We start from the raw sequence: 57,671 nt of genomic DNA, 5'->3' as shown, positions 1-57,671 counted from the left end.
GGTGGAGATGGAGGAAAATATTATGATAAATGCTGCGTATTTGCCAAATGATACACTTGTCGAAATGATTTCTGATTTAAAGGAAAATCAGGCAATCTTTAAAGGAGATGATGTTATAGCTTTTTTTACTACTGAAAATCAGGATGAAGTTGATTTTGATTTGTATGAAATTATTCATTACGATCAGGAATGTTTAACCGTTGAACATACATGGGATATTTTCTCTAAAAATGATGCTGCCATTCGCGCCGACTTTGATTATCTAACTGAAGATCGAAAATCACAGCTCATTCCGAAAAGTGTCAATGTTATTTCTCCAGAAAACATTTTTATTGAAGAAGGGGCAAAACTGGAATTTGTAACTTTGAATGCCTCAACCGGACCAATATATATAGGTAAGAATGCTGAAATTATGGAGGGAGCCGTAATTCGTGGCCCTTTTGCTTTATGCGAAAATGCACAGGTTAAACTGAATGCAAAAGTGTATGGAGCCACAACGGTTGGACCAGGATCCAGAATAGGAGGGGAAGTTAAAAACGCTGTTCTTTTTGCGAATTCAAATAAGGGGCATGATGGTTTTTTGGGCGATTCTGTTTTAGGTGAATGGTGTAATATTGGGGCTGACAGTAATAATTCAAACCTGAAAAATAATTATGAAGAGGTAAAATTATGGAGTTACGAAACAGAAGGCTTTGCTAAAACAGGACTTCAGTTTTGTGGTTTAATGATGGGGGATCACAGTAAATGCGGTATAAATACGATGTTTAATACAGGTACAGTAGTAGGAGTGAGTGCCAATATTTTTGGATCTGGTTTTCCACGCAATTTTGTTCCAAGTTTTTCATGGGGCGGTGCTGCCGGCTTTACCACTTATATCACCAAAAAAGCTTTTGAAACAGCTAAATTAGTAATGGGAAGAAGAAATATCGAATTTGATGAAACTGAAGCTGCCATCTTAGAACATGTTTTTGAACAAACTAAAAAATGGAGAAAAGATTAAATTAATTAGATAATTAGATAATTTGTCAATTAGATGATTTTAAAACCGATATTTACTTTGTGAAATATCGGTTTTGTGTTTAAAGCAGAAAGTAATTATCTTATTATCTAATTGATATATTTTCTAATTCCTACATTAACACATTTCCAAAATTATCTAATTATCTAATTGCCACATTCTCTAATTAAATCTATCTTTGCGGCTTCAAAAAAATACCTGCGCAGAAAATCAAAAGTCTAAGCAGTCTAAAATCTAAAGATCTAACATGATTACAGTTAACGATATTTCGGTTCAGTTTGGTGGAACTACACTTTTTAGCGATGTTTCTTTTGCTATCAATGAAAATGATAAAATTGCCCTTATGGGTAAAAATGGTGCGGGAAAATCGACACTTTTAAAAATAATTGCAGGTCAAAGTAAACCTTCTACCGGAAATATTTCTGCGCCTAAAGAAGCTGTTGTTGCTTATCTTCCTCAACACTTGCTTACAGAAGACGGTGCAACTGTTATGGAAGAAGCGTCAAAAGCTTTTGGTGAGATTTTTAGTATGAAAGCAGAAATCGATGAAATAAACGAGCAGTTAACTATCCGTACCGATTATGAAAGTGATGCTTACATGAAATTAATTGAGAGAGTTTCTGATTTAAGTGAGAAATTCTATGCGATTGAAGAAGTGAATTATGAAGCTGAAGTAGAAAAAATATTAGTTGGTTTAGGATTTGAAAGAGAAGATTTTACACGCCAGACTTCTGAATTTTCAGGAGGTTGGAGAATGCGTATCGAACTGGCTAAGATTTTATTAAGAAAACCCGATTTGATTCTTTTAGATGAACCTACCAACCACATGGATATTGAAAGTATTCAATGGCTGGAAGAATTTCTTTTAAATCAGGCAAAAGCAGTTGTGGTAATCTCGCATGATAGAGCTTTCGTAGATAATATTACCAATCGTACTATTGAAGTTACAATGGGAAGGATTTATGATTACAAGGCCAAATATTCCCATTATTTGGAACTCAGAAAAGACAGACGAATACATCAGCAAAAAGCATACGACGAACAACAGAAATTCATAGCAGATAATCAGGCTTTTATTGATAGATTTCGTGGGACTTTCTCGAAAACAGATGCTGTTCAGTCTCGTGTAAAAATGTTAGAAAAACTAGAAATCATTCAGGTTGATGAGGTCGATACTTCTGCATTGCGATTGAAATTCCCACCGGCTGCACGTTCTGGACAATATCCTGTTATAGTAAAAGAAATGTCAAAATCTTATGGCGATCATGTAGTTTTTAAAGATGCTAATATTGTGATTGAAAGAGGTCAGAAAGTAGCTTTTGTTGGAAAAAATGGTGAAGGAAAATCAACCATGATCAAAGCGATTATGAAAGAGATTGGTGTTGATTCAGGAAGTGTAGAAATTGGACATAATTCTCAGATTGGATATTTTGCTCAAAATCAGGCAGCATTATTAGATGAAAATGCGACGATTTTTGAGACCATTGATGGTATTGCCGTTGGAGATATAAGAACGCAGATCAAAAATATCTTAGGAGCGTTTATGTTTCAGGGGGACGATATTACCAAAAAAGTAAAAGTACTCTCAGGAGGTGAAAAAACGCGTCTAGCGATGATTAAATTATTGTTGGAGCCAGTAAACTTGTTGATTCTGGATGAACCTTCAAATCATCTAGATATGAAGACGAAGGATATTATCAAAGATGCATTGCGTGATTTTGACGGAACATTAATCCTTGTTTCGCATGATCGTGATTTCCTTGACGGATTAGCAACTAAAGTTTTCGAATTTGGAAACAAACGAGTAAAAGAACATTTTGAAGATGTTGCCGGTTTCTTAGCACATAAGAAAATGGATTCAATGAGAGAAATTGAAAAGTAATAACTAGATTTTTTTAAATAAAAATGCCCCAATAGTATTTGACTTTGGGGCATTTAATTTTTCGGTGTATTTTATTCTAATTTTTTAAGGGGCTATCTATATACATTTCTCTTCCAAAACGGCGAAGTGATTTAGAATCTGCGAAATAAGGAAGAGCTGGACCTTTTTCTAATTGTACTCTTTTTGATGCTGAACCTGTAATTCTTGAGATAGCGAGATTTAACAAAGGTTCAGAAGGATCGCCTAATACGCCATAAGTAAAAACGGATTCGGGTTGTTGAAAGTTAGGTGTTAGTCCGCTGGTATAATCTCCAAAATTATCTTTATTTGTAATTTTAAATACCAAAGGCTGCATAGCATATTTATGAGTCGGATTTACTTTGTTTTTTGATAAAGTTTCAGAATCATAAACAGTAAAAGATCCAACGTTTTTACCAACAGTAGTTTCGCCAATTTGTATTACATTGATGTATGCTTTCAAACCATTTACAACCAATTCGCTTGCAGAAGCAGTGCTTTCGGTTGTTATGATATAAACAGTATTTAAATTTAAACTATTTAAAGCTGCACCACTACCTGTCTTGTCGGTATATCTTTCGTAAAACGATTCTAACTGATCATTATTTAGGTCCTTCATTATTTTAGAATTATATTCTCTTTTTGAAAATATCTGACCTTTAAATTGTCCGGTAATCATACTTGCTAATAATGTTGCTGAATGAACAGAACCACCACCATTATATCTTAAGTCTAAAACTAAATCTGTAACTCCTGATGTTTTTAATTGTGAGAAAGCCTGATTCAGTGCGTCGTCGTATTCATTATAAAAGCCATTGTACATTAAATAACCAATTTTATGATTTCCTGAAGTTATTGTTTTGTTGACTAAGATTGGATTTTCTTCTAAAACTGTTTTAGTTAGGGAAACAGATTTGCCGTTTAAAACGAAAGCACTGCCGGTATAATCGGCAAGATTTAAAGTATAACTATCAGAATTTAAAAGCAACGACTCGTAGTTAGAAATAGTAAGTACAGTTCCGTTAACACTAGTGAAAAAGTCTCCACGCTTTATGCTTTTGCCAGATGCGTCTGAGTTAGGAATGATGTATCTGATATAGCCTACTAAATTGTTTGATCCGGTAGATTGTCTGCTTAATCTAAAATCAATACCACTGTTTTTTGTAATTCCGTTTAATTCCTGTTCCAAAACAGTATAGTCATCCACAATCCAGCTAAAACGATCAATAGCGCCTCCATTAGGATATTTGCTTATTGGTTTATTTAATAAATCCTGAAAAAGATCTTCCGGTTTTGAATATCCTTTTAAAAAGGAATCAAATTCTTCCGGACTGGCAAAACGGTTGTCAGCTAAATTTGGAACATCGGTTTGCCATAAATAAACCTCATTCAGTCCTCTCCATATAAAATTATTTATTTGTAGATCTTTTGGAGTTGTTACATCATCGCTATCTTCACAAGATTGCAGGCTAAATGCTGTTAAAAACATTAAAACTAAAATTCTCGATACTTTTTTCATAAAACGGGGTTTCAATATAGAATAAACGTAAAAATAGTATCTTTAGTTTTAACTATAATAAATGTGCAGTTTTTTTTACAATATTTTTTTAAGCTTATTTTGTAACAAAAATAATAGTGACTCGTCTTGATAATATGAACCAATCAATATGTTTGTTTTTTTAATATAATTGGTTAAATATTGATGGAAATATGTGAAGAATTGCCTAAGACTCATCATTAATAGCAAAATATGAACCAGGTTGCATTTATAGAATTAATAAATCCTTTTAAAGACAAAGTTTTTCGTCTGGCAAAGAGATTATTAACCAGCACTGAAGAAGCTGAAGATGCAACTCAGGAAGTAATGGTGAAATTATGGAACAAAAAAGACAATTTAGCCGCTTATAACAGTATCGAAGCAGTAGCGATGACCATGACAAAAAATTATTGTCTGGATCAGTTAAAGTCTAAAAGAGCAGATAATCTTAAAATAGTGCATAATAATTTTACGGATAGTGACCCTTTATTAGATAAAAAACTGGAAGATTCGGATTGTCTGGAATGGGTTGAAAAAATAATAAGCCAATTGCCTGAGCAGCTACAAATCCTAATTCAGCTACGCGATGTTGAGCAATATGAGTTTGATGAAATTGCCAAAATTGTCAATATGAATGAAACAGCTATCAGGGTAGCACTTTCAAGAGCAAGAAAAAAATACGGGAAGCCATGGTTAATACACACGGATATGGAATTAAATAAAATAGAAAAAATATTAGAAAAATACTTTCAGGGAGAAACTACTATTGCTGAAGAAAATGAATTAAAAGAATACTTTTCTTCTTCAAATGTTGCGCAGCATTTGGAGCAATACAAATCTATGTTTGGTTATTTCTCTCAAGTAAAAGAACAAAGGTCAATGCAGGAAATTCCACTACAAACTAAAAAACGAAATGTGGCGTGGTTATCAATTGCGGCTTCTGCTGTTGTTTTACTCGGAATTGGAACCTTTTTTTATTTGAGCAAAAAAACTACAACACCTGTTGTAGCCCAATCAGAATTAGGGACTTATGATAATCCTGAAAAAGCCTTTGCCGAAACGCAAAAAGCTTTGGCTCTATTGTCAAACCATGTTAATGTAGGTATTGAAAGTGTTCAATACATTAAAGAATACGAACAATCAAAAAATAAAGTTTTTAAACAATAATTAAAAAATATAGAAATGAAATCAATGATTAAGGAATATAGAAAAGAGAGTAAAAAAGGAATGATTAAAAGTTTAATCATAACCATAGTTTTTACACTAATCAGCCATACCTTTTATGCGCAGAGTGCTTTTGATAAATTTGACGGACAGGATGATGTAACTTCAGTTATTGTAAACAAAAAAATGTTTGACATAATGAGTAAGGTAAAAGTGGATCCTTCTGATAAAGAGACCCAGCAATACATGAATCTTATTAAAAAGCTTGACAATTTAAAAGTATTTACCACAAAGAACGCAAAAATTGAAGCTGACATGAAACTTTCAGCTGATAAATACATCAAAACAGCAAATCTGGAAGAATTGATGCGTATTAATGATAGCGGAAAAAATGTAAAGATATATGTGAAGTCGGGCGCTTCGGATACCAAAATAAAAGAACTGTTTATGTTTATTGATGGCGCAAAAAATGAAGATACAGTTTTGTTATCCTTAACGGGAAACTTTGATTTAAATGAAATTGCTGTCCTTACAGACAAAATGAAATTGCCTGGTGGTACAGACTTAAAAAAAGCTTCTAAAGGCAAAAAATAAATCCAATAAATATGAAAACTAGTCTTTTTACCTCAGTTCTTTTAATATTGCTGATTTTTATAAGTTGTAATTCTGAGCCTTCTTTGCAAAAATATTTTGTAGAAAATACGGAGAATAAAGATTTTATTGCGCTGGATGTTTCACCCAGTATTTTAAATGTTGATAAAACAAAATTATCCTCTGAACAAACCGAAGCTTTGAATTCGTTTGATAAAATGAATATTCTGGCTTTTAAGGCAAATGATAAAAATCAAACACAATTTGAGCAAGAGAGGGCAAAAGTAAAATCTCTTTTGAAAAATCCTAAATATCAGGAATTGATGAAGGTTGGTTCTGGTAAAGATGGTGCTTCTGTGAGTTTTGTCGGTACCGATGAAAATATTGAAGAATTTGTCGTTTTTGCAAACAGAAAAGAAAACGGTTTTGCTATTGTGCGTGTTTTAGGAAAAAATATGAATCCCAATAACATCATGACTTTGATGTCTGTTTTGAAAGAATCCAAAATTGATATGGAACAGTTGAAGCCTTTACAGCAGTTACTTAAAAAATAATACATCTTATTCTTACAGTCAAAAAGCTCCTATTTTAATATGGAGCTTTTTTTATAACAACAAATAGGATTATGCCTGTTAATTAGTTTGTGTTTTCATTTTGCCATCAATCAAATTTAATTACATTTACGAACTGAGATAAAAAAAATATCAGAAATCTAATTTAACCAGAATCAATATGATACAAAAAACTTCAAATGCCTTTATTGCGGCATCTTGGGTAGCCCTTGGAGCAGGGACAATCGGTTTTATCGTTGGACTAGCAAGAGCAGAAATGTTATTAAACGAAAAAGGATACTATTTTACCGTTCTAATGTTCGGTTTATTTGCCGTAGTTTCTTTGCAAAAAAGTGTAAGAGACAGGCTTGAAAATTTACCTGTTACAGATATCTATTACGGAATCTGCTGGTTCGGAACATTACTTTCAATTGTTCTTTTAATTGTTGGATTATGGAATGCAACTATTTTGCCTAGTGAAAAAGGGTTTTATGCTTTTGCATTTTTGTTAGCGCTTTTCGGTGCTATTTCAGTACAAAAAAACACTAGGGATAATATGAATTTTGGACAAGGCGAATAATCCAATTTGATTTAAATAAAAAAATAAAGGCTGTCTATTTAGACAGCCTTTATTGTATAGTGTAATTCGAATTATTTACTCAAATACATTTTTCTTCTAGAGTACAATTCGTAGAATTGATCGTCTTTTAAATCATCAATAAACAAGATACTTTCTCCTGTCGATTTCATTTCTGGTCCTAACGCTTTGTTTACGTTCGGGAATTTGCTGAAAGAGAAAACTGGTTGTTTGATTGCATAACCTTTTAATTGAGGGTTGAAATCAAAGTCAGTTACTTTATTGTGACCTAACATTACTTTTGTAGCATAGTTTACATAAGGCTCTCCGTAAGCTTTTGCAATAAACGGAACCGTTCTGGAAGCTCTTGGGTTTGCCTCGATAATGTAAACGGTATCGTCTTTAATCGCAAACTGAATATTGATTAGCCCCACAGTTTTTAAAGCTCTAGCAATTTTATGCGTATGGTCTTTAATTTGCTGCATTACAAATTCTCCTAAGTTAAAAGGAGGTAATGTTGCGTTACTATCTCCAGAGTGAACTCCGCAAGGTTCGATGTGTTCCATAATTCCAATGATGTAAACATTTCCATCAGCATCACAAATGGCATCAGCTTCAGCTTCGATTGCTCCGGCCAAATAATGATCTAACAATAATTTGTTTCCTGGAATTGCTTTTAGCAAGTCGATAACGTGCTCTTCTAACTCTTTTTTGTTGATTACGATTTTCATTCCCTGGCCTCCTAATACATAAGAAGGGCGGATTAAAAGAGGGAAATCTAATGTATCAGCTAATTTTGAAGCTTCATCAGCCGTTTCAGCGATTCCGAATCTTGGGAAAGGAATGTTTAATTCGGTTAATAAATCTGAGAATCTTCCTCTGTCTTCTGCTAAGTCAAGTGCATCAAAGCTTGTTCCAATGATTTTCACACCGTATTTAGATAATTTCTCAGCTAACTTAAGTGCTGTTTGTCCTCCTAACTGCACGATTACACCTTCTGGTTTTTCGTGTTGGATGATATCGTAAATATGCTCCCAGAAAACAGGTTCGAAGTATAATTTATCAGCTGTATCAAAATCTGTAGAAACCGTTTCAGGATTACAGTTGATCATGATGGTTTCGTAGCCACATTCTTTTGCTGCTAAAACGCCATGTACACAAGAGTAATCAAATTCAATTCCCTGCCCGATTCTGTTTGGTCCTGAACCTAAAACGATAACTTTCTTTTTGTCTGTTACGATACTTTCGTTGTCTACAAAACGTTCTCCGTTTGCTTTTTCGATTTCAGCCTCAAACGTTGAGTAGTAATAAGGAGTCTGTGCTTTAAACTCAGCCGCACAAGTATCTACCAATTTGAATACACGGTTGATGTTCATATCTGTACGCAAAGTGTGAACTTCACTTTCCAGACAACTCATCATGTGAGCTAATTGTCTGTCTGCAAAACCTTTTTGTTTTGCTTCAAGCAATAATTCTTTCGGAAGATTTGAAACTTTGTAATTTGAGATTTCTTTTTCTAAAGTATAAAGCTCTTCGTATTGTTTTAAGAACCACATATCGATTCTTGTAATTTCATGAATTGTACTCAACGGAATTCCCATTGCGATAGCATCATAAATTACAAAAACACGATCCCAGCTTGCATAAGTTAGTTTCTCGATAATTTGTTCGTAATTTTTATATCCTTTTCCGTCAGCACCTAAACCATTTCTCTTAATTTCTAGAGATTGAGTTGCTTTGTGAAGTGCTTCCTGAAAAGAACGTCCGATTCCCATAACCTCACCTACAGATTTCATCTGAAGACCTAAAGTTCTGTCAGATCCTTCAAATTTATCGAAGTTCCAACGTGGTATTTTTACGATTACGTAATCTAAAGTTGGTTCAAAAAGAGCCGAAGTGGATTTTGTAATTTGATTTTGTAATTCATCTAAGTTGTATCCTAAAGCTAGTTTAGAAGCGATTTTTGCAATTGGATATCCGGTTGCTTTTGATGCTAAAGCAGAAGAACGAGACACACGAGGGTTAATCTCGATTGCAACGATATCTTCTTTTTCGTCTGGCGAAACTGCAAATTGTACGTTGCATCCTCCCGCAAAGTTTCCGATACTTCTCATCATTAAGATAGCGTAGTCACGTAATTTTTGGAAAGTTGTATCAGATAATGTCATCGCTGGCGCAACTGTAATCGAATCTCCTGTATGGATTCCCATTGGATCCATGTTTTCGATAGAACAGATAATTACAACGTTGTCATTTTTATCTCTTAAAAGCTCTAACTCGTATTCTTTCCATCCCATTAAAGCTTTATCAATTAAAACTTCATGAATTGGAGACGCTTCAAGTCCGCGAGTTAAAAGCTCATCAAAATCTTCTTTTTTGTAAACCACCGCTGCTCCGGTTCCTCCAAGTGTAAACGAAGGACGAATTACTAATGGAAAGCCAAATTCCTGAGCGATTTCTTTTCCTTCTAAGTAAGAAGTAGCTGTTTTTGCAGGTGCAGTCGGTACATTAATTCTTTCTAAAAGCTGTTTAAACTGCTCTCTGTCCTCTGTAATATTAATCGCATTTACATCAACACCGATTAATCTTACTCCGAAATCCTGCCAGATTCCTTTTTCTTCAGCTTCCAGACACAAGTTCAAAGCTGTTTGTCCTCCCATTGTAGGCAGAACAGCATCAATTTGTGGATGCTCCTTAAGAATTTCAATAATCGATTTTGTAGTTAATGGTTTCAAATAAATATGATCGGCCATAGATGGGTCGGTCATAATTGTTGCTGGATTTGAGTTGATCAAGATAACTTCAATTCCTTCTTCACGAATCGAGCGTGCAGATTGAGATCCTGCATAATCGAATTCGCAAGCCTGGCCAATAACAATAGGTCCTGAACCTATGATTAAAACTGATTTTATTGATGTGTCTTTAGGCATTTTGTATGTATTGAGTAGTTGTTTAAGATTTTAAAAAGCGTTTCTAGTGTGCTATAAACTAGAATGTTGAGAAAATTTTTACCGACAAGGTATAAAAAAAGGCGATACTAAAAAAGTAATCGCCTTATGTATGTTTATACAAACATTATTTTTTGTGTCTAGGTTCGCTAGAAACAGTTAATTTATGTCTTCCTTTTGCTCTTCTACGCGCTAGAACTTTTCTTCCATTCGCAGAAGCCATTCTGTCCATAAATCCGTGCTTATTTCTTCTTTTTCTTTTCGATGGTTGAAACGTTCTTTTGCTCATTGCTTTGTATCTTTAAAAATGGTATCTATTAACTCTTTCTTGGTTTTGGATATCGTTATTCAAAAACCGAGTGCAAATATACAAAGACTTTTTTTCTGGCAAGTACTTTAATAAAAATATTTTTAATTCATTTTACTATATTTGCAGTCACAAATATACACCTATTATGTTTCATAAAAATATTAAACTTATTTTAGCCGGACTTCTTGTAGTCGCTGGCATTTGGCAATTTACAGAGAGCAATATCGGGAATGGAATTTTTCTTATTTTACTGACTGCAATTCCGGTTTTTTTATACTTTAAAAATGAATTTATTCTTTTAGCCTTCCTTAAACTGAGAAAACAAGACTTTGAAGGGGCAAAAAAATGGCTGGCATATATTAAAAATCCTGAAGCTGCATTGGTACGAAAACAACAGGGATACTTTAATTACCTACACGGAATTATGTTGTCTCAGACTAACATCAACCAGGCTGAAAAACATTTCAAAAAAGCAATCGAACTTGGTCTGTCAATGGATATGGATTTAGCAGTTGCTAAACTTAATCTTGCAGGAGTAGCCATGTCACGCAGAAGAAAACTGGAAGCAACCAATCTTTTAAATGAAGCTAAGAAATTAGACAAACAGGGGATGCTGAAAGAGCAGATCTCGATGATGAAAGAACAAATGAAGAAAATCTAAATTTTCTAAATTGCAATATTCTAAATCCCAAATTCCAATTTTTTATATATGGAGTTTGGGATTTTTATTGTAAAGTGTCAATAACAAATGTGGGAGGTATTGACATTAAAACCATTTTATTAATTTCACTTAAATCAATTTTTTTATTTGTTTTAATAAAAACATGATTGTTTTTAATTACATCCAATGATTTTCCAAAGCGCCAAAATTGATCAGGTCCATTGCTGTGCATTTTGAGTTTTTTGGATTGTTTTTCATTTTTTAATATGACAAGATAGTGATTAACTTGGAATTTGGAATTTGTAAATTTGGAATTTTAAGATTCTAATATAATAGAAGGCAAATTCTCATTCAGCCATTTGTATTTATTCAGAATCATAATGTGTGTGCCGCCTTTTACAACAATACATTTATTGATATATTTTATCGGAAAAACATCATCCTGGTCACCGTGGATATGGATTACTTTCTCATCAATTTGATTCCTGTTCCACAAAATGACAGACTCGACTGCCCATTGTAGATAACGAAGATCACGTACAGCCAAAAACTTCTCATATAATTTGATCCGTTTATTGACTTTTTCTCCAAAAGAATATTTTGCAAGGTTCTCGATATTTAAAATAAGTTTCATTGGAATGAGCTTGTAAGCTTTTGTAGTTTTCCCGATTTTCATTCTTCTGGGGAATTCGGCATTGCTTCTAACACTCGAAATAATAATCACTTTACGGGCTTCGATATGTCTGGCCATTTCCTGAACCAAAATTCCGCCAAAGGAAACACCAATTAAAACCGGATTTTTATGTTTAATGTTTTTTGTGATTCGGAGGGCGTAATCAGATAATGACTCTTTTAAATTTGGGATTTCCCATTCCAGTAGAAAGGTTTCAAAAACAGTTTCATCTAATTTGATTCTTTCAAAAATGGTTGGACTAGCAGCTAATCCGGGCATAAAATAAACAGGAATCTTACTCATTTCCGGAGATTTTTAATTTATATGCTAAAATTACCTCTTTTACTTGTATGTGAGGCAAATCTTAGAACTTAATTCGCGTAAAATTATTAAATTATCATTGAGTTAATCATTTTATATATCTAAAGAAAATGTGTTGTATTGAAAATCAAATGATTATCTTTGTAGTCTGAATCTTTACTGATGAAAACTTTTAATTAAGCATTTATCTGATGTTATTTTCACGTTCTTTTTCTAATATTTTTTATTAACCCCAAAAACATGATAAATATGGAACCTACCGTAATGGAAATTAAAGACAACACTTTTGCGAGGCAATTTGAAGCTACAGTACCTGAAGGTTTATTGAGTGTTGAATATTCATTTCAGGAAAAAAAGATTTTTTTAACTAAAATCAATACCCCTGAAAATTTTGAAAATCAGCCAATCATAGATGTTTTGCTTAAAAATATAATGGAACTGAGTACAGAGAAAAAATTCAGGGTGGTTCCAATTCATCCAAAAATTGCTGTTTTTTTTAAGAAAAACCCAAAATATAAAGAATTGCTTCCGCCAGGAATCAGGATTTAAAATTTCAATTCATAAATACAAACGTAAAAAGGCTTTCACATTATGAAAGCCTTTTTTCAAAAACAATTTCAAAAACAAATTAACTAATTGATAATTATTTTCTTGATGATTTTTTTCTTCTCAATATTAATTTCGAAGAGATAAGTTCCGGGTATTATGTCTGAAACAATGATCTCGTTATAGTTTGCTTTAGGAAGTTTTTTTACAATTTTTCCGGCGATGTCAAAAATACTAACACTGCTTTCTTCATTACTGTTTAAATAAACAATATCCGAAGCCGGATTTGGATATAATACGACAGAATTAATATTAAATTCCTTATTGTCTAAAGTTTTTTGGTTAATCACTCCCACACCGTTCAAATCAAAACCGCCAGATGCAAAAGGTGTTGAATAAGGGTCGTTGATAATATTTCCCTTACTGTCATAAGAGGCATATAAAGGATTTATCGTCCCAATCACATCAATTATTTTGACATGAGTGATATTGTCTTTATCTAACAATGCATTGTCCGGAATGCCAGATAAATCGAAAGGAGTGCCAAAATTAGCACGATATTTACCTGCCAGATTGTTAATGTACCTGCAATCAAGTGCTCCAAAGCCTCCTATTTGTGCTGTAGTTTGTGTTTCGCTATGCGAAGGAAACCTGAAAAAATTGATTCCGTCAGAACTTACTTCTACAAAAGCCAATTCTAAAAAAGTATCAGAAAAACCATTTTCAAAAACAGCAAAATCAAATCCGGGTCCATTGGCAATTGGAGTGTCAAATGTTAAGGTTGCGCTTCCGCCATCACCGAGACAAACGACTCCGGATCCTGATGTTCCACCTTTCATTCCGTCTGCGGGTGTTCCGGTAGAAGCCAAAGGGCTATTTGGGACAGCAATATCCTGAGGTCCTCTTACTACTGTAATTCCGGTTGCCCATCCTATAAAAACAGAGCTGTTTTTTGCAATGGCAGTACTCCCAGGCTGATCGGCAGGGGGGGCATAAGATTGTGCAGAAATTATCGATGATGTAAGTAATAAGGTAAAAAGTAATTTTTTTATCATAATGGTTGTTTAGAAATGCCCTTACAATTTTATTATAAGGGCATTTTGTTTTTAATTGTTAGAATAAAATCCATTTGGTCCTATCCCTACAGTCAAAGTTTTTAATACAGTTCCTGTAGAAGAATATACTGTAACAATTCCGTCTGCAGTAAATCCATTTGCATTACCAGAATAAATTTTTCCATCTATAACTCCAAATCCGTAAAAGGTAGAATATTGTACGTAAGTTGTAGTAAATATTGGAGTTGTGCTGAAAGTTGTAGCATTCAGATTCATTGAATAAACGTTTCCATCTTGGGTGTAGTATATTTTGCTACCATCAATATCCATATTTGCTGCACCTTTTAAAGTAGTAGATTCAATAGATGTTGAATTATCGGTTGAGGCATTAATTTTATATAGTGTACTTTTAGTGTCATTGCCACTTAATACATAAACACTTCCGTCTTTTTCTTCGATAGAGTTTACACCATCTTCCAGAGTAAGAGTTTTAGAAATAGTATTGTTTGAAGGATTGATTACTGTTACTTGATTTCCGTAGCCATAAGCAGCATTCATAACGTAAAGTTTATTATTTGCCGTCACAATTTTCTCAACAGTTTTGTTTACCGGAATCGACGCTATATATGCATATGTTGTAGCATCATAAATAGTAACAGCTTCAGAAATAGCATTTGTTACATATAGTTTATTGTTTAAAACTACGCTGTAGCGTGGGTTTTCTAATTTCTCAGTAATGGTTCCAAGGCTTTTAAAAGTATACCGATTTACCACTTCTATTTCGTTTGAATTATTCACAACAATAAAAGCTTTATCACCATTAAAGGTCATCGATTGTGCTACATCTCCTAATACAGTTGGAGTATTCACAATTTTGAAAATATCATTTTGAAAAGTATTCAAATCATTAGAGATAAAAGATACAGATGCATTAGGTCTTCCAAAATTCCCTTCATTCAAAATCAATACACCATTGTCATAAGCTCCTAATGGAGTATCATTTTCGGTATTGTCATCACTGCTGCACGAAGCAAATAAAAATGCTGATGCAATAAGTCCTAAATAAAGATTTTTAAATTTCATTTTTAATAATTTAAGTTTAAATAAATGGTTGCATTTCTTCCAGGCATATAGCGGCTTGGTTGCGCTTCATATTTCTCGTTCCATAAATTGGCTACTCTGATACCAATTTTGAAAATATTTTTTTTACTGAAATTATAATCAGTACCAATGTTTGAAACATTGTAAGCGTCCAAAATGTACTTTGGATTATTATCTGATGTAGTGAAAATTTCTCCGGTATACATAATTTGATAATAAACCGAAAGCTTTTTGTAATAATAAGATAATGAGCCGGTAAGTTTGTGGTAGGGTACATAAAAAAGTTGTTTGTTAGTTTCGTCATTTAATGAAACTGTGTAAGCGTATGTACCGCTAAAATCAAATGTATGCTTATTGAAATTTCTTTTCCATCCCAAAAGTGCTTCAGCGCCATAAATAGTAACCCTGTCTGTGTTTTCCGGAGACCAGTTTCCGCTATTGTTGGGCAGCCAGCGAATCATATCTTTTATTTTCATCCCGTAGGCAGTAATCATGAGTCGAAAATCTTTATATTTAAATTCGTTTCCTATTTCTGCCTGAAAAGAACTTTCAGGTTTTAAATCCGGATTACCGCTTCCTTCCCAATACAAATCATTAAAGGTTGGGATTCGGAAGTTTCTTGATAAGTTAAATTTGAGGTGGTAAAAATCTGAAAAATTATATCTTGAACCAGCCGAAAAAAGGACAGGACTTTTATAAACATCTGAAATTTCTTTTCGGGCACTCAATTCATAATTCCATTTTTCGTTTAAATTGTGTTTCCATAAAATGCTTGCTCCTCCAATTTCACGATCGCTTTTGCCAATCCCGGATCCCAAACCACTATTTTTTGTATAATCTAAAATTGCGCTGACTTTTATAGCAGAAGAGATTGTATAATCAATATCATATTTTCCAATAAAACTTTTTACTCCTCCAGAAGTAAAACCTTCCTTTTTTATATCTTCATAATATTTATAATGTTCCGAAATGTAAGCAAGTCTTACATTAGATTCAAATTTGCTAAAAGCACTGCTCCAGGTTAATAAATTACGGGTATTGTAATCCTGATATTTTGTTTTTGTTGCGTTCGGTGATGTTAAAGAAAAGTGACGTTCTCCATCAAAAATTTCGCTGTAAAATTTGATACTGTTGTTTTGGTTTATTTTATAGCCGATAGCTGCATCAAGTGTATTATTGTAATATTGTCCGTTTGTGTTCCAGACTTTCTGACCTACATATTTAAAATCGTTGTCTGAACTGTTTCTGGTAAAGCTTGCATCTACACTCCATTTTTCGGTAGCAGCTGTAATACCGTAAACAGCACTTAAAGTGTTAAATTCACCATAGTAAATCTGAAACTCATTTTTGAATGTATCTGTAAATTTTAAATCATTGTTTAAATGAATTGTACCACCAATCGCACCGCTTCCATACACAATACTTCCGCCTCCGGCCTTAACATCAATAGAATTAAAACCACGTGTAGAAATCGTATTGAAATCTGCCTGACCAAGTAATTGAGAATTTATATTTATTCCGTTCCATACCACAACTGTCTGCTGTGATGTGGTTCCTCTAAATGACGGAGCTGAAGTCATTCCCAAACCATTTTCTTTAAAATAAACAACGGTATTGTAGTTTAAAAGTGAAGTTAATGAAGATTCATTCTTACTGATAATAGAATCGGTTAATCGTTGAATTGATTGTGTATTCGAAAATTTTTTAAGATTTGAATCTGATACAACAACTTCTTTCAGTTTCGTAATAGAATCGTTCTGCGCCGAAATAATCTGGCACAAAAGCAACAAGCAAAAAGCAAAACGTATTTTTAAAGTCATAATTTCTACACTCTTTTTCCCGAGAGTTCGATATTTGTTAATAAGGCAGGTCTCCTGGCTTGCGTCTTGTTGTTTACCTTCCCATCAATAAATGACAGTGGTTTTGTAGCTAACAACAAGCATTCTAAAAAAGAACTAAGCTTACAGTTGCGGGTACAGCTCAAGATTTTTGGTTTTAAATAATTAAAAACCAGTAACTTGATTCCCTTTTAATGTGTTTTTGTAATTAAAACACAACCTTAATTGGCTGCAAAGATAAAGTTAAATAAGTGTAAAATTCAAATTTGTATTTACTTTTCTAAACAAGAAAGTTTTTAAAAATCTATTTTGATAACTTCTCCAAAGTCGACTTTGTTCTGAAAAGCATCTTTCAAAGGAAGCCCGGATTGATGACATAAAAAGCTTCTGATAACACCGGCGTGCGTAATGATAATTATTGGTGAGCTGATTTTTTTTGTCTTTTGTTCGGCTAAAAAATCGCTGACTCTTTCATGTAATTCAACAAAAGATTCTCCATTTAAAACTTTGATATTAACAAAATCTTGCATCCACGGATTGAGCTGCTTAGACGGTATATCATTCCAGGGTTTTAATTCCCAGTCGCCAAAATTCATTTCTTTTAAACGATTGTCCTGTTGAAAAGAAATTGTCTTTATGTTTTCCTGAATGTATTTTGCTAAAATGACACAACGTTTTAAAGGACTTGAAAAAATCAAAGCCTTTGAAGGTAATTGAGAAAGGATATTTTTAAAAACAGTATCAAAAGGTTCAACGATATCGACATCCGATTGTCCGTAGCAAATTCCCTTTTCGCAAATCGTTTCGGTATGACGAATTAGATAAATTTCCATATCAAAAGAATGCTTAAATAATAAATTGCTTCACAGACCTGCTGCGTTGCTCCCAGGCAATCACCTGTATAGCCACCAATCCATTTTTGAAAGTAACGGGCCAGGAAATAACGGGTTATGAAAACCGGAATCAGGATAAAAAGCAGTTTATATTGAAAACAGGAGAGTGCAAATAACGGAAGCAGTCCGAAGAAAAAAGAACCTAAAACTTCTTTCCAGCTATGTTTCTTTGCAATGGGTTTGTTTTTACTTGAAGCATCATCCCGTGAATATTCATGAGTAAAAATAATTGAGATTGCTGCTAAACGACTTAGTGAGTGAGCAGAAATAAACAGCAGGAAAATCAAATAATTGTGATTCGAAAAAAGCAAAACAGATTCTGAAATCAATTTAAATTTCAATAAAAAAAGCAAAACCAAGCCAATCGCACCATAAGCACCAATGGCACTATCTTTCATGATCATCAGGATTTTTTCTTTGGTCCAGCCTCCGCCAAAACCATCACACACATCAGCAAAGCCATCTTCGTGAAAAGCACCTGTTGTTAATATTGAAGCGATCAGTGCTAAAATTACAGCTGTTTCTATAGAAAGAAAAATAGAAGAAATATAGAAAGCAAGAAATGATATGCTTCCCACAATCCAGCCAATGAAAGGAAAATAACGGGTAGCTTTGTTTAAATATTCAGGATCGTGACTGATGTTTTTTGGACACGGAATCCGGGTGTAAAACATTACACATGTAAAGAAAATATGGAGTTCTTTTTTCATTTATAGATTTTTTTTAAATTTAAATTTGCAATTGATATTGACATTTTAATTGTCATTTCCTGCTAACCCCGGCACTTTCAAAACTCGCCATTTCGTTCAAAAAAACTTCAGCAGATTTTAAAATTGGAAAAGCAACAGCACAGCCGGTTCCTTCTCCAAGGCGTAAATCTAAATTTAAAATTGGTTTTGCCTGTAAATAATCCAATAATTTTTCATGTGCTTTTTCTGCAGAGCAATGGCAAAAAACAGCATTTTTATGAATATCAGGATTCATTTTTAAAGCAATTAAAAAAGCAACGCTGCAAATAAAACCATCAACCAGGATAATCATATTATTTTCGTAAGCCGTTAACATTCCGCTTGCCATTTGTATGATTTCAAAACCGCCAAAGTAGGCGAGCTGCCGCATTAATTCGGCTGGACCAGAATAATTTTTAATGGCTTTTTTGAGCAGATTTTGTTTCTGAATTAATTTTTCATCAGCAACTCCTGTTCCTTTCCCAACACATTCTTCAATCGGAAAACCGGTTAAAATACTCATCAGGACTGAAGCTGTTGAGGTATTCCCAATTCCCATTTCACCAAAACCAATACAATTAGAACCTTTTTTGGCAATAGTTTCTACAATACCTCTTCCTTTTTCAAAACACAAATGCAGTTCGGTATCACTCATTGCCGGCGCATGTAAAAAAGATTGGGTTCCTTTGGCGATTTTAGCATTAATTAGTTTAACATTCGTTGGGAAATCATAGTTTACCCCAGAATCTACGATGGAGAGCTTAATGTCATGCTGATTGCAAAAAACATTAATCGCCGCACCACCCTCCAGAAAATTATTGACCATTTGTCTGGTAACATCTTGCGGATAGGCACTCACGCCATGATTTGCAATTCCGTGGTCAGCTGCGAAAACCACAATATTCGGATTTATTATTTTCGGATTTAAAGTTTTAAAAACAGTTCCGATTTGAAAAGCCAGCGTTTCTAAAGTCCCCAAAGCACCAACAGGTTTGGTCTTCGAATCTATTTTTTCCTGTAAAAGACTGCTGAAATTTGTTTCGTCCTCAGCTTCAGGTTGCAGTTTTAAAACAAAATCTGAAACACAATTTTCAATAACATTTTTAATTTCAGTACAATTGGGGGCTTCCGATTTTTGTTTCCAGTGCAATTGCTGCAGCATGGGCTGATTACCGTAATTTGTTGCCGGTTTCCCAATGCAGAAATAGCCTAGTGGTTCAATGTTTTCAGGTAAATCAAGTATTTTTTTGAACTGATAATAATTCAAAATTGAAACCCAGCCCATGCCATAGCCTTGTTCTGTCAGCGAAAGCCAAATATTTTGAGCCGCACAAACTGAGCTGAATTTCACAGCTTCGTTACTGCCAACAGTTCCAATCGTAAACTGATTTAGTACAGATCGGTCATACGCAATGATAAGTCCAATTGGAGCTTCTTTAATCGCTTCCAGTTTCAGGGATTTATAAAGTTCTTTTTGTTCGGGATTGTCAGTAAGTTCTTCAGCCTTTTTATTATAATCCAAAAACAGGTTTTTAACAGCGCTTTTTACTTCTGCCGATTTTATGATGTAATATCTCGTTGCATCCGTTAGTCCTACAGAAGGTGCCCAGTGACCCGCCTGTAAAGCTTTTTCAATCACCCCATCAGGGACTTCATCGGCTGTAAAATGCCGGGTATCACGTCGTGATTTTAATATATCGTCAAGATTTATCATCTTTTAAATTCCAATTTTTTAAATTCCAAATTCCAATATAAGCAGCAATATTGATCTTTACGTAAAGATACTTCGTCTTATTTGAATTTTGACTTTAATATTTGAATTTTACTTAAAGATTTGAATTTGGACCCGAGCGACAGCGAACAGGCGAAGCAATTTAATATTTAGAATTTGTTTTTAATTGACTTTTGCCATTGATTTTTGTCATTGCTTATCCTTTTATTTTAACCGGAATCCCAGAAACCATCAGTACAACCTCATCGGCATTTGACGCCAGAAACTGATTCATCCAGCCTTGCAGTTCGGTAAATTTTCTGCCAATGTGAGTATCGGCATGAACTCCCATCCCAATTTCGTTTGTTACAATAATCAGGTTCGTATTAGGTTGAAGCGCTATTTTTTTAAATTCAGTCTTTGCTTCTTCAAGTGATAATGAAACATCATTTTTGGTGTCAACAAAAAAATTGGTCAGCCAAAGTGTTACGCAGTCAATCAAAGCTGTTTTTCCAGAGAAATCAATCTCACTCAAATATTTTTCTTTTTCAATATTCGTCCAGCGTTCATCACGCTCCTTTTGGTGGCGGTCAATTCTGTTCTGAAAATCATCATCCCATTTTCTGGCCGTTGCCACATACATTGGTGTATTTGAAAGCTGCAAAGCGAGATTTTGTGCGTAGCTGCTTTTTCCGGATCTTTCGCCTCCGGTAATTAAATAGATCATTTGTAAAAGTTTAATATTTTGGGCGTTCCCTCTGGTCGGGCTATTCGTTTCAAGTCCTCGTCCCGTCAAAAGACGGGACTGTGGGCTTTCCACTGCTATCCCTAACGCAATTGGTGCCTATGTTAATCTCGGCTAAAGTAGTAAGATTTATTTTTTCAGGAAATTAATAAGGACAATGACGACAAGCATTTCCGCAGCAGCTTCCCCTTTTTAAATGAAACCATGATTTAAAAACATAATTGCCATTTTCGATATAATAGTCAATGTCTTCAATTATTTTGTCGGTTTTTGGCAGAGATATCGCTTTGTTTTGAAGGGCTTTTTTAGGAGTAATCGTTTCTACATAAGCGTCTATTTTGTCTACGCATGCTTCTTTAAAGCATTCCGGACAAAGACAATCTCCTCCTTCTGAAAGATTGAAAATAGGAGGGAAATCATTGCACCAGCAATTATTTTCAGCAGAAATATTTCCGCACCCAAAAGAGGATTCACAGCTCGAACAAACTTTTGTTTTTATATTATTCATATAGTAAAAAAGGGTTTGTTTAAATTTGTAAGAATAAAGGTAAATAAAAAAATATATAAATTGCGTTACCTTTGTGCTTATTGATAAAGGCAGCAATGATAACGAACAAGAACGATGCCATATTCATTGAAATAATATAACAATCTATGAAACATTTATTTCCCAAATTTATTTTTATAATCTCTTTTTTTCTTCTGACGGGATGTAAAAAAAATGAAAATGCAGCAATTACAACCTCTGAAATTCCTCAAAACAGTATCGAATATGCTTCCGGACTTTCTATAGTAAAACATGAAGGATATTCTGTGGTTACGGTTTCAAATCCCTGGCCAAATGCAGATAAAAGTTTTAAATACATTTTAAAAGAAAAAGATGCTGAAGTGCCTGACAGTCTAGACAATTATACAACAATTAAAGTTCCGTTGGAGTCTATTGTAGTAACTTCGACAACCAATATTCCATTTCTTGAAATGCTTGATGTAGAAAATAAACTGACCGGTTTTCCGCATACAGATTATATTTCTTCTGAAAAAACAAGAACTTTAATTGACAAAGGTTCCGTTAAAAATGTAGGGCAGAACGAAAAACTAAATATGGAACAATTAATAGAATTGTCACCGGATTTAATTGTGACTTTTGGAGTAGACAACAATAATCCAATGTTGGATAATTTGAAAAAAAGCGGTTTAAATGTTTTGATTCAGGCAGATTGGATGGAGCAGTCCCCACTTGGAAAAGCTGAATGGATTAAACTTTATGGTGCTTTGTTTGGAAAAGAAGAAAAAGCAAAAGAATTATTTGATAAAATTGTGACAAGTTACAATCAGGCATTAAAATTAGTGACTGAAAAACCAGCAGTTTCAACAGTTTTATATGGTTCTATGTATGAAGATGTGTGGTATGTTGCCAAAGGAAACAGCTGGGTTGCCAAATTTATGAAAGATGCCCAGGCCAATTATTTATGGTCAGATTTAAAAGGAACGGGAAGTGAAGGTTTGTCATTTGAGAAAGTTCTCGATAAAGCCAAAACCGCCAATTTTTGGATTGTTTCAGGCTCCTTTACAACCTTGGACCAACTACAAAAAGCGAATCCGCATTACAGTGAGTTTGACGCTTTTAAAAACAAGTCGGTTTATTGTTTAGAAAGTAAGTTTGGTGCTACAGGCGGAACTATTTATTATGAAGTATCGCCAAGCCGTCCGGATTTGGTCCTGAAAGATTATATCAAAATTTTCCATCCGGATTTACTGCCGGGTTATGAATTTACTTTTGCAACAAAACTGAATTAAATTGGTCAACAAAAAACGAAATACAATTCTATTTGCTATTTTGGCTTTAGGTCTGCTTTTAATGTTCTTGTCCAGCATTAGTCTTGGTTCCGTGAATATCCCGTTTAAAGATGTTTATGCCAGTTTAACAGGCGGTCAGGCCAGTAAATCAACCTGGGAGTATATTATAATTAATTACCGTTTGCCAAAAGCTATAACAGCGGTTTTAGTTGGTACAGGACTTTCAATAAGCGGTTTGTTAATGCAGACATTATTTAGGAATCCGCTTGCCGGGCCTTATGTTTTAGGATTAAGTTCAGGTGCAAGTTTAGGAGTGGCATTTGTCATTTTGGGTGCTGGATTTTTACCCTCTTTTCTAAAAATAATCGCCTTGTCATCTTACGGAATTGTTTTGGCTTCTACTTTAGGGAGCACGCTCGTTTTGCTATTGGTCTTATTGGTTTCCCAAAGAATAAGAGATACAATGGCAATTTTGATTGTGGGCTTAATGTTTGGAAGTTTTACCACGGCACTCGTGAGTGTTTTAACCTATTTTAGTACGGCAGAACAGCTTCAGAAATTTACTTTCTGGTCATTAGGTAATCTTGGAAATCTTTCCTGGAAATCCATTACAGTTTTAGCTGTGAGTGTTGTTTTTGGTTTAGTTTTGAGCGCGGGCAGTATCAAGCCTTTGAATGCTTTGCTTCTGGGCGAAAATTATGCAAAAAGCATGGGGTTGAATTTCAAAAGAGCACGTTTGATTATTATTTTTGCAACCAGTATTTTAGCCGGAAGTATAACTGCTTTTGCAGGCCCGATTGCTTTTATTGGTCTTGCGGTTCCACACATTGCAAAACTAACTTTTCAAACCAGTAATCATATGATTTTGTTTTGGAGTACGTTGCTTTTTGGAGCCATTATCGTGCTATTTTGCGATATCGTTTCTCAAATGCCTGGATTTGATGTGACGCTTCCCATAAATGCTATTACATCTATAATTGGTGCTCCGGTTGTGATTTGGTTATTGGTACGAAAAAGAAATTTTAAGTAATTAGTTTAAATCAATGGCAAAAATGAACACCATCCTCTCCACTTCAAATTTAAGTATTGGCTACAAAACCAAGAAAGTTGCTGTGACTATTGCTCAGGATTTAAATTTAACTTTTGATTCTGGAAAACTCATTGCTTTGATTGGTGCAAACGGAATAGGGAAGTCAACTTTATTAAGAACAATTACCGGAATTCAATCTCCATTGGCAGGAAGCGTTTTTCTGAAAGGAAAAAGTATAAGTACATATAGACCCTTAGATTTAGCACAAAGCTTAAGTTTGGTTTTAACCGAAAAACTGCCACCAAGTAATCTTTCCGTATTTGAATTAGTCGCTTTGGGTCGTCAGCCCTATACCAATTGGGTGGGAAATTTAACTCCCGAGGATATCGTAAAAGTAAATGAAGCTTTAACATTAACTCAAATTGAACATTTGACTTCAAAAAGGCATTTTGAAATCAGCGACGGGCAATTGCAGAAAGTTTTAATTGCAAGAGCACTTGCACAAGATACGCCTTTGATTATTCTTGACGAACCCACCACACATCTTGATTTATTGCATAAAGTTTCATTGTTCAAATTACTAAAAAAACTAACACAGGAAACCCACAAGTGCATTTTGTTTTCAACCCACGACATTGATCTGGCCATTCAGCTAAGCGACGAAATGATTATTATGACACCGGAAACCGTAATGCAGGATGAACCTTGTAATTTAATTTCGAAAGGAAGTTTTAATACTTTGTTCAAAGACGAACATATTGTTTTTGATGCTGAAAAAGGGAAGTTTATTGTGAGTTAAATTTTCAGGAGCTAATCCTGCAGTCCGCTATATCTTTTTCGCGAACCCAGACAAAAAAGGATGTCGCTTCCTACAGGGCTAGAAATTCTGTTTCCAGAATGACTTTTCAAAGAGAAGTAAGCAAATATAAGATTAAACCTTTTTCAATCCAATCTGTCTCTTAGCCTCGCCAATTACAAAAGCAACAGAATTCGCAATATTAAAAGAACGAATCAGCGGCGACATCGGAATAGTCAGATGATTTTCGAATCTTGCCATAAAATCTTTGCTTAAACCAACACTTTCTTTTCCGAAAACAAGCCAGTCACCATCCTGAAATTCGTTTTCCAAATAGGATTTTTCAGAATGTGAACTCATCAAAAACACACGTGATTGATCCGGAATCTGAGCAATCCATTCTTCTACATTTTGATATTCCGTTACGTCAAGATGAACCCAGTAATCCAATCCGGAACGTTTCAGGTTTTTATCATTAATCACAAATCCGAATGGATGAATTAAATGAAGACGGCTTTCTGTGCCTACACACAAACGACCGATATTTCCGGTATTATTTGGTATTTCCGGTTCTACAAGAACAACGTTTAGCATGTTTTTTTAAAATTAAATGTTAGAGGCTAAAAGTTAGAAGTTTTGAAAAATAATTATCTAATGCTCAAATTGACTCATTATCTAATTGAAAAGAGGGAACTTCTAAAACTTCACCAGCTTTTAAGTTTTGCAAATATACATTTCCTATTCGAACCCTCACAAGTCTCAAAGTTGGAAAACCAACTGCTGCAGTCATTTTTCGAACCTGACGGAATTTTCCTTCACTGATAGTGATCGAAGCCCAGGAAGTCGGGCCATGACGCTCATCCCTGATTTTTTTGGCTCTTGGTCCAAAATCAGGAATTTCAGAAACAATAAAAGCATTGCAGGGTTTTGTTATGTATTTGCCTCCTTCAAAACCTATTTCTACACCTTTTTGTAATTGCTCAATGGCTTCTGGAGTTATGATTCCGTCAACCTGAACATAATATTCCTTTTTGACTTTTTTGCTTCTGACTATTTCGCTTACCATTCCGTCAGTAGTCAGTAAAAGCAGCCCTTCAGAGTCTTCGTCCAGTCTTCCTATCGCCATTGTTCCTTCGGGGAAATCGTATAATTCGCCTAAAAGCTTTTTCTTTCTTTTCAATTCATAAATAAACTGGCTGAGATAACCATAAGGTTTAAAAAGAAGGAAGTGTCTGTGCATTTTTAATTTTTTGCAAAGATAGTTTGTTTCGTCTTCATTGAAAATTAATCAGCGAATTAACCCAAAGCAATGTTAAACCTTTTAGTTTTAAAATTTAGAATTCGTAATATTATATATAAAGAATATTAAAAATAAATAATATGGAAACTAATGATTTAGGCTCTAAAAAAATAAATGGAGTACAAAAAAATATAGACGAACAAAAAGGGAAAAATATTTCACATGACGGGAAAACCGATGATGTAAATTTAAAAAAAGAAGTAGTTGCCGATGCCAGTGGTAATGAAACAGTTGTTGAAAGAGCAAGAAATGAAAACGAGGATATTAGAAAAGTTAAAGGTGATATAAATCCTGATAATCCAAATTCGAACAGAGGAGTTTCTACGGAAGAAGAGGCAAAAAAAACCATTGAAAACAAAGATCATAATTCGGATATTACGGCAAACCGTTATTCAAATTCAAATCCTGAAAGTCATGAAGACAGAGGGAACATGAAATTAGATGAAGATAAATAATAATGAAAAAATGACAGATTTCACAGACTTTTTTGGAAAAATAACATTTGATTAGCATATCTGGTTAATATTATGATAAACTCGTGTTTTGTGAAGGTAACTAAATAATGGCTTCGTAAATTTAAAGGACAATTTTAAAATTTATGAATATGGCACTTTTAGAAAATAAGGTAGCTTTTGTTTCAGGAGGCGGTTCAGGAATCGGACGCGCTATAGCAGAAGCGTACGCCCGTGAAGGGGCAAAAGTAGTGGTTTCAGATATTAATGTTGAACATGGTGAAGAAACTGTAAAAATTATAAAGGATAACGGAGGAGAGGCTTTTTTTGTAAAAGGCGATTCTTCGAGTTCATTAGATAACAAACATATGGTTGAAGTTGCAGTATCAAAATACGGACGTCTGGATATTGCGTGTAACAATGCCGGAATGGGCGGTCCTGCAAAACCAACTGGAGAATATGACCCAGATGCATGGGATAAGGTAATTGCACTCAATTTGAATGGGGTTTTTTATGCCTGTCGTTATCAACTGGAACAAATGGAAAAAAACGGAGGAGGAAACATTGTCAACATTGCTTCGATTCACGGACAGGTTGCAGCTCCAAATAGTCCTGCCTACACTGCTTCAAAACATGGCGTTGTAGGATTAACAAAAAACATAGCGGCAGAATACGCTCAAAAAAATATTCGCTGTAATGCAGTAGGGCCTGGATATATTGAAACCGCCCTGTTAAAAGACAATTTAGATAAAAGTATGATGGATGCTGTGGCTGCAAAAGCGCCAATGAATCGTTTAGGCACATCAGAAGAAATTGCAGAGCTGGTTGTATTTCTGAGTTCTGAAAAATCTTCCTTTACTACCGGAAGTTACATAATTGCCGACGGAGGTTATACTGCGGTTTAAGAATTTTTTAAAGCGATTAATTTAAGGCTGTCTGTTTTTCAGATGGCCTTTTTTTTGTACTGTTTTGTTAAAAAGAAATAGTGTTGAAAATGCAGATTTAGATACTTAATTGTTGTTTTGTTAAAAATATTAAATATAAATTCTTTAAAAATAGTGTTTTGTTGTGAAATGTTTATAAGTTTAATATGTTTAAGTTTATAGTTTTATAATATTCGCTTAACTTTAAAGGGTATAAATTTGACTTCTAAAAACTCTATTTTTTTTAAACTATGAAAAAGATCTACACTGTACGCCATTTAATGGCTTTTTTAAGTTTTTTTATTGCTTTTCTTTAAGTGTAATTGCTCAGACAATGCCGGGAGTACAGCAACTTCCTTATAAGCAGGATTTTAAAAGTTTAACTGATAAACCAACTACATATCCATCAGGTTTTCAAGCTTGGACTGTTACTGGATCTCCGTCAGCTAATTTTAGTACCAATACAGTTTTAACTGACAAACCAATTGTTGTCGGCACTGCAGCTGTCGGTACTGGAAATGTTTATAATTATAATGAAAAACTCGGGTTTCTAAACACAAGTAGTGCAGATTACACAATTGGTCTTGCATTTTCTACAACAGGAATGACAGGAATTCAGGTTCAGTATGATGCAATGACAATTCGTAACCCATATGGACTTGCTGGAAACCCAGTATCCAGCCGTATAAACGAAATGGTTCTTCAATATAGAGTAGGAACTACAGATTCTTTTACAACGCTGCCAGAAACGGTTTATAGTAATAATACAGTACAGCAAACAACTGCCATTACAGATGCTCAAAATAAGATTGTTATAAAAACGACTTTGCCTGCAATATGTAATAATCAACCTATAGTGCAAATTAGATGGATTTCCAGACAAGTTTCCGGAGCAGGTTCTCGTCCTTCTTTTGCGATTGATAATATTGATGTAAACAGCGATCACACAGCGCCTGTAAATGAAACTGGATTTCCAAAATCTGAAAACATATCTTCAACACATTTTGACTTTTCGGATAAGTTGAATGAAATCGGAAAAACCTATTATGTTTTGCTTACTGGCGGCAGCACAGCACCAACTCCTGCTCAGTTAAAATCAGGATTGGATGCAAACGGAACTGCTGCTTTACAAGCAGGATCTTTAACTATAGCTGATCCTGCATTAGATTATACTAAAAACATCGCTGGTTTAACGCTATCAACGGCTTATACTGTATTTTCTGTTTCTGAAGATGAGTATGGAAATTTACAAACAGCAGTAAATAAAGTAGATGTTACAACAGCTGCAACTGCATTACCAGTAGTTACAGCCTCTGTAGGCGCTCTTGATTTAGGTGCTAATGAAATAAACTTTGAATCCGCATCTAAAAGTTATCAAATTCAGGCAACAGATCTTCTAAGTGATTTAATGGTTAGTGTTACATCAAATTTTTCAATCTCGAAAGATAATGTAACATTTGCTTCAACGTTGACTTATGCTGCTGCTGATTTTGCTTCAAATGCATCGCAGACAGTTTATGTAAGATTTAATCCAAATTTAGCAGGTGCTTTTACAGGTCAGATTACACATGAATCTACTTCTGTTATCAAAAATTTATCTTTAGCAGGAAGAGGAATCGATCCTTATGTTCAAAATTTTGATGATCCAAATGTGTTAAGCAACAGTGGATGGACACAGTACAATGTGGCAGGAACTACTAATAAATGGACATACACTACCACAGCGCGAAATGTAAATTCTGGGACTGGCGCGGTTCTTATGAATGGATATTCAGACAGCGGAGCAAGTAAAGACTGGTTGATTTCGCCAAAATTACGTTTAGATACTTTTGATAAATTACCATTATTATCTTTTTATTCCCGTAAGTACTTTCAGGGACCAGCTTTAAAATTAATGATTTCTACAAACTATGATGGACTAAGCAGTCCTGAAACAGCTACATGGACAGAAATTGATGGCAGTTTTCCAACTACAACAGAGTCGTATATTCAATCTCAATATATCGATTTATCAGCTTTTAAAACAAGTCAAACTTATTTGGCTTGGGTTTATGAAACGGCAATAGGCGGTGGTACAGGAAATGCTGCTGAATGGTCGTTTGATGATTACGCTATTGTTAATGAGTCAGGTTATGTAGCTTCAAACCCTGTTTTAGATTTTGGAACTGTAGATCAAAATACTATTTCTGCTTCACAATCTTTTGCTTTTAAAGCCAAAGGATATGGAGATGTAACAATTACTGCTCCAGTAGGTTATCAGATATCTGTAGATAATAGTTTATTTCAAAACAGCATTATTTTGACAGAAGCCGATGCTTTTGCCGGAAAAACATTATATGCGAGATTTGCGCCTATATCAAAAGAATTTAAAATTGCAGGTGCTCTGACAGTTGCAGGAACTTCATTAAACAAACAAGTAGGTTCTTTAACGGGATCTTCACTTCCAAAAGCAGAAACTTTTGATGTGGTAACTTATAATTTAGAGTTTTTTGGTGCTCCGACCTCAGCTTACGGACCAAGTAACAAAGCATTACAGCTCGATAACATAGCAACAGTAATGAACAAACTAGATGCGGACGTTTATGTAGTTCAGGAAGTTTCAAGTGATGCTCAAATTGATAATTTAATCCAAAAACTAAATGTAAACGGAAAAACATTCGATAAAGCCATTTCAACATCATGGTCCTATTCTTGGGATCCAACTTCAGATCCAACTTTTCCACCTCAAAAATTGGTTGTAATTTATAACACTCAAACTACGACGGTTAAAAAGACACGTGTAATGTTTAAAGATTTTTATGATGAATTACGTGCCGGAACAAAAACTTTGGCTAATTATCCCGGCGGTTCTAACAGCAGTTTCTTTTCTTCTGGACGTCTGCCATATATGGTGACTTTAGAAACGAATCTTAATGGCGTTAAAAACGAAATCAATTTTATAGATCTTCACGCTCGTGCTAACAGCGGAACAGATATATCACGTTACAATATGCGTAAATATGATACGCAGGTGCTGAAAGACAGCTTAGATGCGCATTATCCAAATGCTAATTTGATTCTTTTAGGAGATTACAATGACGATGTAAAAGCATCTGTTATTGCGGGACAGCCATCTTCTTACGAAGCTTTTGTAACAGATACCAATAATTATAAAGCTTTGACTTTAGAAATCAGTCAGGCGGGGGCTTTCAGCTTTTTAAGTTCAGGCGGATTTTTAGATCATATCACAATTTCTAATGAGTTAGTTGATCAATATGTTTCAGGTTCTACTGCCGTATATGATCCTCGTAATGATATAGAGAGTTACACCACTACAACTTCAGATCACGGACCTGTAATTGCTCGTTTTCAGTTGAAACAAGATGTATTATCAACGCCGGATTTTGCTAAAAACAATTTTTATGTTAAATCATATCCAAATCCAGCAACAGATGTTGTCAGTTTTGATGTAAAAAATACAGATAAAAAACTGAAATTAAGATTTTATGATATCAACGGACGTCAGACAGGAAGTGCTGTTGATGTTAAAGCAACCCAGGATATAAGTACGACTGAAATTCCGGTGACTCATTTGCAATCTGGAATTTATATTTACATTTTGACAGAAAATAACAAAGTTGTGTTTAAAGGAAAGATTATAAAAAAATAAAGGATACTTATATAAACTAAAACAGGCAGCTCATTTGGGCTGCCTGTTTTTTTATTAGGATTATTAAATGTCAAATAATTTTTGTGCTTTTGAAACAATAGATTCATTTTCTGATATTTCTAAAAATAATCCAGCTGCCATTGCTGCGTTTTTTGAGCTTGTTTGCTGCTAGTAATATCCCATGGAGGATAAACACGGGTTGCTCTTTTACCTTCTTTAGCCGAAGTAGAGAAAATCCCTTTTTCTAGCAGAATAGCTTTTGGAAATATAAATTGCCCAAAATTATTTTCTCTTCGGACACTAATGATGACAAAATCTATCAGATCCAAATAATCAAATGGTTCAATAGTTCCGGAAATATTACGCTTCCATAAAGTTACAAATTGCCCTGTTTTTGTTGGCGTAACTTTAGCTTGCCTGTAACAGATTGCTTTTTTATTGATACTGAAACGATAAGCACTATATTCTGCACTTTCAGTTTCCGGAAAGGGCTGGCTGCAATCGAAACCGCAGCAGTCGTATAAAAGATTTTTAGCCAGAATTAAATCATCAGGAAATGTTTTTGGAGTAATCCAATTGTCATGAATTGCCATAATTATTTAATGTCCTTAAAATGAAACATTCAGGCCAAAATTGAATGACCATTGAAATTGGTTAAAGGTTTGATTGTCTAGCGGATTGATATAATAATTCATGCCAGGCTCAACAAAAACATTTGTTTTTTTATATAATTGGTATTGAAAAGTACTGCTTAGCAAAGAGCCGTAAACAAAATCATTTGCATTTAAATTTCCTCCTATAGAATTTCCGTTTAAGGTCACATTGTTTGAAATCAATTTTCCAACAAACCCGCCTGTATTCAGACTAATATTTGTTTTGTTTTTATTAAGTATGGAATAAGAAACCTCAAGAGGCATTTCAATATATTTTAAACTTTGATCCATATTCCCATTTTCTAAATTATCGCTTTTTAATGCGGCTTGCGTATTTTTTGAAACAAAAACATAATTAGAATTACTTGTAATTTGTGGTGCAATTACTGAAGGACTATCGTATGAATAGCTATTTGTTAATGGGTATGCTGATGTTTCATAATGATTGTAATAAGAAACATTAGCAATACTTTGTCCTAATTCGTTAATTTTTAAACCAGAACTAACAGCCCACTTTTTATTGAGTTTATAATTTGCTTTTACACCGTATGAATTTGTTTGTTTTGATTCATTAACATTTCCAAGTGTTTTTTGATTATTGTAGTTTTCAGAATTTGCTATTCCTGCAAAAACATCCAAAGACCATTTTTCAGAATCATTGACATTATTGATATCTTTTTCTTTTTCTGTTTTAACTTCGGCAATGCCTTTTTCTAAATTTCGTAATTCTGCCAGTTGAACAGAGTCTTTACTGCTTAATGAATTGGCAGAGATAGAGCTGTTTTTTTGAAAATTATCAGCGAGGATCGATTTATTTGCTGCTGTATTAGCAGTGTCTTTTTGAGTGTTTTTTGAAGTTACATTTGAAGAATTTAAAGCAACAGCAATATTGTTTTTAGAACTTACTTTATCTTCCAAAACTGAATTTGGCATTTCATTATTTGAAAAAGAACTGAACGAATTTTGTTTTCCTGAAGCAGACGTTTTTTCAGCCACAGCCTGATTCATATTTGCTTTTTCAGTTGATATCGGATTGTTTGAAAAAGAACTGGATGAGTGCTGTTTTTCTGTAGCGAAAGTTTTCTCAGCTATATTCTGGTTTATGTTTGTTTTTTCAGTTGGTATAAGATTGTTTGAAAAAGAACTGGATGAGTGCTGTTTTTCTGTAGCTAAAGTTTTCTCAGCTATATGCTGATTTTTATTTGCTTTTTCAGTTGGTATAGAATTGTTTGAAAGAGAATTAAATGAGTTTTGCTTTCCTCCAATATATGTTTTTTCGGCTACAGCCTTATTCAGATTTTCTGTATCAATGTTCGGATTTTGTTTAGCAATTCCGGAATTAATTTTCTTTTTAGAGTCGGTATGACTAATCGATGTTTTATGCGTATTGGTTATTGGCGCATTATTAGGTGGATTTTCTACAGATGGATTTTCAACAATCCCAGTTTTTATTCCTATGTTGTTTTTTTCAATAGATCTTGTCTGGTTGTTTATGTTACTGCTATTTTCATCAATAACAACACTTTTTTCAGTAGCTCCGTTATTTATTTTTTCAATTCCTGAATTTGAATTAAAATTAGAAATGGTAGGAAGTAGTAATCCTAATAACAGGCATGCAGCAGCTGACCACCAAAGAATTGCTCTTTTTTTCTTTTTAGGTTTATCAAGTTCTTCTTCAATTTTATTCCATAATTCGGGTGGTGGTACACTCGAGAAATTTTCGATTGATGAAAAAATATCTTCTATTTTTTGCTTTTTCATGCCGTTTTAAAATTTTTAATGCTCAAAATTCTTTTTTGTAAAATTCTTTTCGCCCTGTTTAAATTGGATTTCGAAGTTCCTTCTGAAATTTTGAGTTGTTCCGCAATTTCTCTGTGTTTCATTTTTTCAAAAACATATAAGTTAAAAACCATGCGGTACTGATCTGGTAATTCTCTTATATATTCGAGTAACTTTTCCTGGGGTATCGGAATAATATCTAATTCCTCTTCTTCTACAAAATCAGTATCGGGATCAAAAACATCCAAAAAGAAACTTTCTTTCTTCTTCTTATTTAATGTTTCGATTAATTTATTGATGAAGATTCGTTTTAGCCAGCCTTCAAAACTGCCTTCAAATTTATACTGATGGATTTTTTGAAAAACAATGACAAACGATTCCTGAAAAACATCCTTGGCATCGTCTTCATTTTTCATATATTTTAAGCAAATACCATATAAAACAGGCGAGAACAACTGATAAATTTTCAGTTGTCCTGCTCTGTCATTTTGGATACACTGTTTAATATATATGTCTAAATCGTCTTTCAAAAATAGGGTGGTTGGTTTTGGCAAAAATAACTTTTTTTATACTCTTAACCTATTTTTTATAGATAGGATATGTTTCTTTGGTTATTTTTAGTTTTTGATTATCAAGGTTTTAAGTGATGCGTGTTTACCTTGATTCGTTTATACTTTTAAAAGTAAAATTTTGTCTTTAATGGCCTTCTTAAACGCTTTCACTTCTGTACTCTGATCTGCTGTATCAACATTGTCGATATAGATTTTTGTTGTACTGGCACCTTGATGTAGTTCAAAATAAACACCGCCCTGATTTGCCGGGTCAGGAGTTCCGTAGGTTTTGGTCTGACCTTTTAAGCTTAAGATTTCAGTTGGTACACTTTTCAGGAACAGCGTATATTCACCTCTTTTTATTGTAGCAGTATTTTTATACTGACCAAATTCATAATTGCCAGTAGTGACATTTAAGAATTTAAGGATATTATAATCGTTTAACTGGAAAAAGTCATTAACGGTTCCAAAAGTTCCAATTACAATATTGTCTTTGTTTTCTGTAGTTTTGTTAAAATAGATGGGTTTTGTCGTTTTAGGAATCAAAACATAATCAGAAGGATAGTTTGCACCCGGAGTAGTTGTCTCTCCTGTTTGCGGTCCGTGCTCATAAAAATTGACAACAATCTGGCAATTGTTTTCTACAATTGAAGTAATCTTTATGCCATAACCCGTTGTTGTTGTTTGCCCTGAAAAAATTCCAACAAGAAAATTATTGGTAAAATTAATATTTGGATCGCTTCCAGGGCAAGGATTAGTAGTATTTTGTGTAAAATACTGGTTTAATTTTTCCTGTGTGTTTATAATTAAAGCCGAAGGATTAGTAAATTGTTGTTTAAGAGTATAATTACAAGCAAGAGGATAGCCGGTAAAGGAAACATTCGTATATACGCCACAAGTATCCTGAGGTAAATCATCATTCAGCGAGCAGGCACTGAATCCAAAAGCTATAAATAAGCTTAGTATTAACTTTTTCATCATTTTATTTTTAGGTTTATAAATAGTAGATGTAATGATTTTAAAAAGGTTGCGTTGAAAATCTCTTTTTTTAAAAAAATAGCTTTATTGTTTATTTAATTTAAAACGGTTACTAATTCGTGAAATTTTATTCTTATGGATTAAAACTACGTATTATTGCGTACTTTTACGTAAAAATTAACGTAGTTATGTTGGATATTCTTCCGCTTTTATTTGTTTTTATAGTAGCTGTATTCCTGGGTATTTATTTAGGAAGAATAGTGTCTTCGGCTAAATTTGAATCACAAAAAGTAAGTTTGAATGAAAAACTTAATGCGGCAAATTCGCAGCTTTTGCTTCAAAAAGAACAATTTTTAAGTGAAAAAAACAGTTTCGAAAAACAACTTCATTTATTAATTTCTGAGAAAGAAAATATTCGAAACGAAAAAGACAGCCTGGCAATTCAGCTTTCTAAAAAAGAAGTCGATTTTGAAAATTTGTGGGAGCGTCATAAAGAACAGAAAGTTGAAATAACGGCTTTACAGGAAAAATTTACCAAAGAATTTGAAAATCTTGCCAATAAAATTCTGGAAGAAAAGTCGGCAAAATTTACTGAACAAAATTCTGTGAACATGAAAAATATCCTGCTTCCTTTACAGGATAAAATTCAGGGATTTGAGCAAAAAGTAGAACAAACCCATAAAGAAAGCATTGATTACCATGCAGCCCTTCGTCAGCAAATTTTAGGTTTAAGCGAAATGAATATGCAAATGAGCAAAGAAACTTTGAATTTGACAAAAGCTCTAAAAGGCGACAGTAAAATGCAGGGTAACTGGGGCGAACTCGTTCTGGAACGTGTACTCGAAAAATCGGGGCTTGAAAAAGGAAGAGAATATGAAGTACAGCAAAGTTTTACAAATGCAGATGGAAATCGTGTATTTCCGGATGTGGTAATTAATCTGCCCGATGGAAAAAAAATGATTGTGGATTCAAAAGTTTCTTTAACGGCTTATGAAAAATGGTCAAATGAAGAAGATGAAATCTTTAAAAATGAATTCTTAAAAGAACATGTAAGTTCTTTAAAAAGGCACGTGGAACAGCTTGGAAGCAAAAACTACCACGATTTGTACCAGATTGAAAGCCCGGATTTTGTTTTATTGTTTGTTCCAATAGAACCTGCCTTTGCTATAGCCCTAAACCAAGATCCTGAGTTGTATAATAAAGCTTTTGCACGAAATATTGTGATCGTGACACCTACGACTTTACTGGCTACTTTACGCACAATCGACAGTATGTGGGCCAACCAGAAACAACAGGAAAATGCTTTTGAAATTGCGCGTCAGGCCGGCGCATTGTATGATAAGTTTGAAGGTTTTGTAACTGATTTGCTAAGAATCGGGAACAAAATAAAGGATACCAAAACAGAATATGAAAATGCTATGAATAAATTGGTTGAAGGAAGAGGAAACCTCATTTCCAGTGTTGAAAAACTAAGAAAAATGGGAGCCAAGGCTAAAAAGACACTCCCGGAAAATATTATTGCCAGAGCTTCTAATTCGGATGAAAACCAATTATTAAATTAAATTTCATTTTATAAACGAACCAAAACCATAAATTAAAATAGTAAATGACTACAGATTTTAAACCCGTTTCTTCATCAAAGATTAGTATTTCCGAATTAATGCTTCCGTCGCATACCAATTTTAGCGGAAAAATTCATGGAGGTTATATTTTGCAATTGCTGGATCAGATTGCTTTTGCCTGTGCCTCTAAATTTTGCGGCAATTATTGTGTAACGGCTTCAGTAGATACGGTAAACTTTTTAAAACCTATTGAAGTAGGAGAACTCGTTACCATGAAAGCCTCTGTTAATTATGTCGGAAGAAGCTCTATGGTAGTAGGCATTAGAGTAGAGGCAGAGCATATTCAGACTGGTGTTGTCAAACATTGCAATTCTTCTTATTTTACGATGGTCGCCAAAGATACAGAAGGTAAAAGTGTTCAGGTTCCCGGATTAATTTTAACCAATCTGGATGAAGTGCGTCGTTTCAGAAAATGCATCAAACAAATTGAAACTAAAAAAGAAATAGAAGAACATGCAAAAGAAGCCAAAGTAAACTCAATTGAAGATTTGGCAAATTTAGACAAGTACAATGTGTTGGTAGAAATTGGATAATAAATAAAAATAAGATGGTAAAGTTTGGCTATACAATTTTATATGTAGAAGATGTGGAGATATCCCTTGCATTTTACGAGAATGCTTTTGGATTTTCAAGGAAATTTATAACTCCTGAAAATGATTATGGTGAATTAAGCACAGGTGAAACTACAATTTCATTTGCTTCCAAAAAACTGGCCTCTCAAAATTTACCTGAAGGTTTTATTGAAAGCAGCTTAGAAGATAAACCTTTTGCAATAGAATTAGGTTTTATAACTGATGATGTTGGGGAATTGGTACAAAAGGCAACTTCTTTAGGAGCTGTTTTAGTTACAGAGCCTAAACAGAAACCCTGGGGGCAAATTGTAGCTTATGTACGTGATCTGAATGGTTTTTTAATTGAAATCTGTACAGCAGTTGAAAATTAAACTTTGATTCAATCGATTTCGTTTAAATTTCACAAAATTTTAGCATAAAATCATCAAACATGCTCCTGAATAATTCGTAAATTTAAGTGTATAAATCACTGAATTACCATATTATTTTACGGAGTACGCCATTCGGTTTTTAACCTCAGTTTTCTTAAAAAAACCGAATGACATAATTGTTTAAATGATGACGATTATGAAAAGAACTATATTTTTTATTTTAATGTTTACAGCCTGTTCAATAATTGCTCAGGAAAAAATTTCTACAAATAAGGCAATAATCAATTTTGAAGCTACTGTACCTTGTTTTGAGGAAATTAAAGCGGTAAACAAATCGGTTATGATTATTTTAGATCCTAAAGCGAGTACTTTTTTATGTACTGTTCCTATGCGGGATTTTCATTTTAAGCTGGATTTGATGGAACAGCATTTTAATGAAAATTATCTTGAAAGTGATCGGTATCCAAAAGCTGTTTTTAAAGGCAAAATCGCAAAATTTGATTTAAAAGATATTGATGAAACCGAAAAAGAATACGTAATCAAAGGAAGACTGATGATTCGCGGTAAATACAAAGAGATTGAGGTAAAAGCTTTTCTGAAAAAGTATATGGAGGAATACAAATCAAATCTGATTTCCCAATTGCTATTGCTGATTTTGATATTGCAATCCCGGAGAGAATTTCTTCTAAAATTGCGAAAACAGTCAATACCGAGCTAAACGGTATTATAGGAAATGATGAAATGATGCTGCTGACTTTAAAATAAATAATTTCAGGAAACGCAGTTTGATAGTGCCGTTTTCAGATCTTCAAACTGAAAATGGAAACCTTTCTGCTTTATTTTTTCAGCTGATACTCTTTTTCCTGTCAGTACAGCAATACTCATTTCGCCAAGAACTATTTTAAGTACAAAAGCCGGAACCTTTGGAAGCCATATAGCATAACCGAGTATGTTTGCAAGTGTTTTAGATAATATCTCATTTGTAGTGTTATCTAAAACAGTTGCATTATATGAGCCATTTAGTTCTTTATCCTGAATGGCTTTTAAATAGATACCACACAAATCTTCAATGTGGATCCAGGGCAGATATTGTTTCCCTGTTCCTAATATGGTTCCGAAACCCATTTTAAAACCAGGCAGCAGTTTTTTAAGGAAACCTTCGTTTCTCCCTAAAACAATTCCGGTCCTGATTTTTACAGATCTGATGCCTAAAGATTCGATTCTATTTACTGCATCTTCCCATTTTTGGCAGGTAGTACTTAAAAAGTCATTGGCGTGAGGACTGTCTTCCGTACAAATTTCATCCGATGTTTCGGCTCCGTAAATCCCAACTGCTGAAGCAGATACAAAAGCTTCAAGGGATTTATTGTGTTTTTGCAAAACCGAATGAATAAGTTCGACAGGTTTTAGACGGCTTTCTAAAATGTCTTTTTTACGCTTTTCTGTCCAGCGTTTTTCTACAATTCCTTCTCCTGCAAGGTGAATAATAAAATCCGCATTCAAAACCGCATTTTCGTCAATATAATTTCGGTTAATGTCCCATTGGTAATAGGAAATAAAATCAGTATTGTTTCGGGGCCTTCTGCTTAAAATGGATACCGAAAAATCATTCGCTATCAGTACACTGGTAAGATGTTTGCCAATGAACCCGGTTCCTCCTGTAAGTAATACATTTTTAGCCATAACAGTTTATCATTTATTTAACAGCATCGATTGTTTAAGTATTCGTAAATATACTTAAACATTCCTTACCTTTAAGGCAAATTCTAAATTTAAAAGAAATGGCTCCTAAAAATAAGATAATCACTAAAGAAGATATTGTTTCAATATACATGAATGAAGTACTGGAAAAAGGCGAAAAACCAAAATCCGTTTATCATTTTGTTAAAGATAAGGATTTTACGGAGGCCGAATTTTATTCTTTTTTTGGAACGCTTGAAGGTTTGGAAAAAGAAATTTTCAGATTGTTTTTTGATAACACTGTGAAGTTATTGCACCAACACGAGGAATATCCGCAATATGATATGAAAAACAAAATGCTGAGTTTTTATTTTACCTTCTTCGAAATCCTGACAGCCAACAGAAGTTATGTACTGCAAGCACTGAAAACCGACAGAAATCCACTGAAAAACTTAACGCAGCTTACTTCGCTCCGGGATAGTTTTAAAGCATATGTTGCTGAAATTCTTACCGATGATTACAGGCTTGAAGTTGAAAAACTGCAGAAGTTTCAGGAGAAAACCATTCAGGAAAGCGCCTGGCTTCAATTGATGCTGACGATAAAATTCTGGAAAGACGATGAATCTGCGGCTTTTGAAAAAACAGATATTTTTATCGAAAAATCAGTAAATGCTTCCTTCGAATTAATGAATGTGGCGCCCATGAACCATCTTATAGATTTAGGGAAATTTCTCTTCAAAGAAAAAATATACAGCAAACAATGAAAACAATCGATTATATACCAACGTCAAAAATAGAACGAGCTGGAAAACTAGTTCAGACAGGAGCTAAAATTGGCGTAAACTACGTAAAGCATTATGCGGAAAAAATCGTCAATCCCGATTTGACCCGCGATAAACTCAATGAAAACAATGCCGAAGATATTTATGACGGATTAAAAAGCTTAAAAGGAAGCGCCCTCAAAGTTGCCCAGATGCTGAGCATGGACAAAAACTTTCTGCCTCAGGTATATGTAGAGAAATTTTCGTTATCACAATTTTCTGTTCCGCCGCTTTCTGCGCCGTTGGTTTTAAAAACTTTTAAAAACAATTTTGGGAAAACACCATATGAAATTTTCGACGAATTTAATGCCAATTCTGTAAATGCCGCCAGTATTGGACAGGTACATTTAGCGAAGAAAAACGATAAAAAACTGGCTGTTAAAATTCAGTATCCGGGTGTTGCCAACAGCATTTCATCCGATTTGGCTTTGGTAAAACCAATTGCCATCCGAATGTTTAACCTGCAGGGAAAAGATTCTGATAAATATTTTAAGGAGGTTGAAGACAAACTCATCGAAGAAACGAATTATTTACTGGAGTTAAAACAAAGCCAGGAAGTCGTAAAAGCCTGCAGTAAAATCGAAAACATCCTTTTTCCGAATTATTATCCGGAGTTTTCATCAGAGAAAATCATCACAATGGACTGGATGACCGGAATTCACCTTTCTGAGTTTACGGCCAAAGATTTTGATCGTGAAACCGGAAATAAAATTGGTCAGGCACTTTGGGATTTCTATATGTATCAGATTCATGTGTTACGAAAAGTGCACGCAGATCCGCATCCCGGAAACTTCTTGGTTGACGATCAAAAGCGATTGATTGCGTTGGATTTTGGCTGTATGAAACAAATTCCGAACGAGTTTTATATTCCGTATTTTGAACTGATCAATAAAAATGTTATTACTGATAAAGATCTTTTCAACGATAAATTATTCGAATTAGAAATCCTTCGCACAGACGATACTCCTGCTGAAATCGAATATTTTACCGAAATGTTCCATGATTTGTTATCGCTGTTTACTAAACCTTTTCAAAACGAAACTTTCGATTTTGCCGATGAAAACTTCTTCAACGCTATTGCCGAATTAGGAAAACGTTTTTCAGAAGACACCAACCTTAAGAAAATGAACGGAAACCGCGGATCCAAACATTTTATTTACATGAACCGTACGTTCTTTGGGTTGTATAATCTGATGTTTGATTTAAAAGCTAAAATTATAGTTGACCAATTTCAAAAATATAAATGATAAAGAAGAAATGACTGATCAGCAAAAAGACAGAATCATAGAAATGGCCTGGGAAGACAGAACTACTTTTGAGGCTATCTTTATGCAATTTGGTTTAAAAGAACAGGAAGTTATCGATTTAATGCGAATCGAAATGAAAGCTTCAAGTTTTAAAATGTGGCGGGAACGTGTTCAGGGGAGAAAAACCAAGCATGAAAAATTGAGAGACTTTAAAGAAGGTCGTTTTAAATGTTCCAGACAAAGAACCATAAGTCATAATAAAATTTCGAAAAGATGAAAAATATTCTAATCATCGGAGGGAGCAAAGGTATTGGGAATGCTATTTTGAAACAGCAGTCAGAGCATAATAACGTTTTTAATATCAGTAGAACAGCACCCAGTTTGACCAATGATAACCTGACTCATTTTGGTTTGGATGTTTTGCAGGAGGAACTTCCTGATATCGAAAATATTGACACCTTGATTTATTGTCCGGGCTCTATTAATTTAAAACCAATTTCGGGTTTAAGTGTTGATGATTTCAGAAATGACTTTGAAATTAATGTCATTGGTGCCGTAAAAGTAATTCAGAAATACCTGCCTGTTTTAAAAAAAGGCAATCAGTCTTCCATTGTTTTGTTTAGCACCGTTGCCGCAAAATTAGGAATGCCTTTTCATGCCAGTATTGCAACTGCAAAAGCTGGCGTTGAAGGTTTGGTAAAATCACTCGGGCAGAACTGGCTCCCACAATACGTGTCAATGCAATAGCACCCACGATCACCGAAACTTCACTTTCAGCTTCTATACTGCGAAACGATCGTATGAAAGAAAATATGATGGAACGCCATCCCATGAAAAGTTATTTAAAACCTGATGAAGTAGCAAACATGGTCGATTTCCTGATTTCTGAAAAAGCAAATTCTATTTCAGGCCAGGTTTTTGAAATGGATTATGGCCTGGTGAGTTTTAAAATCTAAGCGATCATGAAAATTCTCTTAACAGGCGCAACAGGTTATATCGGAAAACGTATTTTGCCTATTTTAGTAGCAAAAGGGCATGAGGTAATTTGTTGTGTAAGAGATAAAAACAGATTTTATATTCCAGAAGATTTTCAGGAAAAAGTACAGGTTATCGAAATTGATTTTCTAGACAATGAAACTTTAATAAATATTCCAACAGATATTGATGCCGCTTTTTATCTTATCCACTCCATGTCGGGCTCTGATACCAATTATGATGAATTAGAAAGTATTTCGGCAACTAATTTTTCTGAAAGAATCAATCAAACCCAGGCACAGCAAATCTTATATTTAAGCGGAATCGTAAATGATAAATCACTTTCAAAACATCTTTCTTCCCGAAAAAATGTCGAAAGCATTTTAGCAAAATCAAAAGTTCCGTTGACCACTTTAAGAGCTGGAATTATAGTAGGTTCCGGAAGTGCCTCTTTCGAAATTATCCGTGATCTGGTCAATAAACTTCCGGTCATGATTACGCCCAAATGGCTCAATACAAAATGCCAGCCTATCGCCATCAGTGATGTATTGGAATTCCTTTCAAAATCGCTTTTAAATCCGGTTACTTACAACCAGAGTTTCGATATTGGAGGTCCGGATATTTTAACGTATAAGGAAATGTTACTGGCTTTCGCCGAAGCAAAAAATCTAAAAAGATATATTTTTACCATTCCGGTTATGACACCCAAACTATCATCGTACTGGCTGTATTTTGTAACCTCGACCTCTTATAAACTGGCAACAGCTTTGGTGAGCAGCATGAAAGTTGAGGTGATTTGCAGTGATCATCGCATAAACGAACTTTTAGACGTTCAGCCCATTTCTTACAAAGAAGCACTTTCAAGGGCTTTATCAAAAGTTGGGGAAGACAAAGTCGTATCAAGCTGGAAAGATTCCCTCATCAGCGGAAGGTTTAGCCAAAGTCTTTCTTCACATATAAAAGTACCTAAAAAAGGCTGTTACATTGACCGCAGAAAAAAAGAAATTCTGAATCGTGACTATACCATTAATCAAATCTGGTCCATAGGAGGTGAAACCGGCTGGTATTATGGCGATTGGCTCTGGAGCTTGAGAGGTTTTATCGATAAGCTGTTTGGTGGTGTAGGCTCCCGTCGCGGTAGAACCAATAAACATACTCTTTATGCCGGCGATGCACTCGATTTTTGGCGCGTTCTGTATGCCAATAAAAAAGAAGGAAAACTAATTTTATACGCCGAAATGAAACTGCCCGGCGAAGCCTGGCTCGAATTTAAAATCATTCACAATACGTTATATCAGGCGGCGACTTTTAAGCCCAAAGGATTTTTAGGAAAATTATACTGGTATTCCGTACTGCCTTTTCACGGCTTTATCTTCAACGGAATGCTCAATAAACTCATTAAGTAGTTTCAGGAGCTAATTTACTTCGTCAGTTCGCTATCGCTCGTGTCAGCTGTACACTTTATTCCCGCTCAGAAAAAAAAGGTTTTTGCCTTAGTTTTTCTATGCTGGAGATGCCGTTTCCATCTGGGCTAGGGCATTAGTTTTCATAAGAGGTTTTTCATGATTTATGAATCGTATTTCTTTTACAGTTTGTAAGAAAAAATAAATATATTTGGGAAAGATAATACGAAACAAAACATGCGTATTACATCCAATTTGGAATAAAATGAGTTGAATTTATGCGTATATAAACTAGTTATGCGTCAGTTTGCCACAACCCGGAGAAAAAAATTACACCAAAAACTAAAGCCAAAATGAATAAATTTATAGCCATAATCGTTTCCATTTTAATTTTGAGTTGTAATTCAAAAAACAATAAGCCAAAAATTGAAATTGTAAAAGAAACACCGAAAACAGAAATTAAATCAACGGAAAATATTATTGCAGAAAAAGCTCCTGCAATTATTTATGACACTTTAGTTTTTAATGAAAATATGAAAGGTGAATTACTAAATGAAAAATTTAAATCCGCCGAAATCAAACTTAATTTTTATAAGAAATTTATAAATCCAAAAAAGATTAATATCCTTAAAACGATAACTGAAAAACACACCAAAACTGAAATAAAATATTTAGGAATAATAAACGACTTAAATAAAGAAGACTCTTATCACGTAATAACAAATTTTCATGTTTTTGGAATTGGTCAAATGTTATCACCACGAGGAAGAAGTGAAGTTGCTTTTATTAACCAAAAAAACAATCAAATTATAATTTATGATTTAGCAATGCCTTATGATTTGCCGAAATATATTGAAAAAAACATTTTATATTTTGACAATGAAGAAACTAAAATCGGAATTTCAATTTTTGGTGGACTTGCACCAGAATTATGTATTCCGAAAATTGGGTGTAATTAAAAAACTGAACGCATAACAGCCACTACAACGATTTAAGCATTGGGCTTAATGGAAAGATGGTTTTGCATTTGGGATGATTAGGCAAATCCGAGGAATGGGCTTAATTTAGTCCCAAACCCGCTGTAGTACCAAGACGTCAGTCTGTGAAAAAAACCTCTTCAAATTTAGAAAGTATTCGGAGAGCCACCGGAGAAAAATCTCAAATATGAGATTCTCAAGAGGCAGATTTTAGTTTTTTCACAAACTGACGTTGGCGACAATTTTGGACACCACATAAATCTAAAATCATAATCGTATGAAGTATATATTTACACTATTTTTTATAATTATCCTTGGGACGAATTGTTATAGTCAAAATAAAGATAGAGAGGAGTTAAAAAAAGTATCCAAAGAGATATTGACATACATTAAAGCATACTCAATAGTTGCTGACTCCATAAACTGGAAAGAATTCCGTAGAGATATTTTGACAAAAATTACAAAATTGGATGAGGTTGATTCAAATAAAATTATTTTTTCTTCAATTCTGGATAAACTACGACAGTACGGAGATTTTCATTCTTCTTATTATGATAAGTCTAATTTAAAAAAAATAGTATCAAACGATACAACTTTAAATTATCCATCATCAAAAATTATCGATGATTCAATTGGCTATATTTTTCTACCTGCACATTTGTCGATGAATGAAAAAGATAATTTTATCTATGCCGATACATTAAGAAAACAAATTCAATTATTGGATGAAAAATATTCCATAAAAGGCTGGATTGTAGATTTAAGAGGAAATGGGGGCGGAAATATGTGGCCAATGTTAGCAGGGCTAAACCCAATTATTGAAGATGGAACTGTAGGGTATTTCGTGTCAAAAGGAAAAAGAATAAAATGGCAAAGTACTTCTAAAAACAACTATAAATGCAAAAACCTACATAACAAGATAGCAATATTAATTGATTCACTAACAGGCAGCAGTGGAGAAATGGCAGCAATATCATTGTTAGGCAGGGAAAATTCAAAATCTTTTGGAACAAAAACAAGTGGCTATACTACAGCAAATCAGAATTTTAAATTATCAAACGGGGCAATGCTTTTTTTAGCGACTGCCTATTGCGAAGATAGAACAAAGAAAAAATACATAGGAAAGATAACTCCTGATGTTGAAGTTTCAGATAACACAAAAACCATAACAAAATCTAAAGAATGGTTACTCGAATAACAATAAACTGCCTAGAACAAGGTATTGCCAAAAGCGGGGCTGAACGGCTTCGATTTGAGATTTGTCTAAGATGAAACATTTGTTCAACGGTTGAATTTTAGGGCTAAAAATCGCCAGCTTCGGCAATACCCAACCGACGTCAGGCTTTGAAAAGACTAAAATCAACGTCTTGAGAATCTCATATTTGAGATTTTTCGCCGGTAGCTCTCCGAATACTCTCTAATTTTGAAGAGTTTTTTTCACTGACTGACGTTGGCAGACATTTTAAAAAACATACATTGTAAATATTTAAACTAAATTTTAAAAAAAACAGAAGGTTATGAAAATTGAGATAAAAAAAGTAGTAATCATTATTCTTTTAGCTCTATTAAGTTATAATTGTAGTAACAACGATGAAAAAATTATTTTGGAAGATTGTGAAAAACATAATTTTGGAGTTTTGACTCTTAATTATTCTTCTAACTCAGTAAACCATAAAGTGTTTATTCTTAGCAAAGACCTTACAATCTCGAGAACTAAAACTAGTGCAATTGGAATTCTAAAAGACACTTTACATTTAAAAACGGGGTCTTATACGTTATCAATTAGTAGTTTTACTAAAGAAAATCAAGAAACCCAAATACCAGATATGTCAGTAACAACAACTAAATGTAGTGAAAGAATTATAGATGTAAAATTGTAATTAAAAAAACGATCTGCCAACAGCCGTTACAAGAGATTTGGGCATTTGGCCGAATTTAAGGATGTTTTTGTAATTGGTAAATGTGTGTATAATAGAAAAAACTCGCATCTTTAATCCCAAACCTTTTTTAACGCCAGAACGTCAGTTTTTGAAAAAACTAAAATCAACGTCTTGAGAATCTCATATTTGAGATTTTTTGCGGTAGCTCTCCGAATACTTTCTAAATTTGAAGAGGTTTTTTCACAGACTGACGTTGTGCAACATGCAAAAAAATGATACGAAATGATACGAATAAATTCAATCAGACTTATTTGCCTTTTTCTAAGTTTAAACAGTAATTGTCAAAATTTCCGTTCCGAAAAAGAATTAGATAATCTTTTTACTTCACATTTTTCGGCTAACACACCGGGTTGCTCCGCTCTCGTTTCACAAAATGGAAAAATAATTTACGAAAAAGCATTTGGAAGTGCAAATCTGGAATTAAAAGTCCCGGCGAAGCCGCAAACCATTTTCAGCTTAGCTTCCATTACAAAGCAGTTTACCGCTATTTCAATTCTTCAGTTAGTTAGCCAGGGAAAAATTGCATTATCCGATAATGTACAAAAGCACATCCCCGATTTTCCTGCCAATAATATCCTAATCGAAAACCTTTTATCGCATACTTCGGGCCTTAAAGATTATTTACAAGTTGATACAGGGCAAAAATTTGGTGAAAGATTGGATTACAAGCCGGTTGAATTGATAAACGTTTTCAGGAACCTCCCTTTGGAATATGAACCAGGAACAAAATACGCATATTGTAATTCCGACTACATCCTTTTAGGTTATATAATTGAGCAAGTAAGTGGCAAAACGTACCAGGAATATTTAAAGGAAAATATATTTGATCCTTTGGGAATGACCGATACATATTATGATAGCGATGAGACCATCATACAGAATCGCGCCTCGGGGTATTTTAAAGACGGGAAAATATATAAAAAGGCAGAATTCTGGAGCGCTACAATTGGTTATTCAGCAGGCGGTCTTCTTTCCTCTACAATTGATTTACAAAAATGGTAAAATGGCATTTTGTCTTATAAAATCTTAAAAAAAGAACTATTGGATTTGGCATTTACACCATATAAGCTTAAGGATGGAACAGTAATAAATTATGGGTTTGGCTGGAATATTACCGAATTCAATGGTATAAAGCGAATTGATCATGGCGGTGCCAAAAATGGTTTCTGTACTTATGAGGCATATTTTCCGGAACAGCAACTTTTCATGGTATTGTTATTCAATTCCGAAAGCGCACCAAGGGATGAGTTGTCAATAAAAGTTTCGGAAATCTTATTGGGTAAGTCATTACAAAAGGAGATACAGTTAAGCGATGCCGTTTTGAATTTGTATGTTGGGGTTTATAGTTTGGTTTCAGATCCGAAAAGAACGATTACGATCCGAAAAGAACGAGAAGGCATGAGCGCTACTATTTCAGGCCAGGGTTCTTTTTCCATACTTTTTCAATCGGAAACAAAATTCCAGATGAAAAACCTATCAGACATCAAATGTGAATTTAAAACGACCAATGGAAAAGTCGTAAGCATTATTGCGGAACAGCAAGGTATATTTGAATGGAGCAAGATAAAATGATGCAGGGCGCATAACAGTGGATTTGTCATTGAACTTGCCAATCATAAAGGCAAAGAATATGTGAGCTCTTGGGGTGAAATTACAGAATTTAAAAGTTAACTGCTCATCACCTAAATCAAAGAAAGAGAATATATCCAAATTCAGAAAATGAAGATAATAGCAAAGGAAGTTGGTTCAGATATGATAAAAATCTTTTTTAAATTTTGGAAATATATACGATAAGAATGCAAAAAAAGCAATGGAAAGAATTCCGTTGATGGAAAAATATTGGAGCGAAGTAAAATAAATAAGCCAGCCATCAACAGCCACTACAACGGATTTTGGCAATTGGTTTAATTTAGTCCCAAACCCGCTGTCGTTCCAAACCGTTACTTAATAATCCCATCCTTATAAGTAGCAATTGCACGATCCCTCGCAAAGGCATGATCAATCATAGGTTCGTTATAACCCAAATCAAATTCAGGAATCCATTTGCGGATGTAGATTCCTTTTTCGTCGAATTTCTTTTGCTGGATTTCCGGATTAAAAACCCTGAAATACGGAGCAGCATCACAGCCCGTTCCGGCTGCCCATTGCCAGTTTCCAACGTTGGAAGCTAATTCAAAATCCAAAAGTTTTTCGGCAAAATAAGCTTCGCCCCATTGCCAGTTGATCAATAAATGTTTGCATAAAAAACTGGCGACAACCATGCGCACACGATTGTGCATGTAACCGGTTTCATTGAGCTGTCGCATTCCGGCATCAACCATTGGATAACCTGTAGTTCCGGAACACCAGCGTTTGAAATCGTCTTCGTTATTGCGCCACTGAATCCCGTCATAAGCCGGCTTGAAATTATGATTGACACATTTCGGAAAGCTAAACAGAATCTGAATAAAGAATTCCCTCCAGATCAATTCGCTTAAAAAAGTCTGATTTTTTCGGTTGGCCCAGTTTACTAATTTTCGGATACTCACCGTTCCAAAACGCAAATGCGGAGACAAATAAGAAGTTCCATCCAAAGCGGGAAAATCCCGGATTTCCTTATAATTCCCAATCTGAGTTAAGTTATGTGGCAGCACTTTTATGGTACTTCTCTCAAAACCAATTTTGGACAATTCAGGAAATGGAAATTGTGTTTTTGCGAAGTTGCTCCATAATGGTTTGGTATCGTATTCAGGAGCTTGTCCTGCCATTTTATATTTCTCCAGCCATTTGTTTTTGTATGGCGTGTAAACCGTGTACGGAAGTCCGTCCGTTTTTGTGATTTCTTTTTCTTCAAAAATTACATGGTCTTTGAAAGAAAACGATTCAATATTATTTTGCTTTAATACTTTACCAATGGCCAGATCACGTTTGATAGCATACGGTTCATAATCTTTATTAAAAAAAACATTTTGAATGTCGAATTCAGCAATAAGCGAATTCCATACTTCAAATGTTTTTCCTTTTTTGATTAAAAGTGATGAATCAATTGTTTTAAGCTCCTTGTTTATTTTTTCAAGTGAATCATAAATAAAACTGACTCTCGCATCATTTTTTGGCAGGCTTTCCAGAATTGCATCATCAAAAATAAAAAGCGGAATCAGAGGAAAACCGGATTGCAGGGAATGAAACAAACCTGTGTTGTCTTCTAAACGCAAATCGCGTCGGAACCAGAAAAAAGAAACTTTTTGTTTTGTCATTGTATGAGTTTTCACGGAATATTTTTTAACACATAGGCACATAGATTTTAATTTCCTGAAAAGGTTATAAAAGAGAAACACATTTCTGAACACATAGCTATGTGTTTTTATACTAGTGAAACATCTTTAACCACAAAAAGAATCTATGTTTCTATGTGTTTAAGCTTAAAATCTGTAATTATAATTTCGAATTGAACAATTCCTCGATTTTGGTACGACGAAAATCAAAGATGCAATTTATCTTTTTATTTACAACTAACGCATTCATAATTCGTCCCAGAAATCCAAAAGGAATGGCGTAATGTACAATGTCGGTCATTTTAGTTCCGCCATTTTCTGCCGGTTCAAAAAAGTGTTTGTGGTGCCATAAAGCATAAGGCCCAAAACGCTGTTCATCTATGAAATATTGGTTTTCCTGAGAAACGGTAATGATGGTTACCCAATTTATTTTTATTCCGAACAAAGGTTTTAACGTATAGCTTATAATTTGTCCGGGATACATGCGCTTTCCATCAAAATCCTGAATTTCGAAGCTCATATTCTTGGGTGTGATGGTTTGAAGGTTTTCTGGGCTCGAAAAAAAGTCCCAGCATTCTTCAATAGTGGCGTTAAGATGCTGAACGGTTTCTATTTTATATATTTTCATAGACTTGATTAGAGAGAATTTCCTGATTTACGAATGCGTTAGGGGTTGCAGTGGAGCTCTCCCGATTTTTTATCGGGAAGTGGGAACGGAAAACCCGACACCGCTTTTTCTGCAGGGTAACGCCCAAATCATTTTACATTTTATAATATTTGAAAGGGACGAATAACATTCCAAAACATTCCCCGTGTTCTTTTCCTAAATGTTTATGGTGGATTTTATGTGCTTTTCGCAGGCCAACAAGATATCTGTTTTTGGTGTTTTTGAACCATTTAAAACGCTGGTGGATCAATACATCGTGAATTAAAAAATAACAGATACCATATGTTGTAATGCCACAGGCTACAAAAAATAAATAATTGAAACCACCCTGGACTCCAAAGTAAAACAGCACAATACTCGGAATGGCGAAAATAACAAAGAAGATATCGTTCCGCTCAAAAGTATGTTCGTATTTAGGCTGATGATGGTCTGCGTGAAAATACCACATTAATCCGTGCATAATGTACTTGTGCGTGAGCCAGGTAACACATTCCATGAACAGAAAAACACCTAAAAAGATTAAAAAAGAAATCATTTATATTTTGTTTTTTAGACTAATTTTAATTTGTAAGTTACAAAAGACTGGGCCAAAAGACCTGCTTTAGTGTAATTTGAAACACGGATTCTTGAATTTCCAATTTCGGAGCAGGGTGTGTTTTTAAGCTTTTTCAGTAGTTTTTTATAATAGACAAAAGCAGTGTAAACCCCAAATTTAGCTTCAATTGGAAGCTTTACGATTCCCTGATACGCAACTCTGAAATCTTCTTCAATTTCGTTGATGATGGCTGTTTTTGCATTTTCATCGAATGAATTCAGATTAACTCCCGGAAAATAATTTCGGTTCAAAACAAGATTGTCATCTTTTAAATCCCGTAGAAAATTCACTTTTTGAAAAGCTGATCCTAATCGCATAGCTTCATTTTTGAGCTGCTCATATTTTTGATTATTTCCCTTCACGAAAACTTTCAGGCACATTAAGCCTACAACATCAGCTGAACCGTAAATGTAATCTTCATATTCGGTCTGGGTGTTGTAGTTTGATTTAATGAGGTCAAGTTTCATGCTTTTTAAAAAAGCCTGAACCAGATCGTCAGTAATATTGTATTGTTTTACAGTATGCTGAAAAGAATTAAGAATTGGGTTGAGGCTGATTCCTAATTGTTTTGCTTTGTAATATTCTTTTTCGAAATCGTCAATAAGGTATTCTTTCTCATAGTCATGAAAAGAATCTACAATTTCATCAGCAAAGCGCACAAAGCCATAAATGCTGTAAATGGCATCGCGAATGCTTGGTGCCAGCATGTGTACGGCAAGCGAAAAAGAAGTGCTGTAGTTTTTGGTAACCAGCTTACTGCATTTGAAAGAAACGGTGTCGAATAATGATTTCATTTTTTAAGATCTAAAGTGATTTTTGAATTAACTCAGCAACCAGTTTTCCTGAAATTAAAGCAGGCGGAACCCCTGGGCCAGGGACTGTTAATTGTCCTGTAAAATATAAATTACGTACTTTTTTGCTTTTTAGTTTTGGCCTTAAAAAAGCGGTTTGTAATAAGGTATTTGCCATTCCGTAAGCATTTCCTTTGTAAGCATTATAATCCGCTACAAAATCGTTTTTACAGAATGATTTCTTAAATATAATATTATTTTTTATTTTTTGTTGTGTAATCTGCTCAAAACGAGTGATGATTTTTTCAAAATATTTTTCCCTAAGTGCTTCACTGTCATTTATTCCCGGTGCTAGCGGAATTAAAAAGAAACCCGTTTCCATTCCTTCAGGTGCTGCTGTCAGATCTGTTTTTGATGGAAAGTTAGCATAAAACAATGGGGCATCAGGCCATTTTGGGTCATCATAAATATCAGCTGCATGCTGATTGAAATCGACATCAAAGAATAAGGCATGATGCGTTATGTTTTCTATTTTTTTATCAAAACCTACAAAAAACAGAAGCGAAGAAGGTGCAAAAACACGGCTCTCCCAATAGTTGTCAGAATAGGCGCGATGTTCTTTTTCGAGTAAAGTTTCGGTATGCTGGTAATCGGCACCGCTTAAAATAATGTCAGACTGGATTGTTTTTCCGTTCACTACAATTCCTGTTGCAGTTTTATTTTCTACAATTATTTTTTCAATTCCGGAGTTGGTTTTGATTGTCACGCCTAATTCTAAAGCCAGCTTTTCGATCCCGCGAACCACATCAAACATCCCTGTTTTAGGATGCCAGGTGCCTAAACCAAAATCGGCGTAATTCATGAAATTGTAAAACGAAGGGGTTTTGGAAGGTTTTGCACCCAGAAACAAAACCGGGAATTCCAAAATCTGGATCAGTCTTTCATTTTTGAATTCTTTTCGGATATCAGAGCTAACGTTGCTAAGGAACTGATTAAGTTTTAAAACAGTTTTTGGTGTTATTAATTCTAAAGGAGAAACTCCGGGACGATATACCAGATCTTTTATGGCAATATCATAATTGCTTTTAGCCTCATTGATAAAACTCTGAAGCTTTTGTCCGCTTCCTTTTTCGATGTTCTCGAAAGTAGATTTTATTGCTTCAAGATTGTCGCAGATATTTATAAAATCATCAATGCCAAAATAAACCCGATAAGCAGGATTTAATTTAATAAGCTCATAATAATCCGATTGTTTTTTGTCGAAATCCTGAAAGAATCGTTCAAAAACATCCGGCATCCAGTACCAGCTAGGCCCCATATCAAAGGTAAAACCGTTGCTTTTCAATTGTCTTGCCCTTCCGCCAATCGAATCATTTTTTTCGTAAATTGTGACAGTATGGCCTTGTTTTGCCAGATAGCAGGAAGCTGCTAAGGCTGAGAATCCGGAGCCTATTATGGAGATAGTTTTTTTCATTTGTCTAACAAATGTACAAAAACTTTAAACAAAAATTATATTTTTTGAAGCGTTTCTTCCATGGTGTCAAAAACAAAAGTTCTATCAGAAAGATTTTTTCGTTCAATGTTTTCTGTCATTTTGCCTATCAGCCAAATTTCATTGCTTTTTAAAAGTAATTTTTGTTCCATTGTTTTTACATACTGATTCACAATACCGCGGTCAGGCTGCACAGTCATAAAAGTTACAAATGTGATGGTATTGAAATGTCTGGTAAGATCCTCCAGGTTTTCTATTGGCATACTTTCGCCCAGATAAATACTTTTATAACCCTGAAGTAAAATTTCGTATTGAAGATACAGTAATCCTATTTGATGAATTTCATTCAATGGTAATGAAAGTACAAATACTTTATCTGTTTTGGTGGGTTTCAGAATTTGAAGTTCTTCGGTGTAAATTAATATTTTTTGTTTGATCAGATGGCTCATGAAATGTTCATTTGCCGGGCTGATGGTTTGTGATTGCCATAAAAGTCCTAATTCTTTCAGCAGAGGAAGAAAATGCTCTTTAAAAACCTGCTGAAATGATTTTTCAGAAATCAGCCAGTCAAAGGTGTTAAAAAAAAGCTCCTGATCGAAATTCATCATAGCCATCTTAAACGAATTGATGGCATAGTTTTGCGAATTTTTCATAGAAATAATTTCACGAACTAATTGAGGAATTTTTTCTTCAGGAAAAGTGGCTATTTTAGATATTTTGTAACCGTACTCATGCAGCAATGTAATGTTGAGCAGTTTTTGCAGACTGATCAGATTATAAAGCCTGATATTGGTATCTGTTCGCATTGGTTCCAGAATATTATATCTTTTCTCCCATATGCGGATAGTATGTGCTTTAATGCCAGATAAGTTTTCCAGATCTTTTATGCTGAAAACGGTTTTTATATTGTTTGTCATTTTTTGTTATTGGATGAACAAAAATAGAATAAAATCTGATAACATTTAAAACCGGATCAAAATGTAAAGATTTAAAAAATTAAGGTTTAAAAAGGCGATTTTACAGCTGTAATAGATTTGAATTTATATAAAAAAAGCAATCTGTAACTTGTACAGATTGCTTTGGTATGTTTGCTATTATATTTTATTTACAGAAAGTAGCCCTATTTTTAATAGCGCTCTGGCTGCCTAATTCTATTGCTTTTGAGAAATCTTTACAGCAATTTTTTTGTCGCCTGATTTGTTATAGGCTAAGGCTCTAAGATTATAAGATACATAATCTTTTGGGTTTAGCATAATGGAATAAGAACAATCTTTAATAACATCAGGATAATTTAATAGTTTGTAATTTACATTTGCTCTTCCTGTATAGGCATCGGCATTCATGTTATCTAACTCTATGGTTTTGTTAAAATCAGCCAAAGCGCCCGTGAAATCGTTTAGCTTGAATTTGGCTACACCACGGTTCTGATAGGCTTCTACAAATTTTGAATTCATACTGATTGCCTTTGTGTAGTCTGCAATGGCGCCTTTTGTGTTACCGGCTTCAGCTTTCTTCATTGCTTTGTCGAAATAACCAGTTGCTGATTGTGACCATACTGAACAGGTCGCCATAAAAAATAAAGTAAGTAATACGTGTTTCATAAAAACTAATTTGGGGTTAATTGATATTTGTTAAACGAATATAGAAATATTTTATTTGTAAGAGAAGTTCTTTTACCCAAAAATAGACTGAATTGAAGAAATAATTTTGTGTTTTTAAGTTATTTAAATGATAACCAGTGGTTAAAAAATGAAAAAGGATTTATTTGACAACGAAAAAAGTCTTCTATTTTTTACAAATTAAATCTGAAAATTAATTTGTTAAATTTTTAATGGGCGAAAGAAAACGTTTTAGTTGGTTTATAGTTGTTAAACCTTATTAAAATTTATTTTTTTGTTTCAATTCTTTCCTTACTTTCGCAACCAATATGAGAAGAATAATTATATTTCTGGTATTTATGAATTTCCTTCTGCTGGGCGGAGGGCAATATATCAATGCCGGTACCCATCAAAATTCTTCATCTCACAATTATGAGCATAAACACCGTGTAAAATATATCACCCACGAACAGGGAACTTCTATAATTGAAGAAGCCGATCTTGATCTGGATGAGGAATTTCTGGGAGGCGATGCTCTTAAAAATGATTTAGGCGGCAAAATTTTTGCTGCAAATTATAGTCTGCTTGATAATTGGTATCTGACATTCTCAGATCAGATTACTGTAAATTATCACCGTTATTTCAAATTCTTTGTGCCATTCTGTGGCTATTCAAATCCTATTTACATTACGCAGCGCGTTTTAAGAATCTGATAAATACGTATACATCGGTTGCCTGAGTTATGAACATTCATATCTCGTGATGTATATTTTTACTTCTTCACATGGGATAGTTCTGTTCTGACTATGGTTACTGATGCTTTTTACCTCTAAAGGAATTTTTTATTCCAAGCATTCAATCGCTTAATTTCCATACTTAAATCATGAAAAGAATTATTTTCACAGGCTTAATTGCCTTAGTGTGCCTAACCAGTTGTACATCTAAAAAAGAAGAAAAAGAGGAAGCAGAAAAATTTACAGTAACCAATCCTGTAAAAATTGACACTTCATTTACCAAAGAATATGTTTCACAGATTCGTTCTGTACGAAACATCGAAATCCGCGCCCAGGAGAAAGGGTTTTTGCAAAATATTTATGTTGATGAAGGGCAGTTTGTAAAAGCAGGTCAGTTATTATTCAGAATTATGCCCAACATGTATCAGGCAGAATTGCTAAAAGCGCAGGCAGAACAAAAGTCTGCAGAAATTGAAGTTTTAAATGCAAAGACCCTGGCAGATAAAAATATCGTATCTAAAAACGAACTAAGTGTTGCCCAGGCAAAACTGCAGTCGGCAAAAGCAGAAGTGGCACTGGCTAAACTTCATTTGTCATTTACCGAAATCAAAGCGCCTTTTGACGGAACGATCGACCGTATTCCGTTAAAATTAGGAAGTCTTATTGATGAAGGAGAATTGATGACCAGCCTTTCAGATAACTCTCAGATGTTTGCTTATTTTAATGTCTCTGAGCCGGAATACCTGCAATATCAAACCGATGTAAAAGACCGTGCAGAAACAAAAGTAGGGCTACTTTTGGCCAACGGAGAACCTTTTAAGTACAAAGGAAATGTTGAGGTTATAGAAAGTGAATTTAATAACGAAACCGGAAATATTGCTTTTAGGGCAAGGTTTGCTAATAATTCAAAATTACTTAGAAACGGAGAAACCGGGAAGGTTCAGATGCTGGTTCCTTTAAAAAATGCTATTGTGATTCCACAAAAAGCGACTTACGAAATTCAGGATAAAAAATACGTGTTTATTGTCGATAAGAGCAATAAGGTAAGCGCAAAAGAAATTACGATTACTGGTGAAATTCCGGATTTATATGTTGTAAGCAGCGGACTGACAGAAAATGATAAAATTTTACTTGAAGGTGTTCAGAAAGTAAAAGAAGGAGATAAAATCAATTACGTTTATATCGCTCCGCAAAAGGTAATCAACAATTTAAGACTAAAAGCAGAATAGTTTTTTGTTTTTGTTGTGTAAAGTTTCAGGTTTCAAGTTGAGCTTAACCTGAAACTTTAAACCTGAAACAATTTTAAACTTTTTTTTAGTTCAATCATAAAAAAAATAAACAGATGTTTAATAAATTTATTCAAAGACCTGTTCTTTCGATAGTAATATCGTTGATAATTGTCTTTTTAGGGGTCTTATCGGTATTGAGTTTGCCAATTACCCAATTCCCTACCATTTCACCTCCAATGGTGAATGTTACTGCAGACTATCCTGGGTCTAACGGAGAATTGATGGTTAAGGCGGTTGTTATTCCTTTGGAAAGAGCCTTAAACGGAGTTCCCGGAATGAAATATATGGCTTCAGATGCCGGAAACGATGGTGAAGCAACAATAAAAGTAGTTTTTAACTTAGGTACAGATCCTAACCAGGCGGCAATTAACGTTCAGAACCGTGTGGCTTCTGTTACCAATAAACTTCCTCCTTTGGTAATTCGTGAAGGTATAAAAATTACCAGAGAAGTACCAAGTATGCTGATGTACGTGAACCTTTACAGTACAGACCCAAATACCGACATGAAGTTTTTATACAACTATGCCGATATTAACGTACTTTCTGAATTAAAAAGGGTAAACGGTATTGGTTCCGGAGATATCTTAGGAACACGTGAATATGCCATGCGTATCTGGCTGAAACCGGATCGTATGCTGGCTTATAAAATTTCTGCAGACGAGGTAATGGAAGCTTTATCAAGTCAGAGTTTGGAGGCTTCTCCGGGTAAAACAGGGGAAAGTTCAGGAAAACGTTCTCAGGCATTTGAATATGTATTGAAATATTCCGGCCGTTTTACTACAAAAGAACAATATGAGAACATTGTCGTAAAATCAAATCCAAACGGAGAGCTTTTACGTTTGAAAGATATTGCAAAAGTAGAGTTTG

At 34.2% G+C, this 57,671-nt stretch carries 54 protein-coding genes, 3 pseudogenes and 1 riboswitch (2 of these 58 running past the window's edge); of the genes and pseudogenes, 31 read left to right on the top strand and 26 right to left on the bottom strand.

Translation table 11 applies throughout. The features are described 5' to 3' along the window. Window positions 1–1,000: the 3' portion of a GlmU family protein gene (locus P5P89_RS04675; RefSeq protein WP_278010954.1), read on the top strand. It extends 176 nt beyond the left edge of the window; the window shows 1,000 of its 1,176 coding nt (coding positions 177–1,176); its start codon lies off the left edge, out of view; its stop codon occupies window positions 998–1,000. A 265-nt stretch (window positions 1,001–1,265) separates the two neighbouring features. Next, on the top strand, window positions 1,266–2,900 hold the full coding sequence (locus P5P89_RS04670) for an ABC-F family ATP-binding cassette domain-containing protein (protein WP_278010953.1): 1,635 nt from the start codon (window positions 1,266–1,268) through the stop codon (window positions 2,898–2,900). A 76-nt stretch (window positions 2,901–2,976) separates the two neighbouring features. Here the strand turns inward: P5P89_RS04670 and P5P89_RS04665 are convergent, their stop codons facing one another. Next, window positions 2,977–4,437 carry a S41 family peptidase gene (locus P5P89_RS04665; RefSeq protein WP_278010952.1) on the bottom strand — a complete coding sequence of 487 codons (1,461 nt, stop codon included), beginning with the start codon at window positions 4,435–4,437 and terminating at the stop codon, window positions 2,977–2,979. Window positions 4,438–4,668: 231 nt separating this feature from the next. Between P5P89_RS04665 and P5P89_RS04660 the strand changes: the two are divergent. From P5P89_RS04660 to yiaA, 5 genes and pseudogenes are all read left to right on the top strand, one after another. Then, a pseudogene (locus P5P89_RS04660) lies at window positions 4,669–5,177 on the top strand (RNA polymerase sigma factor). Beyond that, window positions 5,164–5,622, top strand: a complete 459-nt coding sequence (locus tag P5P89_RS04655) for a hypothetical protein (RefSeq protein WP_278010951.1) — start codon at window positions 5,164–5,166, stop codon at window positions 5,620–5,622. The pseudogene P5P89_RS04660 and the gene P5P89_RS04655 overlap by 14 nt, the downstream one beginning before the upstream one ends. 63 nt (window positions 5,623–5,685) lie before the next feature. Continuing rightward, window positions 5,686–6,213 (top strand): DUF4252 domain-containing protein, encoded by a 528-nt coding sequence (locus P5P89_RS04650; RefSeq protein ID WP_278011986.1) that lies wholly within the window; start codon window positions 5,686–5,688, stop codon window positions 6,211–6,213. Between the two features lie 11 nt (window positions 6,214–6,224). Continuing rightward, entirely contained in the window at window positions 6,225–6,764 is a 540-nt protein-coding gene (locus tag P5P89_RS04645; RefSeq protein WP_278010950.1) for a DUF4252 domain-containing protein, read from the top strand. Window positions 6,765–6,942: 178 nt separating this feature from the next. Beyond that, on the top strand, window positions 6,943–7,341 hold the full coding sequence (gene yiaA, locus P5P89_RS04640) for an inner membrane protein YiaA (protein WP_278010949.1): 399 nt from the start codon (window positions 6,943–6,945) through the stop codon (window positions 7,339–7,341). Window positions 7,342–7,412: 71 nt separating this feature from the next. Here the strand turns inward: yiaA and carB are convergent, their stop codons facing one another. Next, complete coding sequence (gene carB / locus P5P89_RS04635; RefSeq protein ID WP_278010948.1) at window positions 7,413–10,268, bottom strand: carbamoyl-phosphate synthase large subunit; 2,856 nt, start codon at window positions 10,266–10,268, stop codon at window positions 7,413–7,415. Window positions 10,269–10,413: 145 nt separating this feature from the next. Beyond that, entirely contained in the window at window positions 10,414–10,575 is a 162-nt protein-coding gene (gene rpmH, locus P5P89_RS04630) for a 50S ribosomal protein L34 (protein WP_008464848.1), read from the bottom strand. Window positions 10,576–10,741: 166 nt separating this feature from the next. Between rpmH and P5P89_RS04625 the strand changes: the two genes are divergently transcribed. Further along, window positions 10,742–11,257 (top strand): DUF2892 domain-containing protein, encoded by a 516-nt coding sequence (locus tag P5P89_RS04625; RefSeq protein ID WP_163398961.1) that lies wholly within the window; start codon window positions 10,742–10,744, stop codon window positions 11,255–11,257. Between the two features lie 316 nt (window positions 11,258–11,573). On the opposite strand, the gene P5P89_RS04620 is transcribed toward P5P89_RS04625, so the two are convergent. Continuing rightward, window positions 11,574–12,233: an alpha/beta hydrolase family protein gene (locus tag P5P89_RS04620; protein WP_278010947.1), complete on the bottom strand. Its 660-nt coding sequence runs from the start codon at window positions 12,231–12,233 to the stop codon at window positions 11,574–11,576. A gap of 282 nt (window positions 12,234–12,515) precedes the next feature. Here P5P89_RS04620 and P5P89_RS04615 point away from each other — a divergent pair, with 282 nt between their 5' ends. Further along, window positions 12,516–12,800, top strand: coding sequence for a GNAT family N-acetyltransferase (locus P5P89_RS04615; RefSeq protein ID WP_379680007.1), 285 nt, complete (start codon window positions 12,516–12,518; stop codon window positions 12,798–12,800). Between the two features lie 83 nt (window positions 12,801–12,883). Here the strand turns inward: P5P89_RS04615 and P5P89_RS04610 are convergent, their stop codons facing one another. The 8 genes from P5P89_RS04610 to P5P89_RS04575 all read right to left on the bottom strand — a co-directional run bounded on the left by P5P89_RS04610 (window position 12,884) and on the right by P5P89_RS04575 (window position 21,376). After that, window positions 12,884–13,852, bottom strand: a complete 969-nt coding sequence (locus P5P89_RS04610) for a T9SS type A sorting domain-containing protein (RefSeq protein WP_278010945.1) — start codon at window positions 13,850–13,852, stop codon at window positions 12,884–12,886. A 51-nt stretch (window positions 13,853–13,903) separates the two neighbouring features. Beyond that, the gene (locus P5P89_RS04605) at window positions 13,904–14,935 is read right to left on the bottom strand and encodes a YncE family protein (RefSeq protein ID WP_278010944.1); all 1,032 of its coding nucleotides are present in this window, start codon (window positions 14,933–14,935) and stop codon (window positions 13,904–13,906) included. Between the two features lie 2 nt (window positions 14,936–14,937). After that, window positions 14,938–16,773: a TonB-dependent receptor plug domain-containing protein gene (locus P5P89_RS04600; protein WP_278010943.1), complete on the bottom strand. Its 1,836-nt coding sequence runs from the start codon at window positions 16,771–16,773 to the stop codon at window positions 14,938–14,940. A gap of 27 nt (window positions 16,774–16,800) precedes the next feature. Next, a riboswitch (cobalamin riboswitch) is annotated at window positions 16,801–17,030 on the bottom strand. A gap of 57 nt (window positions 17,031–17,087) precedes the next feature. After that, window positions 17,088–17,624 (bottom strand): alpha-ribazole phosphatase, encoded by a 537-nt coding sequence (gene cobC / locus P5P89_RS04595; RefSeq protein ID WP_278010942.1) that lies wholly within the window; start codon window positions 17,622–17,624, stop codon window positions 17,088–17,090. Then, a complete protein-coding gene (locus P5P89_RS04590) occupies window positions 17,609–18,394 on the bottom strand; it encodes an adenosylcobinamide-GDP ribazoletransferase (protein WP_278010941.1) in 786 nt (261 codons plus the stop codon). The genes cobC and P5P89_RS04590 overlap by 16 nt, the downstream gene beginning before the upstream one ends. Window positions 18,395–18,446: 52 nt before the next feature. Continuing rightward, window positions 18,447–20,126 carry a nicotinate-nucleotide--dimethylbenzimidazole phosphoribosyltransferase gene (cobT, locus tag P5P89_RS04585; protein ID WP_278010940.1) on the bottom strand — a complete coding sequence of 560 codons (1,680 nt, stop codon included), beginning with the start codon at window positions 20,124–20,126 and terminating at the stop codon, window positions 18,447–18,449. A gap of 214 nt (window positions 20,127–20,340) precedes the next feature. Continuing rightward, entirely contained in the window at window positions 20,341–20,850 is a 510-nt protein-coding gene (gene cobU / locus P5P89_RS04580; RefSeq protein ID WP_278010939.1) for a bifunctional adenosylcobinamide kinase/adenosylcobinamide-phosphate guanylyltransferase, read from the bottom strand. A 163-nt stretch (window positions 20,851–21,013) separates the two neighbouring features. Further along, a complete protein-coding gene (locus P5P89_RS04575; protein ID WP_278010938.1) occupies window positions 21,014–21,376 on the bottom strand; it encodes a C1orf53 family protein in 363 nt (120 codons plus the stop codon). 146 nt (window positions 21,377–21,522) lie between these two features. On the opposite strand from P5P89_RS04575, the gene P5P89_RS04570 reads away from it, so the two are divergent. Genes P5P89_RS04570 through P5P89_RS04560 form a run of 3 tightly spaced genes read left to right on the top strand, consistent with a single transcriptional unit; the run spans window position 21,523 to window position 24,494 of the window. Continuing rightward, complete coding sequence (locus P5P89_RS04570; protein WP_278010937.1) at window positions 21,523–22,665, top strand: ABC transporter substrate-binding protein; 1,143 nt, start codon at window positions 21,523–21,525, stop codon at window positions 22,663–22,665. A gap of 1 nt (window position 22,666) precedes the next feature. Further along, window positions 22,667–23,695: an iron ABC transporter permease gene (locus P5P89_RS04565; protein WP_278010936.1), complete on the top strand. Its 1,029-nt coding sequence runs from the start codon at window positions 22,667–22,669 to the stop codon at window positions 23,693–23,695. A 22-nt stretch (window positions 23,696–23,717) separates the two neighbouring features. Continuing rightward, a complete protein-coding gene (locus tag P5P89_RS04560) occupies window positions 23,718–24,494 on the top strand; it encodes an ABC transporter ATP-binding protein (protein WP_278010935.1) in 777 nt (258 codons plus the stop codon). A 132-nt stretch (window positions 24,495–24,626) separates the two neighbouring features. On the opposite strand, the gene P5P89_RS04555 is transcribed toward P5P89_RS04560, so the two are convergent. Together P5P89_RS04555 and P5P89_RS04550 are read right to left on the bottom strand one after the other, a co-directional pair. Next, complete coding sequence (locus tag P5P89_RS04555) at window positions 24,627–25,085, bottom strand: tRNA (cytidine(34)-2'-O)-methyltransferase (RefSeq protein ID WP_278010934.1); 459 nt, start codon at window positions 25,083–25,085, stop codon at window positions 24,627–24,629. 64 nt (window positions 25,086–25,149) lie between these two features. Then, window positions 25,150–25,731 carry a pseudouridine synthase gene (locus tag P5P89_RS04550; RefSeq protein WP_278010933.1) on the bottom strand — a complete coding sequence of 194 codons (582 nt, stop codon included), beginning with the start codon at window positions 25,729–25,731 and terminating at the stop codon, window positions 25,150–25,152. Window positions 25,732–25,871: 140 nt separating this feature from the next. Between P5P89_RS04550 and P5P89_RS04545 the strand changes: the two genes are divergently transcribed. The 3 genes from P5P89_RS04545 to P5P89_RS04535 all read left to right on the top strand — a co-directional run bounded on the left by P5P89_RS04545 (window position 25,872) and on the right by P5P89_RS04535 (window position 30,815). Further along, entirely contained in the window at window positions 25,872–26,246 is a 375-nt protein-coding gene (locus P5P89_RS04545) for a hypothetical protein (protein ID WP_278010932.1), read from the top strand. A 149-nt stretch (window positions 26,247–26,395) separates the two neighbouring features. Next, window positions 26,396–27,148 carry an SDR family NAD(P)-dependent oxidoreductase gene (locus tag P5P89_RS04540; protein ID WP_278010931.1) on the top strand — a complete coding sequence of 251 codons (753 nt, stop codon included), beginning with the start codon at window positions 26,396–26,398 and terminating at the stop codon, window positions 27,146–27,148. Between the two features lie 352 nt (window positions 27,149–27,500). Then, window positions 27,501–30,815: a T9SS-dependent choice-of-anchor J family protein gene (locus P5P89_RS04535; RefSeq protein WP_278010930.1), complete on the top strand. Its 3,315-nt coding sequence runs from the start codon at window positions 27,501–27,503 to the stop codon at window positions 30,813–30,815. A gap of 119 nt (window positions 30,816–30,934) precedes the next feature. Here P5P89_RS04535 and P5P89_RS04530 read toward each other — a convergent pair whose 3' ends face one another. From P5P89_RS04530 to P5P89_RS04515, 4 genes are all read right to left on the bottom strand, one after another. Next, entirely contained in the window at window positions 30,935–31,408 is a 474-nt protein-coding gene (locus P5P89_RS04530; protein ID WP_278010929.1) for a MepB family protein, read from the bottom strand. Window positions 31,409–31,423: 15 nt separating this feature from the next. Next, window positions 31,424–33,229 carry a hypothetical protein gene (locus P5P89_RS04525; RefSeq protein WP_278010928.1) on the bottom strand — a complete coding sequence of 602 codons (1,806 nt, stop codon included), beginning with the start codon at window positions 33,227–33,229 and terminating at the stop codon, window positions 31,424–31,426. Then, on the bottom strand, window positions 33,226–33,777 hold the full coding sequence (locus P5P89_RS04520; protein WP_340696541.1) for an RNA polymerase sigma factor: 552 nt from the start codon (window positions 33,775–33,777) through the stop codon (window positions 33,226–33,228). Before P5P89_RS04520 ends, P5P89_RS04525 begins: the two co-directional genes overlap by 4 nt. Before the next feature lie 138 nt (window positions 33,778–33,915). Next, window positions 33,916–34,779, bottom strand: coding sequence for a protease complex subunit PrcB family protein (locus tag P5P89_RS04515; RefSeq protein WP_278010926.1), 864 nt, complete (start codon window positions 34,777–34,779; stop codon window positions 33,916–33,918). 185 nt (window positions 34,780–34,964) lie between these two features. Between P5P89_RS04515 and P5P89_RS04510 the strand changes: the two genes are divergently transcribed. The 4 genes from P5P89_RS04510 (at window position 34,965) to P5P89_RS04495 (ending at window position 38,059) form a co-directional block, all read left to right on the top strand. After that, a complete protein-coding gene (locus P5P89_RS04510; protein ID WP_278011985.1) occupies window positions 34,965–36,338 on the top strand; it encodes a DNA recombination protein RmuC in 1,374 nt (457 codons plus the stop codon). 44 nt (window positions 36,339–36,382) lie between these two features. Next, entirely contained in the window at window positions 36,383–36,931 is a 549-nt protein-coding gene (locus P5P89_RS04505) for an acyl-CoA thioesterase (protein WP_278010925.1), read from the top strand. Window positions 36,932–36,945: 14 nt separating this feature from the next. Then, entirely contained in the window at window positions 36,946–37,341 is a 396-nt protein-coding gene (locus tag P5P89_RS04500; RefSeq protein ID WP_278010924.1) for a VOC family protein, read from the top strand. Window positions 37,342–37,537: 196 nt separating this feature from the next. Continuing rightward, entirely contained in the window at window positions 37,538–38,059 is a 522-nt protein-coding gene (locus P5P89_RS04495; RefSeq protein ID WP_278010923.1) for a YceI family protein, read from the top strand. A gap of 53 nt (window positions 38,060–38,112) precedes the next feature. Here P5P89_RS04495 and P5P89_RS04490 read toward each other — a convergent pair whose 3' ends face one another. Then, a complete protein-coding gene (locus tag P5P89_RS04490) occupies window positions 38,113–39,024 on the bottom strand; it encodes a TIGR01777 family oxidoreductase (RefSeq protein WP_278010922.1) in 912 nt (303 codons plus the stop codon). Between the two features lie 98 nt (window positions 39,025–39,122). Between P5P89_RS04490 and P5P89_RS04485 the strand changes: the two genes are divergently transcribed. The 9 genes and pseudogenes from P5P89_RS04485 to P5P89_RS04445 all read left to right on the top strand — a co-directional run bounded on the left by P5P89_RS04485 (window position 39,123) and on the right by P5P89_RS04445 (window position 47,956). Beyond that, a complete protein-coding gene (locus tag P5P89_RS04485; RefSeq protein ID WP_278010921.1) occupies window positions 39,123–39,785 on the top strand; it encodes a TetR family transcriptional regulator C-terminal domain-containing protein in 663 nt (220 codons plus the stop codon). After that, window positions 39,782–41,089, top strand: a complete 1,308-nt coding sequence (locus P5P89_RS04480; RefSeq protein ID WP_278010920.1) for an ABC1 kinase family protein — start codon at window positions 39,782–39,784, stop codon at window positions 41,087–41,089. Before P5P89_RS04485 ends, P5P89_RS04480 begins: the two co-directional genes overlap by 4 nt. Window positions 41,090–41,099: 10 nt before the next feature. Further along, window positions 41,100–41,366 (top strand): TIGR03643 family protein, encoded by a 267-nt coding sequence (locus P5P89_RS04475; protein ID WP_278011984.1) that lies wholly within the window; start codon window positions 41,100–41,102, stop codon window positions 41,364–41,366. Then, window positions 41,363–42,045 (top strand): annotated as a pseudogene (locus tag P5P89_RS04470) (SDR family NAD(P)-dependent oxidoreductase). Before P5P89_RS04475 ends, P5P89_RS04470 begins: the two are co-directional and overlap by 4 nt. 6 nt (window positions 42,046–42,051) lie before the next feature. Further along, window positions 42,052–43,470, top strand: a complete 1,419-nt coding sequence (locus P5P89_RS04465) for an SDR family oxidoreductase (RefSeq protein WP_278010919.1) — start codon at window positions 42,052–42,054, stop codon at window positions 43,468–43,470. A gap of 350 nt (window positions 43,471–43,820) precedes the next feature. Next, entirely contained in the window at window positions 43,821–44,426 is a 606-nt protein-coding gene (locus tag P5P89_RS04460) for a hypothetical protein (protein WP_278010918.1), read from the top strand. A gap of 295 nt (window positions 44,427–44,721) precedes the next feature. Continuing rightward, on the top strand, window positions 44,722–45,642 hold the full coding sequence (locus tag P5P89_RS04455; RefSeq protein WP_278010917.1) for a S41 family peptidase: 921 nt from the start codon (window positions 44,722–44,724) through the stop codon (window positions 45,640–45,642). A gap of 319 nt (window positions 45,643–45,961) precedes the next feature. Then, entirely contained in the window at window positions 45,962–46,324 is a 363-nt protein-coding gene (locus tag P5P89_RS04450; protein WP_278010916.1) for a hypothetical protein, read from the top strand. Window positions 46,325–46,606: 282 nt separating this feature from the next. Then, window positions 46,607–47,956: pseudogene (locus P5P89_RS04445) on the top strand (serine hydrolase domain-containing protein). Between the two features lie 368 nt (window positions 47,957–48,324). On the opposite strand, the gene P5P89_RS04440 reads toward P5P89_RS04445, so the two are convergent. The 7 genes from P5P89_RS04440 to P5P89_RS04410 all read right to left on the bottom strand — a co-directional run bounded on the left by P5P89_RS04440 (window position 48,325) and on the right by P5P89_RS04410 (window position 54,784). Then, window positions 48,325–49,620: a cryptochrome/photolyase family protein gene (locus P5P89_RS04440; RefSeq protein WP_278010915.1), complete on the bottom strand. Its 1,296-nt coding sequence runs from the start codon at window positions 49,618–49,620 to the stop codon at window positions 48,325–48,327. 178 nt (window positions 49,621–49,798) lie between these two features. After that, a complete protein-coding gene (locus P5P89_RS04435; protein ID WP_278010914.1) occupies window positions 49,799–50,266 on the bottom strand; it encodes an SRPBCC family protein in 468 nt (155 codons plus the stop codon). 133 nt (window positions 50,267–50,399) lie between these two features. After that, window positions 50,400–50,840, bottom strand: coding sequence for a sterol desaturase family protein (locus P5P89_RS04430; protein ID WP_278010913.1), 441 nt, complete (start codon window positions 50,838–50,840; stop codon window positions 50,400–50,402). A gap of 14 nt (window positions 50,841–50,854) precedes the next feature. Then, window positions 50,855–51,694 (bottom strand): phytoene/squalene synthase family protein, encoded by an 840-nt coding sequence (locus P5P89_RS04425; RefSeq protein ID WP_278010912.1) that lies wholly within the window; start codon window positions 51,692–51,694, stop codon window positions 50,855–50,857. A gap of 10 nt (window positions 51,695–51,704) precedes the next feature. Beyond that, window positions 51,705–53,165, bottom strand: coding sequence for a phytoene desaturase family protein (locus tag P5P89_RS04420; RefSeq protein WP_278010911.1), 1,461 nt, complete (start codon window positions 53,163–53,165; stop codon window positions 51,705–51,707). Window positions 53,166–53,200: 35 nt separating this feature from the next. Beyond that, window positions 53,201–54,100 carry a MerR family transcriptional regulator gene (locus tag P5P89_RS04415; RefSeq protein ID WP_278010910.1) on the bottom strand — a complete coding sequence of 300 codons (900 nt, stop codon included), beginning with the start codon at window positions 54,098–54,100 and terminating at the stop codon, window positions 53,201–53,203. A 234-nt stretch (window positions 54,101–54,334) separates the two neighbouring features. Beyond that, window positions 54,335–54,784 carry a tetratricopeptide repeat protein gene (locus P5P89_RS04410; protein ID WP_278010909.1) on the bottom strand — a complete coding sequence of 150 codons (450 nt, stop codon included), beginning with the start codon at window positions 54,782–54,784 and terminating at the stop codon, window positions 54,335–54,337. 356 nt (window positions 54,785–55,140) lie between these two features. On the opposite strand from P5P89_RS04410, the gene P5P89_RS04405 reads away from it, so the two are divergent. The 3 genes from P5P89_RS04405 to P5P89_RS04395 form a co-directional block, all read left to right on the top strand. Then, on the top strand, window positions 55,141–55,494 hold the full coding sequence (locus P5P89_RS04405; RefSeq protein ID WP_278010908.1) for a hypothetical protein: 354 nt from the start codon (window positions 55,141–55,143) through the stop codon (window positions 55,492–55,494). Between the two features lie 170 nt (window positions 55,495–55,664). Further along, window positions 55,665–56,744: an efflux RND transporter periplasmic adaptor subunit gene (locus P5P89_RS04400; protein WP_278010907.1), complete on the top strand. Its 1,080-nt coding sequence runs from the start codon at window positions 55,665–55,667 to the stop codon at window positions 56,742–56,744. 113 nt (window positions 56,745–56,857) lie between these two features. Next, a protein-coding gene (locus P5P89_RS04395) for an efflux RND transporter permease subunit (RefSeq protein ID WP_223681991.1) crosses the window boundary here: on the top strand, window positions 56,858–57,671 show its 5' portion. It continues 2,354 nt past the right edge of the window; 814 of the gene's 3,168 nt are visible here — the first part of the coding sequence; it begins with the start codon at window positions 56,858–56,860; its stop codon lies beyond the right edge, outside the window.

Source organism: Flavobacterium gyeonganense, assembly GCF_029625295.1.
Lineage (GTDB): Bacteria > Bacteroidota > Bacteroidia > Flavobacteriales > Flavobacteriaceae > Flavobacterium > Flavobacterium gyeonganense.
The sequence above is the reverse complement of the archived record's forward strand: the minus strand, read 5'-3'. Positions and strand labels throughout refer to the sequence as shown.

Coding starts and splice junctions, on each gene's coding strand:
- P5P89_RS04670 (WP_278010953.1), top strand. CDS start 1,266: ATGATTACAGTTAACGATATTTCGGTTCAGTTTGGTGGAACTACACTT.
- P5P89_RS04665 (WP_278010952.1), bottom strand. CDS start 4,437: ATGAAAAAAGTATCGAGAATTTTAGTTTTAATGTTTTTAACAGCATTT.
- P5P89_RS04655 (WP_278010951.1), top strand. CDS start 5,164: ATGGAATTAAATAAAATAGAAAAAATATTAGAAAAATACTTTCAGGGA.
- P5P89_RS04645 (WP_278010950.1), top strand. CDS start 6,225: ATGAAAACTAGTCTTTTTACCTCAGTTCTTTTAATATTGCTGATTTTT.
- yiaA (WP_278010949.1), top strand. CDS start 6,943: ATGATACAAAAAACTTCAAATGCCTTTATTGCGGCATCTTGGGTAGCC.
- carB (WP_278010948.1), bottom strand. CDS start 10,268: ATGCCTAAAGACACATCAATAAAATCAGTTTTAATCATAGGTTCAGGA.
- rpmH (WP_008464848.1), bottom strand. CDS start 10,575: ATGAGCAAAAGAACGTTTCAACCATCGAAAAGAAAAAGAAGAAATAAG.
- P5P89_RS04625 (WP_163398961.1), top strand. CDS start 10,742: ATGTTTCATAAAAATATTAAACTTATTTTAGCCGGACTTCTTGTAGTC.
- P5P89_RS04620 (WP_278010947.1), bottom strand. CDS start 12,233: ATGAGTAAGATTCCTGTTTATTTTATGCCCGGATTAGCTGCTAGTCCA.
- P5P89_RS04615 (WP_379680007.1), top strand. CDS start 12,516: ATGGAAATTAAAGACAACACTTTTGCGAGGCAATTTGAAGCTACAGTA.
- P5P89_RS04610 (WP_278010945.1), bottom strand. CDS start 13,852: ATGATAAAAAAATTACTTTTTACCTTATTACTTACATCATCGATAATT.
- P5P89_RS04605 (WP_278010944.1), bottom strand. CDS start 14,935: ATGAAATTTAAAAATCTTTATTTAGGACTTATTGCATCAGCATTTTTA.
- P5P89_RS04600 (WP_278010943.1), bottom strand. CDS start 16,773: ATGACTTTAAAAATACGTTTTGCTTTTTGCTTGTTGCTTTTGTGCCAG.
- cobC (WP_278010942.1), bottom strand. CDS start 17,624: ATGGAAATTTATCTAATTCGTCATACCGAAACGATTTGCGAAAAGGGA.
- P5P89_RS04590 (WP_278010941.1), bottom strand. CDS start 18,394: ATGAAAAAAGAACTCCATATTTTCTTTACATGTGTAATGTTTTACACC.
- cobT (WP_278010940.1), bottom strand. CDS start 20,126: ATGATAAATCTTGACGATATATTAAAATCACGACGTGATACCCGGCAT.
- cobU (WP_278010939.1), bottom strand. CDS start 20,850: ATGATCTATTTAATTACCGGAGGCGAAAGATCCGGAAAAAGCAGCTAC.
- P5P89_RS04575 (WP_278010938.1), bottom strand. CDS start 21,376: ATGAATAATATAAAAACAAAAGTTTGTTCGAGCTGTGAATCCTCTTTT.
- P5P89_RS04570 (WP_278010937.1), top strand. CDS start 21,523: ATGAAACATTTATTTCCCAAATTTATTTTTATAATCTCTTTTTTTCTT.
- P5P89_RS04560 (WP_278010935.1), top strand. CDS start 23,718: ATGAACACCATCCTCTCCACTTCAAATTTAAGTATTGGCTACAAAACC.
- P5P89_RS04555 (WP_278010934.1), bottom strand. CDS start 25,085: ATGCTAAACGTTGTTCTTGTAGAACCGGAAATACCAAATAATACCGGA.
- P5P89_RS04550 (WP_278010933.1), bottom strand. CDS start 25,731: ATGCACAGACACTTCCTTCTTTTTAAACCTTATGGTTATCTCAGCCAG.
- P5P89_RS04545 (WP_278010932.1), top strand. CDS start 25,872: ATGGAAACTAATGATTTAGGCTCTAAAAAAATAAATGGAGTACAAAAA.
- P5P89_RS04540 (WP_278010931.1), top strand. CDS start 26,396: ATGGCACTTTTAGAAAATAAGGTAGCTTTTGTTTCAGGAGGCGGTTCA.
- P5P89_RS04535 (WP_278010930.1), top strand. CDS start 27,501: ATGCCGGGAGTACAGCAACTTCCTTATAAGCAGGATTTTAAAAGTTTA.
- P5P89_RS04530 (WP_278010929.1), bottom strand. CDS start 31,408: ATGGCAATTCATGACAATTGGATTACTCCAAAAACATTTCCTGATGAT.
- P5P89_RS04525 (WP_278010928.1), bottom strand. CDS start 33,229: ATGAAAAAGCAAAAAATAGAAGATATTTTTTCATCAATCGAAAATTTC.
- P5P89_RS04515 (WP_278010926.1), bottom strand. CDS start 34,779: ATGATGAAAAAGTTAATACTAAGCTTATTTATAGCTTTTGGATTCAGT.
- P5P89_RS04510 (WP_278011985.1), top strand. CDS start 34,965: ATGTTGGATATTCTTCCGCTTTTATTTGTTTTTATAGTAGCTGTATTC.
- P5P89_RS04505 (WP_278010925.1), top strand. CDS start 36,383: ATGACTACAGATTTTAAACCCGTTTCTTCATCAAAGATTAGTATTTCC.
- P5P89_RS04500 (WP_278010924.1), top strand. CDS start 36,946: ATGGTAAAGTTTGGCTATACAATTTTATATGTAGAAGATGTGGAGATA.
- P5P89_RS04495 (WP_278010923.1), top strand. CDS start 37,538: ATGAAAAGAACTATATTTTTTATTTTAATGTTTACAGCCTGTTCAATA.
- P5P89_RS04490 (WP_278010922.1), bottom strand. CDS start 39,024: ATGGCTAAAAATGTATTACTTACAGGAGGAACCGGGTTCATTGGCAAA.
- P5P89_RS04485 (WP_278010921.1), top strand. CDS start 39,123: ATGGCTCCTAAAAATAAGATAATCACTAAAGAAGATATTGTTTCAATA.
- P5P89_RS04480 (WP_278010920.1), top strand. CDS start 39,782: ATGAAAACAATCGATTATATACCAACGTCAAAAATAGAACGAGCTGGA.
- P5P89_RS04475 (WP_278011984.1), top strand. CDS start 41,100: ATGACTGATCAGCAAAAAGACAGAATCATAGAAATGGCCTGGGAAGAC.
- P5P89_RS04465 (WP_278010919.1), top strand. CDS start 42,052: ATGAAAATTCTCTTAACAGGCGCAACAGGTTATATCGGAAAACGTATT.
- P5P89_RS04460 (WP_278010918.1), top strand. CDS start 43,821: ATGAATAAATTTATAGCCATAATCGTTTCCATTTTAATTTTGAGTTGT.
- P5P89_RS04455 (WP_278010917.1), top strand. CDS start 44,722: ATGAAGTATATATTTACACTATTTTTTATAATTATCCTTGGGACGAAT.
- P5P89_RS04450 (WP_278010916.1), top strand. CDS start 45,962: ATGAAAATTGAGATAAAAAAAGTAGTAATCATTATTCTTTTAGCTCTA.
- P5P89_RS04440 (WP_278010915.1), bottom strand. CDS start 49,620: ATGACAAAACAAAAAGTTTCTTTTTTCTGGTTCCGACGCGATTTGCGT.
- P5P89_RS04435 (WP_278010914.1), bottom strand. CDS start 50,266: ATGAAAATATATAAAATAGAAACCGTTCAGCATCTTAACGCCACTATT.
- P5P89_RS04430 (WP_278010913.1), bottom strand. CDS start 50,840: ATGATTTCTTTTTTAATCTTTTTAGGTGTTTTTCTGTTCATGGAATGT.
- P5P89_RS04425 (WP_278010912.1), bottom strand. CDS start 51,694: ATGAAATCATTATTCGACACCGTTTCTTTCAAATGCAGTAAGCTGGTT.
- P5P89_RS04420 (WP_278010911.1), bottom strand. CDS start 53,165: ATGAAAAAAACTATCTCCATAATAGGCTCCGGATTCTCAGCCTTAGCA.
- P5P89_RS04415 (WP_278010910.1), bottom strand. CDS start 54,100: ATGACAAACAATATAAAAACCGTTTTCAGCATAAAAGATCTGGAAAAC.
- P5P89_RS04410 (WP_278010909.1), bottom strand. CDS start 54,784: ATGAAACACGTATTACTTACTTTATTTTTTATGGCGACCTGTTCAGTA.
- P5P89_RS04405 (WP_278010908.1), top strand. CDS start 55,141: ATGAATTTCCTTCTGCTGGGCGGAGGGCAATATATCAATGCCGGTACC.
- P5P89_RS04400 (WP_278010907.1), top strand. CDS start 55,665: ATGAAAAGAATTATTTTCACAGGCTTAATTGCCTTAGTGTGCCTAACC.